This is a genomic window from Enterovirga sp. CN4-39, from assembly GCF_049446235.1.
In the GTDB taxonomy this organism is placed as follows: Bacteria; Pseudomonadota; Alphaproteobacteria; order Rhizobiales; family Beijerinckiaceae; genus Enterovirga.
Window position 1 is genome coordinate 108963 of sequence record NZ_JBMSEF010000008.1, and the last position, 57260, is coordinate 166222.

Below are 57260 nucleotides of genomic sequence, written 5' to 3' on the forward strand. Positions count from 1 at the left end.
GGGCCTCCGCCTGGGCGCCGTCCAGGCCGCTGCCGTTGCCGAAGAACCCGAGGTGGATGCAGGCGGTCGGCAGGCCCTCGTCGCAGAACATGCAGGTCCCGTCGGAGGACGCAAACGGCATGACGACCACCTGCCCACGCCTGATGCGCTCGACGTCGCTGCCGACGTCCTCGACGATCCCGATCGCCTCGTGGCCCATGCGCTGGTCGGTCTGGTTGGGGCCGCCCTTGTAGGGCCAGAGGTCGCTGCCGCAGATGCAGGCGCGGGTGACGCGGATCACCGCGTCCGTGGGCGCCATGATGGCGGGATCCGGAACGTCCTCGATCCGAACGTCGCCGGCCTGGTGCATGATCGTCGCGCGCATGGATCCGCCTCCGGTATCGTTGCCGCCCCGCCGGGGAGGAAAGCCGTCGGGGTGGACGCGTTCCCGCCCTCCCACCCGCGCGGCCTCTGCGTCCGGCAGCATACGCGGCCTGACAGCTCGGGCCGCCGCATTCTCGAGCCGAACCCCGAGCGGAACGGCCGCCTAGCTGAGAAGCTCGCAATACGTTCGGCTCATTATAAGCCGATGACCTATCAGACAATCAGTACTCCTGATGCGGAACTCAGATTACGGCTTTCTTTCCAGAGCTGAATTACAGAGCTCAATCCATTAAAAGTCGGTAATGCGACAAGCTCTACCATTGTCATCGTGAGTTACGTCATTGATATAGCCTGTCGCGGCAGGGAGAAACCGGCATCCTAGCCCCCGAGGAGGCGGGCGATGCTCGACCGGCCGCCGGGCGAGGAGCCCGCGATGGAGCGACGAGTTCACGGGGCGAAGGTGATGCGGTCTGGGCTGAGTTTTTCGGCGCGGTCTGATGCGCGCGATCGATCCTTCCTGGCTTATCCGCGCTTTCGCCAAGGGAAGGAGTGTCCAGCGGGGTGGCAGGCTGTTGCCAGGGGCGGGGCCGTCGATGCCGTGATCCTGACACGGCACGCGACGGACCAGGCGCTCAGCTTCCTCCTGAACAACCTCGAGGACCCGCTGGTCCCGGTCGTCAGCATCGTTTCGCAGTCTCACCGCCTGATCGATGCCGCTCCGGCCGGAGAGGACGGCGCCTGGGCACGTGCGGAGCAGATTTCCAAGCGGCTGAACCAGCTCACCGACGCGGTTCTCTACTCTTCCCGGCCGGAGGACATCCTCCTGGCGCGCATGTACAGCCGCGAGCTGGCGCTCGCCCCTGTCTACGACCGCACGTCGCGAGAGCTCGTGAGCTATCCGCTCGCGGGCCGCATGGAGAACGTCTCCGAGACCGCCAATCGCCTGTGCGAGGACGGCCTGCTCGCGCGGAGCTTCTTCGACAAGTTCCAGTGCTGCCCGGATTGCCGCTCGTCGGTGCTCAACGTGCGAGAGGAGTGCAACAAGTGCCGCTCCTCCAACATCGAGGAGCAGACGATCGTCCATCACTTCCGCTGCGGCCACATGGCGCCGGAAAGCACGTTCCGGAATGGCGTCCGCTTCGAATGCCCGAAATGCGGCGATGCGCTGCGGCACATCGGCCTGGACTACGACAAGCCGGGCTCCGTCGTGATCTGCGCGGATTGCGGGGACATCAACGATCTTCCCGCGATCGGCTTCAAGTGCATCGATTGCGGCTCGCACCATGACAGCGAGCAGGTGCCGGTGGTCACGCGCTACAGCTACACGCTGACCGGCGCAGCCATCGCGTACCTGACACAGGGCGTGCCCGCGATGACGGAGCGGTTCGGGCTGCGGCACGAACGTTTCGACATGCTGTTGGAACAGGTCCAGCGCGAGCAGCGGGAGTTCAAGACGCCTTTCCAGGTCATGAGGATGCGGTTCCTCAATGCAGGCGCCATCAGAAACAAGAGCGTGCGCCTGTGGGAGGAAACCCGCAAGCTCGTGGACGACGCGCTGCATAGTTCGCTGCGGGAGGTGGATGCCGTCCGGGACGAGGGCGACAGCATGCTCATCCTCATGCCGCGCGCCGACCGGCGCGAAGCAGAGGCGATGCAGGGCGCCATCCGGCGCCGCCTTGGCGACATCCTGAAGGAAGACCTCCAGGTCGGGTTCGAAGTCCTGCCCGAGCCCAGGCTTTGGAACCGGGCGTCATAGGCCAGATCCGTCCGCCTTCACGCCGCAACCAGCATCGTCAAGATGATCGACCTTGCAGCACCCTTTGTCATGCTCGGGAACTTCGAGTGGCTCGCGTTGCTCTCGATGTTCTGGTTCATGATCGTCCTCGAACTGCCGCGGTACACGCTCGCGTTCGGGGCGGTCTTGGCGCGCGCGCTGTTTGTCCGGGAGCGGAAACTCACGGCAGCGGAGCGGGCCTATCTGGACAGCCTGAAGCTCTCCGTCGTGATCGCCGGGCACAACGAGGCGCATGCGATCGGCAAGTGCCTGCGCTCGCTCGGAGAGCAGACCCGGCGCATCGACGAGATCATTGTCGTCGATGACGGCTCGACCGACGACATGCGGGACGTCATCAACGAGCTGCGCCGCCAGGGGCTGATCACCACGGCGATCAGCAACCAGGTCCGTTGCGGAAAGCCTGCATCCACCAATCTGGGCATCGGCGCATCAACGGGCGACATCGTCATCAACCTGGATGCCGACTGCTCGCTCGACCGGGATGCGATCGAGAAGCTCATCGAGCCCTTCGTCGAGGGCCATGTAGGCGCGACCTGCAGTCCGATCGCGGTCCGCAATCACGACAGCTCGGCCGTCACGCGCTGGCAGGCCATCGAGTATCTCCAGTCGATCTGCCTCGGGAAGCGCGCGCTCGACATGCTGGGCCTCGTCGTCTGCGCGTCGGGTGCGTTCAGCGCGTTCCGCCGCGAAGCCCTCGATCAGGTCGGTATGCTGAGCGCCGGATCGGGCGAGGATTTCGAGCTGACGATGAGGCTGCGCCGCGCCGGCTGGCGGATCGCGTTCGCCGACCAGTCCTGGTGCTTCACCGACGTGCCGGAAACCGTTGCGGCCCTCACGCGCCAGCGTCGCCGCTGGGACCGCGACACGATCCGCATCCGCTTCAGGCTGTTTCGGAGCGTGTTCAACCCGTTCGCGCGATCCTTCTCCCCGATCGAGACGGGCGAGCAGATCGAATGGTGCGTGCTGAACCTGCTCACGACGGCAGCATTCCCGATCTATCTGGTCTGGCTGTTCTACATCTACGCAGGAGCAGCCCTGCCGATACTTCTCTCGGTCGCCCTGGTCTATCTTGTCTTGGACACGATCGGCTTTGGGATCGCGCTGTTCGTAACCCGGCGCTTCTGCGCGGCTACGATCTGGAGCCTCGTTCCGTACCTGCTGACATTCGGCCTGATCTACGCGGTCCTGATGCGATGCGTGCGCCTCTACGCCTATCTCGAGGAATGGGTGTGGTTCGCCTCCAGAAACGATCCGTACTCGCCGCGCCGGGTGGCTGCGCAGGCGCAATTCAGTTGAAAGGAGTGGGATAGATGATCCGGGCTCTGCGCGAGCGAAACGTTGCCGATAGGTTCCTGAACGACGTTCGGGCCGACCGGAAGCGGCAGCAACGGCTTGGGCGCTACGTTTACCTGGTGCTCCTGGCGCTTCTGTTCGGGTACCTCGTCCAGCTGTTCGCCGGGCCTTATCTCTGGCTACAGGCCGAAGGGTTGGTGCTTTCGGACCAGATCACGATTGCGTCGCCTCACGGCGTCCAGGTCGTCGAAATGATGGTCTCGCCCGGACAGCGGGTGCGAAAGGGCGACAGCCTCGTCAAAGTCCAGGCCCCGCAGGTGATCGACTCGATGGCCGAGCTGACCAGCCGTCTTGCCGAGTCCGCAGCGAGGCAGAGCGACGCCGCCGTGAAGGTGGAGGTCGCCCGCGCGCTGCTGAAATCCGCCACCGAGCGCTTCGAGGAGAACGACAGGCTCTGGAAGGAAGTTCTCGCGAAGAACAAGGAAACGGGGTTCATCTCGGAAGCGTTCATCTCGAACGCGCAGAACAACCGGTACGCGGCCCTCTCCGAGAAAGCCACGCGAGAGGCTGAGCTGCGCGCCGGGCTCGAGCAACTGGACGTGCTCAGCCGCGCGCACAAGGCGGCGGAGAACGCGCTCGACGAACTGCGGAGGACCTACAACGACGGGGTGATCGTTGCGCCGCAGGACGGTCTCGTCGGCGCGAAGGTCGCGGCGCCCGGCGATGTCTCGAAGGCGGGCGAGCCCCTTCTGCAACTGCATGTCGGCAAGCCCTACGCGCTCGTCTACCTGCCGACCGGCGCGCTCTTCGAGGTCGACATCGGCGAGAAGGTCAAGGTCGCCGACAACTTCAAGGAAGGGAAAGGACATGTTTCGGCGATCCTGCCGGTGACCGATCGCCTGCCCGCGGAGTTCCAGAAGACGTACCATCCGCCGACCCGTGCGCAGGTCGCCAGGATCGATCTCGACGATCCGAGCATCTTCCCGATGTCGACGACCGTCCGCGTGACGGGGGGCGCCTTCCTGAACGGCAACAAGACGGTGCAGGCCGCCAAGGACGCGGTCGGAAAGTACCTGAACCAAGACGCGATCACGCGCGCCGCGTCGGAGGGCTGGACCAAGATCGCCGGCCTGCTCCCCCTGGGAGTCGCCGATGCCCAGGCTCATCAGTAGGCGGGCGCTCTTGGCAGGGATCCTCGCGCTGGCGTGCACCCGCGCCGGCGCGGCACCCGGGGACAGAATGGCGGCGGCTCACAGGTCCATCTGGGTCTGGAACACCGCCGCCCTCCTCTCCCCTGCCGCAACCGCCCGGTTCGTCGCCGACGCGAAGGCTCTCGGACTGACCGACGCGTACCTGTTCCTGCGCGCGGCCGACTACACCAAGGAGGAAGGCAGGATCGCAGCGCTCCTCGAGGCGCTGTCGGCAGCGGGGATCCGCGCCTGGGGCATGGAAGGCTGGCGCGGCTACTTCTCCGATGTGGAAGGCCCGGCGGGCCTCTATGCGGCCGTGGACGCGATGATCGCGTTCAACGGCCGGCATCGCGTGAAATTCGCCGGCTTCATGTCCGACCTGGAGCCCCAGGATGGGCAGGGCGAGGGACAGGACCTGTTCGTCAACGACGTCCCGCAGAGCAGGCTCACGCCGGAGCAGCTCGCCAGGCGCGACCGCATCCTCGCCGAATGGCTGGGCATCCACGAGACGATCCTCGGCAAGATGCAGGCCGCGGGGCTCCAGTACGGCGCGGCCGTCCCGAGCTGGGTCGACGACTATTTCGGCGAGCCGGTCGAGGCCGTGTTCAAGGGCGTCCGCAAGCCCCTCATCGAGCATCTGATGCCGCTCGTGCCGCTCTACGTGATCATGAGCTATACCACCGACCCCGCGCGGGTGCTGAACCGGATCGAGGGCGAGATGGCCTACGCGGCGGAACGGTTGCCGGACGGCCCGCGCGTCCTGTTCGGCCTCGAGACGCATGCGGGACCGGGCGCAGGGGTCTCGTATGCGGACACCCCGCCCAAGAACAGGCGCTCGGCCGTGCGCTCCGACCTCGCCACCATCGACATGGAGCTCGGCGCCCGCTGGCCCCGATCCCATCTGGGTTGGTCGCTGCACGATTACGAAGGCTGGGCAGCGCTGCCTGCCTGAGGATGTGATGACGGCCGCACGGTGCCCTGCTAGAGGGAATTCCGGCGCATGGCCCCGTAGCTCAGCTGGATAGAGCAGCCGCCTTCTAAGCGGCAGGTCGTAGGTTCGAGCCCTACCGGGGTCGCCATGCGCTGCGGCCGCCTTGTTTGGGCGACGCGTTCTCGGATCACACTCGGACAGACATCGTGAGCACCAGACCCGTCGCGATCGGCATCATCGGGGCCGGCATCATGGGCGAGCGCATGCTCGGCGCCATCCTGGACCAGCCGCAGGGCGCGGTTTCCGTCGCCGGGATCTGGGACCCATCCGCCGCCGCCCTCGACCGGATCGCGGCGCGGTTTCCATCAGTCAAGCGACACACGGATTCCGACGCCGTCATCGCGGCGAGCGACTGCGTGTACGTGGCCTCCCCGCCCGCCTCGCATCTGGGCTACGGGCGCGCCACCCTGCAGGCGGGCAAGACCTTCTTCGGCGAGAAGCCGCTCGCCGTGGATGTCGCCGATGCCCGCGCCTTCGTGCGCGAGGCTGGCGGCCGCGGGGCAGTGAACTTCCCCTTCGCGTCCTCGCTCGGCGTCGCCGCCCTCGCCGGGTGGATCGACGAGGGCGTGGTCGGCGCTCCCACCCGCATCGCCATAGAGGTCGCCTTCGCGACCTGGCCGCGCTCGTGGCAGGCGGATGCCGCGTCCTGGCTGGATCGCCGAGAGGAAGGCGGCTTCACGCGCGAGGTCGTGTCGCATTTCCTGTTCCTGTCGCGCCGCCTGGGCGGACCGATCGCGGGGCTCACGGCGAAGGCCGAGTTCCCGGAACCGGGCCGCTCCGAGCGCCGCATCGAGGCGACGTTCACGGCGGGCGGCATTCCCGTGACGCTGACCGGCAGCGTCGGGCAGACCGACAAGGACGACCACAACACCTGGACCATCGAGGGCGAGGGCGGCGCGGTGCGGCTGCGCGACTGGTCGGTGGCCGAGCGGCGCGGTCCCGACGGGACGTTCGAGGCGGCCCCGGACGCGCTGCCGAACGAGAAGGCCCGCCCGATCGCGCTCCGGCGGCAGCTCGACGGCGTCGTCCGCCTCGCCCGCGGCGAGCCGCATCACCTGGCGACCCTGCAGGAGGCCCTCGACGTGCAGGAGGTCGTCGAGGCGATCCTCGCGAGCTGAGGCCGTCTCCGCGCCCTGGGGGTAGATCCCGGCTTTTGCCGGGATGAGCGGAGAGGGGCGCGCGCGCCTACCGGGAACCGAGCCGGGGGAGGCGCGTGGCCGCGTCGGCGTTCACGGCACCGGCCGGAACGCGCCCGGCCAGCAGCGCCTCGACCTGCGCGACGGTCTCCAGGGACTGATGCTCGATCGCCTGCGGGGTCAGGCCGCCGATATGCGGCGTCGCGATCACGTCCGGACGGCTCGCCAGCTCGGGTGACGGCTTCTGGTCGGGCGCGCGGCCGACATCCATGGCGGCTCCGGCGAGGCGGCCGGAATCGAGAGCGGCCGCGAGCGCCGCCTCGTCCACGAGGTTGCCGCGGGACAGGTTCACGAAGAAGGCGCCCGGCTTCATCCGGCCGAAGGCGTCCGCGTCCATCAGGTTTTCGGTCTCGTCGTTCGCGACGGCGAGGCACACGACGAAATCCGATTGGGCCAGCAGGTCCGGCAGGCCCACCTGGCGCAGACCCTGCGCGTCGACCTGCTTGTAGGGATCGGAGACCAGCACGCTCATGCCGAGCGCGACGGCCATGGGCGCGAGTTCCTGCGAGATCGCCCCGAAGCCGATGAGCCCGAGTGTCGAGCCACGGAGCTGCCGCCCCATGCGGGCTTCCGGCTCCTGCCCGGAGCGGTACTCGCCGGCGGAGCGCGAGATCCCGCGGGCAAGGTCGATCATGAAGCCGATCGCCATCTCGGCGACCGCGGCCGTGAAGCCGGGCGTCGCGCGGGTCACGAGGACCCCGTGACGGCCCGCGGCCTCGACATCGATGTTCCGGATGTCGACCGCGCAGCGGAGGAGCGCCACCAGGTCCGGAGCCGTCGCGAAGAACTCGGCCGGAGCGGCGGTCTGCCGGTCCGAGACGATGATCGGGCAGCCGCGGGCATGAAGGGCAAGGCCGGCCGCGTCGAGCACCCCGCCGGTCGGGTTGAGCCTCACCTCGCCGAGGCGGCGCAACGCCGCCAAAGCACGCTCGCCGTAGTACTTCTCCAGCATGTCCGGCGCGTGGCTCAGAAAGATGGGCCCCATGGCATGAATTCCCCCAGCCTGCGCCGATCGTAAGACAGCGCCGGCTCGCGCATGCAAGCCGAAGCCTGCCGCGGCGGCGGGCGCCGCCCGCAACCTCCCGAACGGAAGACCTCGGCAAGTCGCTCGGCGGGGAGCCGGCGCTCGGCCGAAGGAAGCCCAGAGACGTCGCGGCACTTCGCGCGCGGCGTTTCCAGACTGATGCACTCCGATCACTCGCAATTAACGTTAGGTCGAATTGCCGGCCCACGATTCAGCTTTGGACAAGTTAGAGCCTGCATGGTCCGGGATGGATCGAGGCGGAGAGCCAGATGGCCGAGGCGCGGGACAAGGCGCTCAAGAAGGGAGAGCTCTACGAGCTCGCCTGCATGCTCGCGATCGCATCCTGCCTGTGGCTGATCGGCGATACCCTGGGCATCTTCGCCGCCATGGAAAGGGCGGTCGTCGGCTATGGCCTGTGGGGGGTCATCTTCCTCGGCTTCCTGATGAGCTTCGCCCTCGGGATCGCGTCCGTCATGAAGTCCGTCCGGCTTCGGCGGGAGATGCGGGCCCGCGAGGCGGCGGAGCAGAACGCCCTCTCGATCGCGCGCCGCGACGCTCTGACCGCCCTGCCCAACAGGCGCATGCTGATCGAGACGGTCGAGGCCGCGACCGCCGCGAACCCGCTGCGCACGCCCTCGTCCGCCATCCTGATCGACCTCGACCGGTTCAAGCCGGTGAACGACGTCTATGGCCACGCTGTCGGAGACGCCGTCCTGTGCGAGGTGGCGGAGCGGCTGACGGCGCTGCTGCCCAAGGGAGCCATCGCGGCCCGGCTCGGCGGCGACGAGTTCTCCATCTTTCTTCCCGAGGAGGCACGCAGCGGCGAGCTGATCCGGTTCGCGCAGCAGACGATCACGCGGCTGTCGGACCCGATCTACTGGGAAGGCGCCAGGATCGACGTCGGGGCGACGATCGGCATCGCGCTCTTCCCGGGCGATGGCGAGGACGCCGAGGCGCTGCTACGGGCAGCCGATATCGCCATGTACCGCGCCAAGCGGGAAGGCCGCGGGACCTTCCGGTTCTACGAACAGCGGATGGACGAGGAGCTGAAGGAGCGGGTGACGCTCGAGATCGCGCTCCGCTCGGCGATCCAGGCCGGGCAGATCCGGCCCCATTACCAGCCGCTGGTGGACCTCGCGACCCATAGGCTCCTCGGCTTCGAGGTCCTCGCGCGCTGGTATCACCCGCAGCGGGGCATCATTCCTCCGGACGTCTTCATCCCGCTCGCCGAAGATACCGGCGTGATCACGGAGCTCTGCTACAGCCTGCTTCGCCAGGCCTGCCTCGACGCGCGGTCCTGGCCCGCGCGGCTCGGGCTTTCGGTGAACATCTCACCCTGCCAGTTCAAGGACCGGCTGCTGGCCGCCCGCCTTCTCTCCACTTTGCGCGAGACCGGGTTCGACCCGCGCCGGCTCGAGATCGAGATCACGGAATCGGCGCTGACCAACGACCTGGACGTGACGCGCGCCACGCTCGGCGTGCTGCAGAGCGCGGGCGTGTCGATCGCCCTGGACGATTTCGGCACCGGCTATTCGAGCCTCTACCACCTGCGCGAGCTGAAGTTCGACAAGATCAAGATCGACCGCTCCTTCGTGCAGTCGCTCGAGAACGAGGAGAGCGCGAAGATCATCAGCGCCATCATCGGCCTCGGCAACAGCCTCGGCATCCTGACGACGGCCGAGGGGATCGAGAACAGGCGGAATTCGGAATGGCTGGCCGACCGCGGCTGCACCTACGGGCAGGGCTACCTGTTCGGCGCCCCGGTGCCCGCCACGGACGCGGCCCGGCTGATCGAGGCGACGACGCCCCCTTCCGATCGGGACCGCCTCGCCGCAGCCTGACCGCCGGTCAGGCGAAACCCGAAGTCGGATCGGGCAGCGGCTTCGACCCGCCCTCGAGCGCCTTCACGCGGGCCTCGAGCGCCTCGTTCTCGGCCCGGAGGGTCGCGACCATGTCGCGCAGCACGTCGACCTCCTCCCGCGTCGCCACATCCATGTCGCGCAGGATGCGCTCGACCTGGGCCTTCACGGCCGTCTCCACCTCGCGCCGGACGCCCTGAGCCGCCCCCGCCGCGTCGGTCATCAGGCGAGCCAAATCGTCCATCAGGCGGCTCGTTCCGGCCATTGCGCTTTCCCTCGTGCAGTTCGCCGGCGAGCCGGCCTCGGCCCTAGATGAGGCGCGGCACGCCGTCCCGCAACAGCTTCCGTGCGCCCCGCGGGGTTGACGGTCCCGGCCAGCGCGGGAGACATCCCGTCGGCGGGCGACTCGCACCGGACCAGACATGCCGCTTCTTGCGATCCCCTTTCCTCATATCGACCCCGTAGCCATCGCCGTGGGGCCCTTCGCCATCCGCTGGTACGCGCTCTCCTACGTGGCGGGCATCGTGCTCGGCTGGTGGTACTCGCGCCGGCTCGCCGCGAACGCTGCCCTCTGGGGCGACACGCGCCGGCCGACGCAGACTGACATGGACGACCAGATCGTCTGGATCGCGCTCGGGATCGTGCTCGGGGGCCGCCTCGGCTACGTCCTGTTCTACAATCTGGGGAGCTATCTCGAGCACCCGGCCGAGATCCTCACCGTATGGCGCGGCGGGATGTCGTTCCACGGCGGCCTGATCGGGACGATCCTGGCCATCGTGCTGTTCGCCCGCGCCCGCAAGCTGAACGCGCTCGCGATGCTGGACGTCGCGGCAACGGTCGCGCCGATCGGGCTGTTCACGGGACGGGTGGCGAATTTCGTCAATGGCGAGCTCTGGGGCCGGCCGGCGCCAGATCTGCCCTGGGGTGTCGTGTTCCCGCTCGGGGGCGACGTACCGCGCCATCCCAGCCAGCTCTACGAGGCCTTCTCCGAAGGGCTGCTGCTGCTCGTCGTCATGGCGATCGCCGTCCGGATGTTCGGGTTCCGCCGGCCCGGGCTCGTGGGCGGAATCTTCGTGGTCGGCTACGCGCTCGCCCGGATCGTCTGCGAGTTCTTCCGCGAGCCCGACCCGCAGCTCGGCTTCCTGTTCGGCGGCACCACCATGGGGCAGCTGCTGTCCATCCCGATGGCGGCGGCCGGCGTGGTGATCATCGTGATCGCGGCGCGGGGCTGGACCCGGCCCCGGCCGTCCCGCCTCGAGGCGCCGGCGTGACGCCGCTCGAGCGCGAGATCCGGAGCATCATCGCGGCCGAAGGGCCGATCACGGTCGAGCGCTTCATGGCGCTCGCGCTCGGGCATCCCCGCTTCGGCTACTACCCGACCCGCGATCCGCTCGGGGCCGCAGGCGATTTCACGACCTCGCCCGAGATCAGCCAGATGTTCGGCGAGCTGCTCGGGCTCTGGGCGGCGGAGACCTGGTCCCTGATGGGCCGGCCGCCGCGCGTCGCCCTGGTGGAGCTCGGGCCTGGGCGCGGCACCCTGATGGCGGACGCCCTCCGCGCCGCGCGGGCGATGCCGGGATTTCCGGACGCGCTGGCCATCCACCTCGTCGAGACGAGCCCGGCCCTGCGCAGCGCGCAGGAACGGACGCTGGCCCGGTCCGGACACCCCGTCGCGTGGCACGATCGCTTCGAAACGGTGCCGGAGGGGCCGGCCATCATCCTTGCCAACGAATTCTTCGACGCCCTGCCGGTCCGGCAATTCGTCCGGGCGGAGCGGGGCTGGCACGAGCGCCTCGTCGGCCTGGCTCAGGACGATGCGCTGGCCTTCGGGCTCGCGCCCGATCCCGATGCGCGGATCCGTATTCCCGGAAATGCAGGCGAGGTGATCGAGATCAACGAACCGGCCCTCGCCATCGTCGGGCAGCTCGCCGGGCGGCTGTCGCGCGATGGCGGGGCCGCGCTGGTGATCGATTACGGCCATCTCCGCACCGCGCCGGGCGATACGCTGCAGGCCGTCCGCTCCCATCAATTCGCCGATCCGCTCGCCGATCCTGGCGAAGCCGACCTGACGGCGCATGTCGATTTCGAGGCCTTGGCGCGGATCTGCACCCAGGCCGGCACGCGCCTGCACGGACCGACGACCCAGGGCGAGTTCCTGCGCACGCTCGGCATCGAGGCGCGGGCGAACCAGCTGAAGCGCCGCGCCTCGCCGGGCCAGGCTGCCGCGATCGATGCGGCTTCAAGGCGCCTGACCGACCCGACCCAGATGGGAACCCTCTTCAAGGTCATGGCCTTCTCGCATCCGGGCCTTCCGTCCGTGCCGGGGCTCATACCAGTACCCGCGAAGGCGCAATCAGGATCCGAGCTGGAGACGACATGCTGATCCAGGCACCCGAACTCGCGGGGCTTCGCCGCGTCCGGCATGCCTTCTTCACGCGGCAGGACGGCGCGTCGGGCGGCATCTATGCCTCGCTCAACGGCGGCGTCGGCTCCGCGGACGATCCGAAGGCCGTCGCGGAGAACCGGGCCCGCATGGCCGGAGCGGTAGGCGTCGAGCCCGATCGGCTCCTCAGCCTCTACCAGATCCACTCTCCAGACGTGATCGTGGTGGACAGGCCCTGGCGGCCGGACGAGCGCCCGAAGGCGGACGCGATGGTGACGCGCAAACCCGGCCTCGCGGTCGCGGTCGCGAGCGCCGATTGCGGGCCGGTGCTCTTCGCCGATGCGAAGGCGGGCGTCATCGGCGCGGCCCATGCCGGGTGGAAGGGCGCCTTCACGGGTGTGCTGGAGGCGACGATCGCCCGGATGGAGGAGCTCGGCGCCGCGCGCGGCGACATCGTCGCGGTGCTCGGGCCGACGATCGGCCCGAACGCCTACGAAGTCGGGCCGGAATTCGTCGCCCGTTTCCACGAAGCGGACGAGGGATATGCGGCCTTCTTCCGGCCAAGCGAGCGGGACGGCCACGCCTATTTCGACTTGCCGGCTTTCATCATGCACCGTCTCGAAAACTGCCGGATCGGACGAGCTACCTCGCTTGGGCTCTGCACCTATTCCGATGAATTACGATTTTACAGTTATCGGCGCGCAACCCACCGCGGAGAGCCGGATTATGGCCGGTTGATCTCGGCAATAAGCCTCGAAACGGAAGACTAGGCGGCACCTGCCAGCAATCCCAGCGCGGTACAATGAAACCCGAAGCGTGGCTGTGGCGTTATGAAGCCATAACGACGACCTGCTGGGTCGCTCCACCACTCGGGAATACTTCGTCATGCGTCATGCGCTTCTCGCGATGGCCGGCATCGCCCTCGGCGTGGCCGCCGCTTCCCAACCCGCTTCCGCCCAGTCGAACTGGTGGTCGGACCCGTTGAACAGCCGCGAGATCCAGTATCTCGACGATTATCGTCCGCAGGCATCCCCGATCCCGCGTCAGCGGGTGGAGATCTCAGAGCAATTCGGGCCGGGCACGATCGTGATCTCCACGAGCGCCCGCCGCCTCTACTACGTGACCCGCCCCGGCGAGGCGATCGAGTATGGCATCGGGGTCGGCCGGCCGGGCTTCGAGTGGACCGGCACGAAACGCGTCACCGCCAAGCGCGAATGGCCGAGCTGGACGCCGCCGGCCGAGATGCTGCGCCGCCGGCCCGACCTGCCGCGCTACATGTCGGGCGGTCCCGACAATCCGCTCGGCGCCCGCGCCCTCTATCTCGGGTCCTCGCTTTACCGCATCCACGGCTCGAACGAGCCGGAGACCATCGGCCAGGCCGTCTCCTCCGGCTGCATCCGGATGACCAATGCGGACGTGATCGACCTGTACAGCCGCGTGAAGGTCGGTGCGAAGGTCGTCGTCCTCAACTGATCTTTGCTTTGGCCGGACGGGCAGTCCGCGAGCGGGGGACGACCTCGCTCGCGGATCTCCGGCTTGCGATCACGATCGTGCCGCGATTCTATTCGAGGCTCCTCGAGCGACCTCAGGACGGATCGGCTTCGCCATGGCGCTCTCCGTGCTCAACCTCGATGCCATCCGGACCGCCAGCAGGTCGACGGAGCCGTACGACTTCCTGCTCGGGGACAGCTTCCTGCGGAACGAGGCGATCGAGGGCATCAAGCGCGATTTTCCGCCGATCGAGAAACCCGGCTACCTGACGGTCGACAACGTACAGCTCCGAGGCAGCTTCGCGACCCTCATCGAGGAGTTGGAAGGGCCCGAGCTGACGGAGGAACTGTCCACGCAATTCGGGCGGGACCTGCACGGCTTTCCGCGGCTCACCACCATCATGAAGCGCAGTCAGCCGAAATACGGCGCCATCCACACGGACGGCCCGTCCAAGGTGATGACGATGCTCGTCTACATGAACGAGGCGTGGGAGGACGATGCCGGCGGGCGGCTGCGCGTCCTCTACGACGGGCAGAATTTCGAGCCCTATGCGGCCGAGGTGCCGCCCACCATGGGAACCGTCTTCGCCTTCCTGCGGAGCGACAAGTCTTGGCACGGGCACCGCCCCTTCGCCGGCGAGCGGAGGGTGGTTCAGGTCGCCTGGATCGCCGATGCCGCGGAACTGGAACGCAAGAAGAAGCGTAACCGGGTGTCTCAGTTCCTGAAGGGCATCTTCGGGCGCTGAGCGGCGGCCGTGCCGCGGGAGTTCCCGCGGCCGCCGGAAAGCACTACTGGCAGATGCGAAACGGCCGCGCTCCCCGTTGAGGGGCTGCGGCCTTTGGGGGAACGTGCCGAATGGCCCTGAAACAGAATGTCGAACTCGCACTCGAGGCGCAGATTGGCGTGGGCGGCCTTCCGCGCACTGCCTTCGAGGCCGGCCTTGCCGGCGTGACGGGCGCGCTCGGCCGCCTGCGCGAGGACTTCGATACCGGCAGGCTCGCGCTGCTGCAGCTCCCCGGCGAGCAATCGGATCTCGCCGCGATCGAGGACGCGGCCCGCACCGTGAAGGACGGCGCGACCGACGTCGTGCTGCTCGGGACGGGCGGTTCCAGCCTCGGCGGCCAGACGCTCGCGCAGATCGCCGATTGGGGGGTGCCGGGAATCGGCCGCTTCACCGAGGGCCCGCGGCTCCACTTCATGGACAATCTCGACCCGATCACCTTCGGGCGGCTGCTGGAGCGGCTCCCGCTCGAGACGAGCCGCTTCGTCGCCATCTCGAAATCGGGCGGCACGGGCGAGACGCTGATGCAGACCATGGCCGTGCTGTCGGCCCTGGACCGCGCCGGGTTGCGCGGCCGCGCGGGCGAGCTTCTCCTCGGCCTCTCCGAGCCGCGGAAGCCCAACGGCAAGAACGCGCTGCGGGACCTGCTCGAGCCGGAGGGCGTGCGCTTCCTGGACCATCACACCGGGGTCGGCGGGCGCTACTCGGTCCTGACCAATGTCGGGCTGCTGCCCGCCGCCATCCTGGGGCTCGACATCCGGGAGATCCGGGCGGGCGCCGCGGCGGCGCTGGCTCCCGTGCGGGAGGGGGCTGCCGTGGGCGAGACCCCGGCCGGAGAGGGCGCCGCCCTCGCGATCGCGGCGGCGCTGGAGCAGCGCGGCATCCACGTGATGATGGCCTATGCAGACAGGCTCGAGCGGCTGACGAAATGGTGGGTCCAGCTCTGGGCGGAGAGCCTGGGCAAGGAAGGCCGCGGCTCGCAGCCGGTGGCCGCTATCGGGCCGGTCGACCAGCACAGCCAGCTCCAGCTCTATCTCGCGGGCCCGAACGACAAGGTGTTCACGGTCATCACGACCGCCGTGGCGGGCGAGGGCCCCGTCATGGATCCGGCTCTGGCGGAGCGGGCGGGCGAACCGGGCTTCGCCGGCCGGGCGATCGGCGACCTCGTGGCCGCCCAGGGCCGGGCCACCGCGGACACGCTCGCGCGCAACCGCCGCCCGGTCCGCCGCATCGAGATCGACACGCTCGATGCGCGGGCCATGGGCGAGCTGACCATGCATTTCATGCTGGAGACGATCCTCACCGGCTACGCGCTCGGGATCGACCCGTTCGATCAGCCGGCCGTCGAGGAAGGAAAGATCCTGGCAAAGAAGTATCTTGCCGAGAGCCAGGCCTGATATCAGGCGGAGATGAGTGCTGTCCGCCGCCTGGATCCCGTCCTGGTCGACCGCATCGCGGCCGGCGAGGTCGTCGAGCGGCCGGCGGCGGTCGTAAAAGAGCTCGTCGAGAACGCCATCGATGCCGGCGCGCGCACGATCGAGGTCACGGTCGAGGCGGGCGGGCGCCGCCTCGTCCGCGTCGTCGACGACGGGCGCGGCATGAGCCCGGAGGATCTCGACCTCGCCGTCGAGCGCCACGCGACCTCGAAGCTCCCGGACGGCGATCTCGCGACCATCCGCACGCTCGGCTTCCGCGGCGAGGCGCTGCCCTCGATCGGCGCTGTCGCGCATCTCACCATCCTCACCCGGCAGGCGGACGATCCCACCGGCGCCGCCATCACGGTCGATGCGGGCCGCAAGGGTGCCGTGCGGCCGGCTTCCGCTGCGCACGGCACCCGCATCGAGGTGAAGGACCTTTTCGCCGCCACACCGGCCCGTCTCAAGTTCCTGAAATCCGACCGGGCCGAGGCACTGGCCGCGGCCGAGATCGTGCGGCGGCTCGCGATAGCGCATCCCACGCTGCGCCTGTCGCTCTCCGGCGACCATCTCTCGTTCCTCTCCCTCCCGCCGGAGGCAGCGACGCCGGAGGGCTTTCTCCGCCGCGCCGCGCGCGTGCTCGGCTCCGACTTCACGGCGAATGCCGTCGAACTCCGGGCCGAGCGGGAGAACCTCATGCTCTCCGGCCATGTCGGGCTGCCGACCTTTCACCGCGGGGCCGGGACCCACATCCATTTCGTCGTGAACGGCCGGCCGGTGCGCGACAAGCTCCTCCTGTCCGCCGTGCGCGGCGCCTATGCCGACACGATGGCGGGCGACCGCCACCCCGTCCTGGCGCTCGCGCTCGATTGCGATCCGCAGCTCGTCGACGTGAACGTGCATCCGGCCAAGACCGAGGTCCGTTTCCGCGATCCGGGCCTCGTCCGCTCCCTCGTGGTCTCGGCGATCCGGGACGCCCTCACCCGGGCGGGCCATCGTGCGGCGAGCACCGGGGGGCTGCGTACCCTGGACCGGCTGCGGCCCAATGGCGGCACGGGCTGGTCCGCGCCGCCGCGGCCGGCGGCGGGGTTCGGCGGAGAAAGCTGGCAGGCGCCCCTCCCGCCTTCGAACGGCTTTGGCGAGGCCGCGCAGGCGAGCTTCGCGGCCTTCGAGCCGAGCGCCGACATCCGCACCGCTCCGGCCTTGCCGGAGGACGCGGACGAGGCCCCGCTTGGCGCCGCGCGCGCGCAACTGCACGAGACCTACATCGTCGCCCAGACTGGCGACGGCATCGTCATCGTCGACCAGCACGCCGCGCACGAGCGCCTCGTCTACGAGCGGCTGAAGGCGGAGCGCGCCGGCAGCGGCATCGCGCGCCAGCCGTTGCTCATCCCCGAGGTGGTCGAGCTCGACCCCGTGGATGCGGGCCGGATCCTCGGCGAAGCGGAGCAACTGCTCGGCCTCGGCCTCGCCGTCGAGCCCTTCGGGCCCGGGGCGCTTCTCGTTCGCGAGGTGCCGGCCGCGCTCGCCGGTGGGTCGGCTGCTGCCCTGCTGCGCGACGTCGCGGACGCCATGGCCGAGGGCGGACCGGGCGGGGCGCCGATCGCGGAGCGGCTCGACGCCATCCTGTCACGGATGTCGTGCCATGGCTCGATCCGGGCGGGCCGGCGGCTCAGCCCGCCGGAGATGAACGCTCTGCTGCGCCAGATGGAGGCGACGCCGCTCTCCGGGCAGTGCAACCACGGCCGCCCGACCTATGTCGAGCTGAAGCTCTCCGACATCGAGCGGCTGTTCGGCCGCCGCTGACGCGACGTCGCCGGGAGCGAGCCGCCGGAACAGCCGGCGGCCCGCCAGGATCGCGAGGAGCCTAGTTCCGGGCGCGCGCCCGGATCATGAAGGTATCGAAGGAGTACTCGGCCAGCTGCCACCAGAGATATTCCTCGTTCCGGAATGCCCGCTGGTGCTCGTAGATCTTCTTGAAGTCCGGGTTCTTGGCCGAGAGCTCGTCATAGATCTCGTTGGACGCCTTGAACCCGGCCTCCATGATCTCCTGGCTGAAGGGCCTGAGCTGGGCGCCCTGCGCCACCAGGCGCCGGAGCGCCGCCGGGTTGCGGGCGTCGTACTTGGCCGTCATCTCCATGCCGGCCTGGATGGCGGCCGTGTACATGATCTGCTTGTAGAGCTTCGGCAGCTCGTCCCATTTCGGCTTGTTGATCCAGAAATGGGTGGTCGGCGCGCCCTCCCAGAACCCGGGATAGTAGTAGTAGGGCGCGACCTTGGCGAAGCCGAGCTTCTCGTCGTCATAGGGGCCGACCCATTCGGCGGCGTCGATCGTGCCCCGCTCCAGGGCCGGATAGATGTCGCCCCCCGGGATCTGCTGCGGGACGACCCCGAGCTTGGCCATGACCTGGCCAGCGAGGCCCGCGATGCGGAACTTCAGCCCCTGCAGATCGGCGACGGTCTTCACCTCCTTGCGGAACCAGCCGCCCATCTGGGTGCCCGTGTTGCCACCCTGCAGCGTATGGACATTGTACTTGGTGAGGTACTCGTTCACGAGTTCCTGGCCGCCGCCCGCGTGAAGCCAGGCATTGCGCTGCCGGACGTTCATGATGAAGGGCGTGTCGGCGATCAGGGCGAGGGCCGGGTCCTTCCCGACATAGTAGTAGCCCGGACCGTGGATCATCTCGACGGTGGCGTTCGAGACCGCATCGAGCGCCTGCGGCATGCCGACGATCTCGCCTGCCGCGAAAGGCTGGATCTGGAACTTGCCGTCGGTCAGCTCGCTGACGAGCTTCGAGAAGGTCTCCGACGCGCCGTAGAGCGTATCGAGGGATTTCGGGAAGGTGGAGGAGAGCCGCCAGCGGATCTCCGGATTGGACTGCGCGATCGCGGGCGCGGCAACGCTAGCGGCCGCCAGGCCGACGGAGCCGGCCTGGAGGAACTGACGACGTTTCATTGCGGACGTTTCCCTGAATTCTTGGGACACCGGACCGGTGTCACAGGGAACTTTGCGGGAGCGTCCGGCTTTGTCGACCCCTACCTTGGAAAGTGCCCTCTATTTGGGCGCGGCGGGCGTCGCTGGGGCCGGGGTCGCCGGAGCGGCCGCCGGCTGATCGAGCCGCTCGACCTTGCCGTTCTTCCGCAGAGCCAGGACGACGTCCTGCTGCGCCTTGCGGGTGAGATACTGGTCGATCTGGTCCTTCAGCTCCTCGAAGGTCGGCTGCGGCTTGGCGCGCCGCTCCTCGACCTGGATGACGTGCCAGCCGAACTGGCTCTTCACCGGGTCGGAAATCTCCTTCGGCTTCATCTTGAAGGCAGCCTCGGCAAAAGGCTCGACCATCCGGTCCTTGGTGAAGAAGCCCAGCTCGCCGCCTTCGGCCTTGGAGCCCGGGTCCTTCGACACCTCGGCCGCGACCTTAGCGAAGTCCTCGCCGCCCTTCACGCGCGCCGCGACCTTCTTCGCCTCGTCTTCGTCCTCGACGAGGATGTGGCGGGCCCGCACCTCCTCCTCGGGCTTCATCTCCTTGACGGTATCGTCGTAGAGCTTGCGCGCCGCCGCCGGATTGACGGCCTTCTTGCTCTCCTGCTCGAGATATTCGTCCACCAGGAGCTTGTCCCGCATGTAGGCGAGGCGGCGCTTGAAGTCGGGCGAATCGGCCAGCTTCGCGGCCTCGGCCGCCTGCGCACCGAGCTTCAGATCGATCACATAGCCGACCAGGATGTCGCGCTTCTGCTTCTCGTCCGTGCCCGGAAGCTGCAGGGCCGGATCCTCCGCCGCGATGGCGAGGTCGCCTTCCGTGATCGTCTGGCCGCCCACCTTCGCGATCACCTTGCTGGGATCGGCGGGCTGGGCAGCGGCAGGTGCCGGCGGGGTCGCCGGAGCCGGGGCGGGCTGCGCAAGCGCGGCCAGCGGGAGGGCGAAGCCCGCCGCAAGCGCGGTCGTGCGCAGAAGCGTGGTGAGACGTGACGGCATGACGTGTTCCTGCTGGCCTGCGCCGGGTCGGGGAGAGGTGGATTAGTTCCAGGAAGATGGCAAGACTGGGCCCTCAGGCGGCAGGGTCGCACGAGCGCTCCGGGAATCAGAACACCCGGACGGCTTCTCGCTCTGCGGCCCCCCGTACGTAGACGGAGAGCCCGTTGCGCGTGCTGTAGCCAATCGGCGTCTCGGGGAACGCTTCCTCGATGAGGGCAAACGGACCCATGAAGTTGTCGAACCGGAGAAAATCCTTGTCCGCCGGCTCGACGAAGACATCGAGGTCGGACCGTCCATGGGCCTCGTTTCGGGCAACCGAGCCGAAGAGATAGAGGTGCTCGACGCCGAAGGCGCGAAGCTCCGGCTCGATGCTCCTCAAGCGTGCGACGGCTTCATCGCGTGTCATGGCCTCAGCTTAGCACAACTCGGCCAGGATGGACGGGACCTCGTCCGGGATCTCGCGCGCGAGATAGCCGAGGAGCCCGCGGGAACTCGCCAGCCTGTTGCCCGCCTCGCCATGGAGGTAGACGCCCCAGACGACCGCGCGGACCGGATCCGCACCGCGGCCGAGAAGCCCGGCGATGAGGCCCGCCAGCGTGTCCCCCGAGCCGGAAGTTCCCAGGCCGACATTGCCGTGCGCGCAGGACCACGCCTCGCCCGCCGGCCCCGCGATGTAGGAGCAGGCGCCCTTCAGGGCGACCACCACGCCGAGGTCGGCGGCGACCTCGCGGGCGACCGCCTCCGGGTCCGCTTCGATCTCCTCCTTGTCGCGCCCAAGCATGCCGGCCATCTCGCCCGCATGCGGCGTGATCACGACGCGGCCCGCATGCCGGTCCAGCAAGTCCCGGTGGCGCCTCAGGCCCATCATGGCGGCCGCATCGAGGACGATGGGCACATCCGCGATCCGGGACAGCAACTCGGCCACGAGATCGCCCGTCGCCTCCTCGTCGAGGAGGCCCGGCCCGATCAGGACGGCACTGCACTTCCCGGCGTTCCGGGCGATCGTCTCGGCGGCCTCGATCGTGATCGCGCCGGACGGCGTCTCCGGCAAGCCGACCGCCCGCGCCTCGGGCATGGCCGTCCCGAGGTGGAAGGCGATCGACGCCGGGCAGTTGTACTGGAGCTTCCCGGCCCCGACGCGCAGGACCGAAGTCCCGGCCAGGATGGCCGCGCCGATCAACTCCCGGCTGCCCGCGACGACGAGGACACGGCCTCGCTCCTCCTTGCCGCCCTCCCCGCTCGGCTGCGGGATGGGCATGCGGGCGAGCGCTCCGCGCGTGACGGTCTCGCCCATCAGGCCGCCGCCACCTTGGCATCCGGCTCCGTCGTCACCGGGGTGCCCTCCTCCTCGAGCGGGACGGTGAAGTTGTACCGGGACAACCGCAGGCCCCCGTCCTTTCCGAGTTCGGGATCGAAGCGGTACTCGGTGAGGCCGCAATTCGCGACGTCGCCCTCCCGGTCGATCGCCAGGATCTGCTCCTCCGTCATATTCTCGACGAGGTAGCGCATGCACAGGACGATGACCTGGTGGCTGACCACGAGCACCCGCCGCCCCGAGTGCCGGATGCCGATCGTGTCGAGCGCGCTCCTCAGCCGGAGGATCGCGTCGCACCAGCTCTCGCCGCCGGGTGGCCGGTGGTAGAACTTGCCGAGGATCCGGCGGAACTCGGCCTGGTCGGGGTGGCGCTCGCGGATCCCGACCGTGGTGAGCCGGTCGAGGATGCCGAACTCCTTCTCGCGCAGCCGCTCGTCGATCAGGAGCTCGTGGTCGGGGTGATAGCCGCCGACCTGCCGGACGATCTCGGCCGTGCGCCGCGCCCGGCGATAGGGCGACGTCACGACGACCTCCGGCCTGTCGTCGGGCGGCAAATCCGCGAACCAGCGGCCGAGCGAGCGCGACTGCCGCTCTCCCAGCGCGGAGAGATCAACGTCCACGTCGCGCTCGGCGATGTCGATCCAGGCGAGCCCGGCCGCCGTCGCGGCGGCCCGGGCCACGTTGCCGGCGCTCTCGCCATGCCGGACGATCCAGAGGCGCTCAGGCCAGCCGTGGTGCATGAGGTCTTCCCGATGAACGGGGCCGAAACCGATGACCGCCCGCGCGTGTTCCGTAGCCATGCCTCGCAGCCGTTCGGCCGAAAGCCTTTCGGATGCGCGACGCGCTTCTTATGTCTATAAGGCCGGCCAAAGCGGGCAGCGCTGCCCGGCTCCCAAGACACCCTCGGTTACAGGTCAGCGATGCTCGGTGCTCTCGCCAAGAAGATTTTTGGCTCCGCCAATGACCGGCGGCTGAAGACCTATGCGCCGAAAGTCGCGGCCATCAACGCGCTGGAGCCTCAACTGGCCGCGCTCTCCGATGAGCAGCTTCGCGCCCGCACGGACGAGCTGAGGGCCGAGCTCACGGCCGGCAAGACACTGGACGATATCCTGGTCCCGGCTTTCGCGACCGTCCGGGAAGCCGCCAAGCGCACGCTCGGCCAGCGCCATTTCGACGTGCAGCTCATCGGCGGCATGGTGCTGCACGAGGGCGGCATCTCGGAGATGAAGACCGGCGAAGGCAAGACGCTGGTCGCCACGCTGCCGGTGTACCTGAACGCGCTCTCGGGCAAGGGCGTCCACGTCGTCACCGTGAACGACTACCTGGCCACCCGCGACGCGGAGTGGATGGGCCAGGTCTACCGCTTCCTGGGCCTGACCGTCGGCACGATCGTGCACGGGCTCGACGATGCCCAGCGGGCCGAATCCTACGCCTGCGACATCACCTACGGGACCAACAACGAATACGGGTTCGACTACCTGCGCGACAACATGAAGTACGACTTCGCGCAGATGGTCCAGCGCGGGCACAACTTCGCGATCGTCGACGAGGTGGACTCGATCCTCATCGACGAGGCGCGGACGCCGCTCATCATCTCCGGCCCGATCGACGACCGCTCCGAGCTCTATCTGGCGATCGACGAGATCGTCCCGCGCCTCGGACGCGAGGATTACGACCTCGACGAGAAGCAGCGGGCGGTCTCGCTGAACGAGAGCGGGAACGAGAAGATCGAGGAGTGGCTGCGCGAGGCGGGCCTCCTCAAGGAGGGCGACCTCTACGACGCGACCAACATCACGCTCGTGCACCACGTGAACCAGGCGCTCCGGGCCCACAAGCTGTTCCAGCGCGACAAGGATTACATCGTCCGCAACGGCGAGGTCGTCATCATCGACGAGTTCACCGGCCGCATGATGCCGGGCCGCCGCTATTCCGAAGGGCAGCACCAGGCCCTGGAGGCGAAGGAACGCGTCCAGGTCCAGCCCGAGAACCAGACGCTCGCCTCCATCACGTTCCAGAACTACTTCCGCCTCTACGCCAAGCTCGCGGGCATGACGGGCACGGCCTCGACCGAGGCGGACGAGTTCCAGGAGATCTACAATCTCGAGGTCGTCGAGATCCCGACGAACCGGCCGGTGCAGCGCCTGGACGAGGACGACGAGGTCTACCGGACGGCGAACGAGAAGTACAAAGCCATCATCCGGGAGATCACGGAGGCCGCAAAGCGCGGCCAGCCGACGCTCGTCGGCACCACCTCCATCGAGAAGTCCGAATACCTGGCCGAGCTCCTGAAGGAGGACGGCTTCGCGCAGATGGACTTCGCCGACCCGAACGCGCTCGCTCCGCTCTACGATGCGGCCCGGAAAGGCGAGCACCGCAGGATCTTCGCCGTGCTGAACGCCCGCTTCCACGAGCAGGAGGCGCATATCGTGGCCCAGGCCGGCGTTCCCGGCATGATCACCATCGCCACCAACATGGCCGGCCGCGGCACGGACATCCAGCTCGGCGGCAACGCCAAGATGCGGGTCGAGCACGAACTCGGGCTCGCGGGCGAGATGCCGGAGGAGGAACGCACCCGGCGGCGGGCCGAGATCGAGGCCGAGGTCGCCTTGTTCAAGGAGCGGGTGCTGGCCGCGGGCGGTCTCTACATCCTCGGAACGGAGCGGCACGAGAGCCGGCGCATCGACAACCAGCTGCGCGGCCGCGCCGGCCGGCAGGGCGATCCGGGCCGCTCGAAGTTCTACCTGTCGCTGCAGGACGACCTGATGCGGATCTTCGGATCCGAGCGCATGGACGGCATGCTGACCAAGCTGGGCCTCAAGGAGGACGAGGCGATCGTCCATCCCTGGATCAACCGTGCGGTCGAGAAGGCACAGCAGAAGGTCGAGGCCCGCAACTTCGACATCCGCAAGAACATCCTCAAGTACGACAACGTCATGAACGACCAGCGCAAGGTCGTGTTCGAGCAGCGCCGCGAGTTCATGAGCGAGGAGAGCGTGCGCGAGACGATCGACGACATGCGCCACGGCATGGTCGACGATCTCGTCGCCCGCCACATCCCGGCGGGCGCCTATCCGGAGCAATGGGATACGGCCGGCCTGAAGGAGGCGGTCGGCCAGGTGCTGAACCTCGATGCGCCGGTCGAGGACTGGGCCAAGGAAGAGGGCATCGCGGAGGACGAGATCCGCGAGCGGCTCCGGAAGATGTCGGACGACGCCTACTCGGAGCGCGTCGAGCGGAACACGCCGGACGTGATGAACTATGTCGAGAAGCAGGTGCTCCTGCAGTCGCTCGACCACCTGTGGCGCGAGCACCTCGTGACGCTGGATCACCTGCGGCAGGTGATCGGCTGGCGCGGCTACGCCCAGCGCGATCCGCTGAACGAGTACAAGAGCGAGGCCTTCGATCTCTTCAACCAGATGATCGGGCATCTGCGCGAGCAGGTGACCGGCCAGCTGATGCGGGTCGAGATCGTGTTCCAGGAGCCGGAGCCGGAAGGCCTGCCCCCGATGTTCGCCGAACATCTCGATCCTGCGACCGGCGAGAACGAGTTCGCCTCCGGCCACGCGACCGGCTCCTTCGGCGGCGCGGGCCCCGCGCTCGGCTTCGCGGCCACCGAGATGAGCGCCGACACGGCCGTGCTGGAGCGCGATCCGGAGGATCCGAATACCTGGGGCCGAGTCGGCCGGAACGAACCCTGCCCCTGCGGTTCGGGCAAGAAGTACAAGCACTGCCACGGCCGGTTCACGGTCTGAGCTTCATGGCCGGCCGCGAGCTGGCCCGGGGCGGCACCGGCCCGGGGCCGGGTCGCTCTCGGCCGGCACCCTCCTGCCCGGCTTCTCAAGCTCCCAGCACGTGACCTCTCTCTGGCTCGCGCTCGCCGCCAAGATGGCGTCGAGCGCCGCCGTGGTCGTGGCGGCATCCCTGATCGTCGAGCGCTCCGGGCCGGTGATGGGAGCGCTGGTCGCGACCCTGCCGATCTCCGCCGGGCCGGCCTATGTCTTTCTGGCGCTGGACCACACGCCCGAATTCCTGGCGAAATCGGCGCTCGCGAGCCTCGCCGTCAATGTCGGCACCGCGCCCTTCATCCTCACCTACGCGATCCTGGCCCAGCGATCCGGGCTGCTGCTGAGCCTCGGTTGCGCCTTCGCGGTCTGGCTCTCCCTCGCCACGCTCCTGACGTCCCTCGAGCTCGGCTTCGGCACGGTCGCCGCCCTGACGGTGCTGTCCTACGGGGGAGCGTACCTGCTCACGCGCCGCTATCGGAAGGCGCTGCCGCGCGCCCGGGCGCGCGGCCGCTGGTGGGACCTACCCGCCCGCGCCGCGACCGTGATGTGCGTGGTGGCCGCCGTGGTGCTGGCCGGACGCTGGCTCGGGCCACGCGCGGCCGGCATCGCAGCGCTCACGCCCGTCGTCCTGACGAGCCTCACGCTCGTCCTGCACCCGCGGGCGGGCGGACCGGCGACGGCCGCGATCCTGGCGAACAGCATCCCGGGAATGCTCGGCTTCACGGTGGGGCTCGCGACGTTCTACCAGACGGTGGTCGCGCTCGGATCGGCGACAGCCCTCGCGCTTGCGCTCGGGATTTCCGTCGCCTGGAACGCGGCGCTGCTCGCCCTCAATCTCCGGACCGCACCGAAAAAGCTGCCCTAGAACGCAGAAAGGGCGAGGTTTCCCTCGCCCCGCTTCCTCTCGGAATGTGCGGTTCTCAGACGGCGATCCGCTCCTCGACCTCGTTCGGCTCACGGAGGACGTAGCCGCGGCCCCAGACCGTCTCGATGTAGTTCTTGCCCTGGGAGGCGTTCGCGAGCTTCTTGCGCAGCTTGCAGATGAAGACGTCGATGATCTTCAGTTCGGGCTCGTCCATCCCGCCGTAGAGGTGGTTGAGGAACATCTCCTTCGTCAGGGTCGTGCCCTTCCGGAGCGAAAGGAGTTCCAGCATCTGGTACTCCTTGCCGGTCAGATGGACCCGCGAGCCTGTGACCTCGACCGTCTTGGTGTCGAGATTCACGATCAGGTCGCCCGTCGTGATGACGGACTGCGCGTGGCCTTTCGACCGGCGGACGATGGCATGGATGCGCGCGACGAGCTCGTCCTTGTGGAACGGCTTCGTCAGGTAATCGTCGGCCCCGAAGCCGAGACCCTTCACCTTGTCCTCGATGCCGGCCATGCCGGAGAGGATCAGGATCGGCGTCTTGACCTTGGCGACACGGAGCGTCCGCAGCACCTCATAACCCGACATGTCGGGAAGGTTCAGGTCGAGAAGGATGATGTCGTAATCATAGAGCTTGCCGAGATCGATGCCCTCCTCGCCGAGATCAGTCGTATAGACGTTGAAGTTCTCGGACTTGAGCATCAACTCGATGCTGCGCGCCGTTGCGCTGTCGTCTTCGACGAGGAGTACGCGCATAGAAATCCCCAGCCTAGCCGCAAGGCAATCGGGCTTGTGACACCGGTCCGTCGCCGTCGCCCAAACGACGAACGCACCGCTCGAATTCGACTCACGACGCTAGGCTTTCTTGGTTAACAAAGCCTGATTCAGTCGCGCAAGACCGGTCAGGCGTGTTTACGACCAATTGGCCCATCGCTCCGGAGTCAGACCGTCAACCGCCCAGGGGCGGCTCGGATCCGGCCCCGCGCCAGTTCCCCGGCGCGAGAACCCCAGTGTTAACAGAGCAGGTAAACAGGAGGTTTAAGCGGAGGTGACAAAGTCCCGGATCCGCAAGGCATTTTCGGCCATCGAGGCCGTGGAGCCCTTTCAGGTTTACGGACGCGTGGCCGCCGTGCGCGGGCTCCTCGTCGAGGTAGCCGGCCCGATCGCGGCCATGCAGGTCGGGGGCAGACTCGACGTGCAGGTGGATGGCGGGGCCGAGATCGCCTGTGAGGTGATCGGCTTCTCGGGCGACCGCGCGCTCGCGATGCCCTTCGGGTCGCTGCAGGGCGTACGCCGGGGTTGCGAGGCGCGGGTGAGCGCTGCCGCCCCGGGCGTCAGACCGACCTCGGCCTGGCTCGGGCGGGTTGTCGATGCGCTCGGCCGGCCGGTCGACGGCAAGGGGCCGCTCGAGCGCGGCACCACCCTGTATCCGTTCCGGGCCGATCCTCCGCCGGCCCATGCCCGGCGCCGTGTCGGCGAGCCGCTGGATCTCGGGGTCCGGGCGATCAATACCTTCATCACGGCCGCGCGCGGCCAGCGCATGGGCATCTTCGCCGGGTCCGGCGTCGGAAAATCCGTGCTGCTCTCGATGATGGCCCGCGCGACCGAAGCGGATGTGGCGGTCATCGGCCTCGTGGGCGAGCGCGGCCGCGAGGTGCAGGAATTCCTCCAGGACGACCTCGGTGAGGAAGGCCTCGCCCGCTCGGTCGTCGTTGTCGCCACGTCGGACGAGCCCGCGCTCATGCGCCGGAACGCCGCCTATCTCACGCTGTGCCTGGCCGAATATTTCCGGGACCAGGGCCGCTCCGTCCTCTGCATGATGGATTCCGTCACGCGCTTCGCGATGGCGCAGCGCGATATCGGCCTCGCCGCCGGGGAACCGCCGACCGCGAAGGGATATACGCCGACCGTGTTCGGGGAATTGCCCCGCCTGCTCGAGCGCGCCGGCCCGGGCACCGGCGACGGCACCATCACGGCCCTCTTCACGGTCCTGGTCGAGGGCGACGACCACAACGAGCCGGTCGCCGACGCCGTCCGGGGCATCCTGGACGGGCACATCGTGATGGAGCGCACGATCGCCGAACGAGGGCGTTATCCGGCCATCAACGTGCTCCGCTCGGTGTCGCGGACGATGCCCCGGTCCTGCGATCCGGAATTCTGGCCCGTCGTGCAGCAGGCCAAGCGCATCCTCGCCACCTATTCGGACATGGAGGAATTGATCCGCCTCGGCGCCTACAAGAGCGGATCCTCGGCCGAAGTGGACGAGGCCGTCGCCCTGATGCCACAGCTGGAGGCCTTCCTCGGCCAGCGTAAGGAAGAGTCAACCTCCATGCGGGATGGTTACCGCCGCCTAGCCGAGATCCTGAGCGTTTCGTGAAAGCGCTCTGCGGCGAGGCGCGTGCGGAGTACATTGATCCATGAAGTCGCGGGAGACGCTCATCCGCCTCAAACGCTTCCAGCTCGACGAGAAGCGCCGGCGGGTTGCGCAGATCGAGGGAATGATCGCCGAGTTCGACCGGATGGCGGCCGATCTCGAGCGCGAGGTGGCGGCCGAGGAACAGCGCTCGGGAATCACCGATATCGGCCACTTCGCCTATTCGACCTATGCCAAGGCCGCCAGAACGCGGCGTGACAACCTGAAGCGTTCCGCAGACGAGCTGAAAACGCAGCTCGAGGACGCCCAGGCGGAGCTAGGCGAAGCCTTCGAGGCGCTGAAAAAAGTCGAGATCCTGGAGAGCCGCGAGCGCTCCGCGGAAAGAGCCGCCGACAGTGCTCGCGACCAGGCCGCCATGAACCAGCTGGGACTTGCCCGCGCGATGCGGGCCTGAGTCCCGGGTAGAGGGCCGGTTCAGACGATCGGGACATCCGGTGCCGCGTCGCGCGGCAGCCGGCCCGTGAGCCGTGGGTCCTCCGCGACCTCGAGCGCCCGACGGTAAGGCGTGAACCCGACCGAACGATAGAACCTGACGGCCGCCGGGTGATCCAGCGTGCAGGTGTGGAGCCACAGGCGCGAGATCGGCCGCCGGAAGGCCCGGCGGATTCCCTCCGCAGCGAGTTCTAGGCCGAGGCCGCGCCCGATCAGCCCCGGCACGAGCCCGAGAAAGGCGAGCTCGCACTCCGATCCCTTGCGGAAATCGAGTTCCAGGAGGCCTACGTCGCGCCCGTCCTTGACGAGGGCGAGGGCTTCCACGAGCGGATCGTCGATGATGGAGGCGAGTTGCGCATCGGACAGCAATGCGCGGCTGAACCAGAGCCAGGGCTCACCAACCTCGGCGAAGAGGCGCCGATAGCGCTCGACGTCGCCCGCCAGCGGCACGAATTCCCCCGTGGGCGAAGACGCAGAGGCGGCCGGCGAGGGTTGCCGCATCTCCAGATAGGTCGCGACGGCGGCGATCTTGCCCGGAGGAAGTTCCACGAACCCCGGCACCTCTTGCTCGCTTCCGGGATGTCGACGTGGCGCCACTCGGGTCTTCCTTTCTAGGCTGAGCCTGAAACTACCTCCCTTGTGCGGCATTGGCCACGATCGGGCCATGAGCGAGGTCTGCGGCTCGGAAGCGAGGACGTTTTGGCGTTGCGACCCATCCACCGGCGCGAAGACGGCACGATCCCGGGCGTCCGGGCGGACGTCGTGCGATCAGCCGACCAGCCAGCGCTCGAACGGCTCGTGGCAGGCCCGGAAAGCGGCGGCGAGGGCGCTCCGCTGCTCTTCGTTCACGGAGCCTTTGCCGGGGCTTGGTGCTGGGCGGAGACCTTTCTGCCCTTCTTCGGCCGGCGCGGGCGGCAGGCGGTGGCCGTGAGCCTTCGCGGGCACGGTGCGAGCGAGGGAGGGGAGGAACTCCGCGGCGCCGGGCTCGACGACCTCGCCTCCGACCTCGGCCGCGCCATCGGAAGCTTCGCCGAGCCGCCCGTCGTGGTGGCGCATTCGCTGGGCGGCTATCTGGCGCAGCTCCTGATCGGCCGCGCGAGGATGCGTGGGCTCGTGCTCATGGGCTCGCTGCCGCCCGACGGGATGGCGCTGGTCGGGCCGCGGCTTGCGATGACCGAGCCGAAGATCTGGTCGCAGGCCGCCGCCGCGACCGTGACGAACTCACGCGCGACGATCGATCTCGCCGGGCTTCAGCTCCTGTTCGGAGAAGGCGTTCCGCGCGAGAAGGCGCTCCGCTACGGCGCCCGATTGATCCCGGAATCGCCCCGCGCCCTCGCGGAGGCGCATCTGCCGCGCCCGGTCGTGTCCGCCCTCCTGGCCGGCCTGCCCACCCTCGTGCTCAACGGGGTGGTGGACCGCCTCGTCTGGCCTTCTACCGCGTTGCGCAGCGCGGCCTATCACGCCGCCGGCCACCGCTTCTTCGCCGAGGGCGGGCACTTCCTGATGCTCGATCCTCTCGCCGAGGACGTCGCCCGCGAGATCCTCGACTGGCTCGCGGTGCGGCGATTGTGAGGAACTTGGCCTTTCGTCACATCCTTGCCGCGCTTGCGAGCTTGCGTCCGGTCGGGCACAGAACGGTGCTTCGCGCCGGCCAAAGAGCCCGGCCGGCCCGGACGAGTGAATGAAGAACGTCAAAGAGTTCATCTGGCCGATCATCGGCCTGGCAGCGGTCGTCGTCTCCGGCTGGCTGCTCTACCAAGAGCTGCGGGGCATATCCCTGGCGGATGTCTGGACGAGCCTCGTCAACATCCCGGCTCACGGCTACGCGCTCGCCTTCGGGTCGACCCTCGTCGCCTATGCGGCGCTCGCCTGGTACGATCGCATCGCCCTGCTCCATCTCGGCGTGAGGCACGTCTCCTGGCTGTTCGTGTCGGTGACGTCCTTCACGACATACGCGCTGTCGCACAACATCGGCGCCTCCGTCTTTTCCGGCGCGCTCGTTCGCTACCGGGCCTATACGTCGAAGGGCCTTTCCGCCCCGCAGGTCGCGGTGCTGGTGGCGCTCTGCTCGTTCACCTTCGGGCTCGGCACGATCCTCCTCAGCGGCGCCGTGCTGGTGATCGAGCCGGATCTCCTCACCCGGGTGGCCGACCGCGTCCCCGCCGCTCTCGCCAACCCGACCACTGCCCGCATCATCGGCTTCGCCTTCCTGGGCTTCGTGGCGCTCTATGTCTTCGGCTCGCTCCTCCATCTGCGGCCGATCACGATCCGCAACTTCACGCTGGCCTATCCCCGCCCGGACATCATGTGGCGGCAGGTCATCGCAGCGCCGCTGGAGCTGATCGGCGCGGCGGGCATCATCTATTTCGCGCTGCCGGAGGCCGTGAACCCGGGCTTCCTGATCGTGCTCGGGGCATTCCTGGCCGCCTTCTCGGCGGCACTCGTCAGCCACGCGCCGGGCGGGCTCGGCGTCCTGGAACTCATCTTCGTGGCCATGATGCCCGACGTCCCGCAGGCGGACGTGCTGGCCGCCCTGCTGGTGTTCCGGCTGTTCTACCTCATCCTTCCCTTCGCGGCCGCGTTGGTGGTCGTGCTCCTGTTCGAGCGGGCGCGTCTCGCCAAGGCATGGCGCGATCGCATGCCGGCCACGATCCCTCCGGTTCCCCCGCCGGCCCCGTGAGATCCCGGCCTGGCCGCGCCGGGCTGCGGGAGGAGCTTCGCCGCGCGGCCTTCGGCCTGTCGACCCTGCTCGGGAGGCCCCGGGGCTTCTTCATCCCCTATCGCTACGCGGCGACGGTCGCCGCGACGGATTATCCCGCCCTCGAGCCGCGCTTCCGTGCGGCCGAGCCCGGGTTTCGCGGCCTCGTGGCGGTGGCCGAATCCTACCGGACCGACATCCTGCGGCTCCTCGGCGGCCAGGGTCCCGCCCGCTTCGACCAGGACTGGTTTCCCCGCCTCGACGCCCTGATGGCCTATGTGCTCGTCCGTCAGGAAAAGCCGCGCCACATCGTCGAGATCGGGTCAGGACACTCCACGCGCTTCATGGCCCGGGCGGTCCAGGATGGCGGTATCCCGACGCAGATAGTCGCGATAGACCCCTCGCCCCGCGCCTCCCTGGCGGGCCTTCGGGTCCGGCATGAGCGCGCGCTCCTCGGGGATGCCGATCCCGCCCTGTTCGCGGCGCTCGGGCCCGGCGACCTGCTCTTCGTCGATTCGAGCCACGTGGCGATGCCGGGCACCGATGTGGACCGGCTCGTGGGCGACATCCTCCCGCGGCTTTCGGCCGGGGTCCTGGTCCACATCCACGACATCCTGCTGCCCGATGCCTATCCGCCGGAATGGGACTGGCGCGCCTACAACGAGGCGACCGTGGTCGCCGCCCTGATCGGATCGGGCGGCTACGATCTCGTGTTCTCGAGCCACTGGGTGGCGTCCCGCCATCCGGGCTGGCTCGCATCCGGGATCGCCGGCCAGCTTCCCCTTCTGCCGGGCGCCCGCGAGACGAGCCTTTGGCTCAGGAAGCGCTAACCTTCTCGGGTCTCACGACGAGCGCGGTCGCGCCGAGCATGATGGCCATGCCGACCCCTTCCCAGACACCGAAGCTTTCGCCGACCCAGATCACCCCGACGGCGACTGCGATGATCGGGCTGACGAAGGCATAGAGGCCGGCCCGGAAGGCGCCCCATTCCCGCAACAGCCAGAGATAGACCGAGAAGCCGACGAGCGACCCGCCGAGCACCAGGAAGGCCAGCCCTGCGAGGGCGCGGCCCGAGAACATGCCCGCGAAAGCCGCGAGGTCGACCGGCTCGATCATGATGGCGATTCCCACGAGCGAGGCTCCGCCGATCAGGGTCTGCCAAAAGGCCACCGCCACCGGCGGCATCTCGCGGACGAGTGGCTTCGAGACGATGGCGCCCCAGGCATAGGACAGCGTGGCGACCACGACCGCCGCGAGACCCAGCCCGACCTGCGCGCCTTCCCGCGACGCCGTCCCGTCCCGGGACGAAAACAGCAGCGCGAGGCCGGCCGCCCCGAGCGCGACGGCCGCGAGCCTGCGGACGGAAATCGTCTCCTCGCCGTAGAGCGCCCCGATCAGCATCGAGAAGACCGGGATGAGTGACAGGTTGACGATGGCGGCGAGGCCCGTCGGTGCGTGTGTCACGCCCCAGAACAGGAAGCTGTAGCAGCCGGTATTCACCAGGAGCGACGCGGCGAGGAGCCGGCCGACCTTCGCTGTCCGAATCCGGACGCGGGCGAGCCCGCACCAGCCCGCGAAGAAGAGCGACGCGAAGAGCAGGCGCACGCCCGCCACCAGAACCGGAGGCGAGGCCTCCGTGGCCCATTTCGCCGCGATCCAGGTGAGGCCCCAGACGAACGCCATGGCCAGAAAGGCCAGGAAGCGGAGCACTTGCCCGCTTCCGGGCCGCCCTTCGCGGGGATTCATCATGCGCGGAGGCGGAGAGGCCGGGACAGACTTGGGCGATTGCTGCTCAAGTGAATGATCAGTTAAAGTCATGGGCGGCGCGGTTTGGGGGAGATCGCGGAGGCGGCAAAAGACTCGAAGGATTTTGAGATCGCATGGCGGATGTCGCAGCTCTAGCCGGGCCGAACGCCCTTACACGACGTCAGGCCCGAGCGGCGGCACGATATGCTGCCGATCTCAAGCGGGGCTACTCGATTTCCTACAAGCGGCTCGCGCTCGCCTTTCTGGCGGAAGGCGTCATCGTGGCGACCTCGCTTGCCGGAGCTTGGCTCTTCGCTTCCATCTACGGCGGCAACGATCCCCTCGCCTTCTGGATGATGATGCTGGCGCCGGCCGCCTATGCGGTCATCGAGTTCAGCCGCGTGCCGCTCGCCGTGTCGATCAGGACGCAGAAGTCGATCGCGCTACGGATCGTGGCGGCCGTGGGCGTGATCGGCGCCGGCGTCGTCACCGTGAAATCGATCTCCCAGCTCGGGGAGATCATGTTCCGCCCGCGCCTCCAGGAAGCCGTGCAGGCGCAGGAGCGCCTGGCCGACGCCAGGAACGCCCGCGCGACGCTCGACCGGCAGATCAAGGATGCGGACGAGGTCGTGACGCAGCGGGCCGCCCAGCTCGAGGATGCCGAGCAGCGCCTGAAATCCGCCAATACGGAACTGGGCGCCCTGCCGCCGCAGCGCTGCTGGCGCGTCACCAACACCACGGCCGATGGCCGCCGCGTGACCGGGACCCGCTGTTCGACGGACCCCCGGACGGAGGCGATGAAGACGAGCCTCGGGACCGCGCAGAAGGACCGTCAGGAGGCCTCTTCCCGCCTTGACGAGGCCCGCGCCGAGCGCGCGAAACTGGACCGCACGGCGATCGACCGTGCGCAGAGCGAGGCCGAGGTCGCCTTCCGGGACGCGATCATGCGGTCCCAGCTCCATTCCTTCACGGCCATGGTCTTCCTCAAGGACCCGGCCCAGGTGACGGATGCCGAGATCCACTCCTTCCTGTTCTTCTTCGTGTTCATCCCGGCGCTCGGGGCTTCCGTCGCCTCGACACTGCTCGCGCTCACCTCGATCGAGAAGCTGCGCGACGAGGACGACATCGTGCTCGATCCGCAGGCCGGCACCTTCATCCTCGAGCCCTTCGCGGAGGAGATCATCCGGCAGGCGCGCGAGGAGGCGGAGCGCAGCGCAACGGCGGCGCTCGACCGGGCGCGGCCTCCCTCGCCCGCCGTTCCAGCCGAGGCTCCTCCCGCCGTCGCACCGGCAGCCGCGACGGCGGCTTCGCCCGCGCCTGCCCAACCCCCGGCCGCGGCGGCCGTTGCCGGCCCGCCGGCGCCGGGCCACGCCTCCCTCCGCGTGGTCGAATCCGGGCGCTGAGCCATGGAACTTCGCAACACGACCGAGAACCGCGTCCTCGCCTCTGCGGTGAACGCGCGCATCAAGTCCGATGCGCGGCTGCTGAACGCGCGGGCCGCGCTCTATCGGCTCGCCGGCATCGGGATCGTCTGCGCACTCGCCGGGGTCGGCGTGGGCGCCGCGTTCTACGGCTATTCCTACACGAGCGACCCGACCTTCCCGACCGCAAAGGTCGCCAACACGGTCGCCGAGGCCCTGTCCAAGGTCACGCTGAAGACCGAAGGCACGGTGAAGCTCGACCCCGAATCCACGCTCGCCGTCGGGGGCCGGTCCGAGATCCCGACGCCGACTCCCGCCCAGCTCGGAGCCGGCGCGACCCCGGATTCGAAGGCCGCCGTGATCACGAATTTCACCGTGTTCAAGAACGTGCCCTTCGGGTCCGGCCAGGTCGTCACGGGCTGGAACTTCTCCTCCTCCGAGCAGAGGAGCCCGAACCACCAGTACTGCTACTACTCGGAGCAGATCGACGGGACCTCGAAGGTCACGATCGACCTCGGCGAGAACGGGCGGGCGCTTCCCCAGGCCAAGGCGCGCACCAATGTCGACCCGGGGATCGCCTATACGAACTGCGTCTGGTTCAAGGCCGGCGCGATCTGAACGGGTCTTCGCCGGCCCGACCATGACACGGTCGCTCGCCTCTGCTAGCGAGCCGGCACGATGACCGAACGCCTTGCCGCCCGTTTTGCCCGCTGCCGTGAGGAAGGCCGCGCCGCGCTCGTGACCTATGTCATGGCCGGCGATCCCGACCCCGAAACCTCGCTCGCCATTCTGTCTGCCCTGCCGAAGGCCGGCGCCGACATCGTCGAGTTCGGCCTGCCCTTCACCGACCCCATGGCGGACGGTCCGGCCATCCAGGCGGCAGGGCTCCGGGCGCTGAAGGTCGGGCAGACCACGGTCAAGACGCTCGATCTCGTCCGCCGCTTCCGGGCGGGCGACCCGGACACGCCCGTGATCCTGATGGGGTATTTCAACCCGATCTACATCTACGGCGTCGAGCGCTTCCTGGCGGACGCGAAGGCCGCCGGCGCGGACGGGTTCATCGTCGTCGACCTGCCGCCCGAGATGGACGAGGAATTCTGCCTGCCGGCCCTCCAGGCGGGCTTTGCCTTCATCCGCCTCGCCACCCCGACCACGGATGACGAGCGGCTTCCCACGGTTCTCCAGAATACGGCGGGCTTCGTCTATTACGTCTCGATCACGGGCGTGACCGGAATGGCCACGCCCGATTTCGGGCGCGTGGCTGCGGCGGTCTCGCGCATCAAGCGCCATACCGAGCTTCCGGTCGTCGTCGGGTTCGGGGTGAAGTCCGGCGCACACGCGGCCGAGGTCGCGAAGGGGGCTGACGGCGTGGTGGTCGGGTCCGCGATCGTGGACGCGGTGGCCCGCTCGCTCGACCCGGAAGGCCGGGCGAGCGCCACGACGGTTCCGGCCGTGACGGAACTCGTCGGCGAACTCGCGGCCGGTATACGCTCGGTCGCGAAGTCGCGCGCCGCCTGACGCTCTGGAACTCGGACGAGCGGAGGCGTATCTACCGCCCATGAACTGGGTCACCGAAGTCGTCCGCCCGCGGATCAAGACGCTCTTCAAGCGCGAGAGTCCGGAAAATCTCTGGATCAAATGTCCCGAGACCGGGCAGATGGTGTTCCAGAAGGACGTCGAGGCCAATTGCTGGGTCATCCCCGGCTCGGAGCATCACCTCCGGGTGACGGCGACGCAGCGCCTCAAGATGATGTTCGACCAGGGCACCTGGCTCGACGTTCCGGTCCCTGACGTCGCGACCGACCCGCTCAAGTTTCGCGACGAGAAGCGCTACGCCGACCGCCTGAAGGACGCCCGCGCCAAGACCGGCCAGAAGGACGCCTTCAAGGTCGGCTACGGCCGGGTCGGCGAGCTGCCGATGACGATCGCCGTGCAGGACTTCGCCTTCATGGGCGGCTCGCTCGGCATGGCGGCCGGCGAGGCCTTCATCAAAGGGGCGGAGACGGCGCTCGACAAGAAGACGCCCTTCATCCTCTTCGCCGGCTCCGGCGGCGCCCGCATGCAGGAGGGCATCTTCTCCCTCATGCAGATGCCGCGCACCACGGTCGCCATCCGCCGCCTCAACGAGGCCCGGCTGCCCTACATCGTCGTGCTGACCAACCCGACCACGGGCGGCGTCACGGCTTCATACGCGATGCTCGGCGACATCCACCTGGCGGAGCCCGGCGCGCTGATCGGCTTTGCGGGGCCGCGCGTGATCGAGCAGACCATCCGCGAGAAGCTGCCGCCCGGCTTCCAGCGCTCCGAGTACCTGCGCGACCACGGCATGGTCGACCGCGTGGTCCATCGGCGCGACATGAAGGACGAGGTGGCCCGCCTGTCGCGGCTGCTGATGCGTGCCCCCGCCGCGGGGGCCGCCGTCGAGACGCCCGCAGCCGAGCCGGCCCCGCTCGCGCCCGCCGCGTGAGCGGGCGATGGAATCCTCCGACGCGATCATCGCGCGCTGTCTCGCGCTCCACCCGAAGCTGATCGACCTCTCGCTGGATCGCATCCGGACCCTGCTCGCCCGGATGCACCATCCGGAGCGCCGGCTGCCGCCCGTGATCCATGTCGCGGGGACCAACGGCAAGGGCTCCACGATCGCCTTCATGCGGTCGATCCTGGAGAGCGCAGGTCTCAGGGTTCACGTCTATACCTCGCCCCATCTCGTCCGCTTCCACGAGCGCATCCGGCTCGGCGGCATGCGGGGCGGCCGATTCGTGGCGGAGGAACGGCTCGCGGAGGCGCTGCTGCGCGCCGAGGCGCTGAACGCGGGCGACCCGATCACGATGTTCGAGATCACGACGGCGGCCGCCTTCGACATCTTCGCCGACACGCCCGCGGACGTGCTGCTGCTGGAGGTCGGGCTCGGGGGCCGGGCAGACGCCACGAACGTGATCGACCAGCCGGCCTGCGCCGTGATCACGCCGATCGGGCATGACCACGCCGAGCATCTCGGCACCACGCTCGCCGGCATCGCCCGGGAGAAGGCCGGCATCATCAAGCGCGGCTCGCCCGTGGTGATCGCCCCGCAGGACCATGTCGAGGCCGACGAGGCGCTCCGCGAAGCGGCGGAGAAGGCCGGGGCGCGGCCGATCCTCGTCGGCGCGCAGGATTTTTCCGTCCACGCGGAGGGAGGCCGGCTCGTCTACCAGGACGAGACCGGTCTCATGGACCTTCCCGCCCCCCGGCTTTCCGGCCGGCACCAGTTCGTGAATGCCGGCACGGCGATCGCGGCCGTCAAGGCGGCGGGCTTCGGCGATCTCGAGCCGAAGGTCTTCGAGCAAGGCATCGCGATCGCCGAATGGCCGGGCCGCCTCCAGCTCCTGTCGCGCGGGCGACTGACGCAGCTCCTGCCCGAAGGGGCGGAGCTCTGGCTCGATGGCGGGCATAATCGCGACGGCGGGCGGGCGGTCGCGGCCGCGATGGCGGATCTCGAGGAGCGCAGCCCCGCCCCGCTCGTCCTCGTCTCGGCCATGCTGGCCACGAAGGACGCGCTTGCCTATCTCGGCGAGTTCAAGGGCCTCGCGCGCGAGCTGATCGCCGTGCCGATGTCGTCCCAGATGGCGGCGCACCCAGCGCAGGAACTGGCCTCGATCGCGGGCCGGGCGGGGCTGAGGAGTTCCGTGGCGGCCGGCGTGGAGGCCGCGCTCGACGAGATCTCGGATACGATCTTCGAACGCCCGCCCCGGGTTCTGATCTGCGGCTCGCTGTATCTCGCGGGCGAGGTCCTGGCCCTCAACGGCACGCCCCCGACATGAAAAAGGCCCGCTTTCGCGGGCCTTTTCGTTTCACGTAGCGTTGCGCTTACGCGGTCTGCTGGATCCAGCGGGAGAGGTCGCCCTTGGGGGCTGCGCCGACCTTCTGCCCGGCGAGCTTACCGTCCTTGAAGATCATCAGCGTCGGGATCGACCGAATGCCGAGCTGCGATGCGATGGCCGGGTTCTCGTCGATATTGACCTTGGCGATCTTCACCTTGCCCTGCATCTCGGACGCGATCTCCTCGAGGGCCGGGCCGATCATGCGGCAAGGGCCGCACCACTCCGCCCAGAAATCGACGACCACCGGCTCCGCCGACTTGATCACGTCGGCATCGAAGCTCTGATCGGTCACCTTAACGGTCGCCATGGGATTGTCCTTGCTGCGGCGGCCGAGCCGCCATGTGTTGCAATCTAGGTATGGTCGCGAACCTTGGTGTCAAGCAGAGCCGGCAAGCGCCGCCTGCAGGGCAGCATCGAGCGCGGCGGGGGTCGGCTCGACCACCTCCGGGCCGTCCGTCCAGACCAGGATCGGCCGCACGGCCCGGCCCGGATAGGCCAGCGCCAGCACCGCCCGGTACAAGGCGAGCTGGGCGAGATGGCTTTCGGGCAGGTCCTCGCCCGCCTGGGCGCCCGTCTTGAAGTCGGCGACGATCACCTCGTCCGGCGTCACCACCATCCGGTCGACCTGGCCGACGACCACCTGGCTGCCTCCGTCCGGCGCGGCGACCTGGCCGGCGATCGCTGCTTCGCCCTTCGCGTCCGGCCCGAAGAGGGGTGCGAGCGCGGGATGCGCGATGACCGCCAGGGCATCCGTCACGATCCGGCGGCGCAGGCTGGGCGGGAGCCCCCCTGCCCGCGCCTCCACGAAGGCGGCAGCCGCGGGGTCCCGACGCTCGGCTGGAAGCCCGGCGAGGTGATCGATCAGCGCATGGACCAGGGTGCCACGCCGCCGCGCCTCCGCCCGCGAAAGCCCGTCGGGCGCCGGGCGGTGGTGCTCGGTGCCCCCGGCGAGCGCCGCTGAGGGACGCACGCGCCGAGCTGGCGCCTCGTCCGGCTCCGCCGGGTTCAGGAGCCAGTCCGGCAGCGCGATCGGCCCACCGGAGGGCGCTCCGTGGCGCGCCGGCTCCGCCGCATGGACGCCATGCGCCCAGAGGTCGACCTCGCCATAGGGCGTTTCCGTCCGCACCAGGGCATGCGTCGCTTCCGCGAAGCCCCGCCGGATCATGGCGCACCAGGCCTCCTCCGGCTCGCCGCCCTTTGCCGCGAAGGGGGCGACGACGAGCCGGTCCTTGGCGCGCGTCATGGCGACGTAGAGGAGCCGGTTGTGCTCCTCGAGCCGAAGGTGCTTGGCACGGTCGCGCGCCTCGGCCACGGGCCGGCAATCCAGGTCCTTCTTCGGGGACCAGACCGGAAGCGGGTCGCCGTTCCCGGCCGTGAACGGCACCAGCGCCGGCTCCCGCCCGAACACCTCGCAATTGTCGATGACCACGACGAGCGGCGCCTCGAGACCCTTCGCGCCATGGACGGTCATCACCCGCACCTCGTCGCCGGTCGCGTCGAGGTCGCGCTTGATCGTGTGCTCCGCAGATTCAAAGCGGGCCAGGAAGGTGGAAAGCGAGGGCGTGTCCGCCCCGATCTCCGCCGTCTGGGCGTAGATCAGGAAGGCGTCGATGGCATCCGCCGCCTCGCCGCCGAGCCGCTCGATGAGGCGTCGGCGGCCACCCTCCGGGCCGAGCAGTGCGGCGTAGAACCCGAACGGCCCGTGCTCCCGGGCGAGTTCGCGCCAGCGCGCCAGAGCCCTGCAGCCCGCTTCGGCCCGGACGTCACCCTCGGCTGCCGCACGCTGCAGGGCATCGGCCAGCGGCTCGGCCTCGCCGCGGTCGGCCGCGATGCGGATCAGGTCGTCGTCGTCGAACCCGACGAGCGGGGATTTCAGCGCCGCCGCGAGCACCAGGTCGTTGCGCGGCAGCAGCGCCGCCTGTCCGGCCGCCACGAGGTCGTTCACGGCGATGTGCTCGCCGATGTCGAAGCGGTCCGCGCCCGCGACCGGCACCCCGGCCGCCTTGAGGGCCCGGATCACGGCGAAGAAGGCCGGGCCGCGGCTGCGCACCAGGATGAGGATCTCGCCCGGTCGCCAGATCCGGCCGACGCCATCGCCCTTCGACGTCCAGCATTGCACGGCCTGCGCGATCCGGCTGGCGACCACGACGGCGGGCGCGGTGCGCTCGGGCTCGTCGACCGGCAGTTCCCAGGCGTCGGGGTCGTCGCCGCCCTCCCGCTTCACCTCCGTCGGCCAGATCTCGACATGGCCGGGCGCCTTCGGCCGGGCGCTTTCGTGCGTGGTCCCGACGGCGAGATCGTCGAACGACAGGCCGCGGAAGTGGGACTTCACGCGAAACGTGTGGTCGACGGCCTTGAGAATTGCGGGCGCCGACCGGAAGGACAGGTCGAGGCGCACGTCCTCGAACCGCAACTCGGCCGCGCCCGTCCGGGCGAGCCAGTGCCGGCGGCCCTCCTCGAACCAGCGCGGATCAGCGCCCTGGAAGGAGTAGATCGACTGCTTCGGGTCGCCGACCGCGAAGACCGTACGGGGCTTCTTGGAGGGCCGGCCTGCTCCGGCCGTGAACTCCTCCGTCAGGCGGCGGAGGATGCGCCACTGGTCGGGGTTCGTGTCCTGCGCCTCGTCGACGAGGACGTGGTCGATGCCGCGGTCGAGCTTGTAGAGCACCCAGCCGGCAGAGCCGCGGTCGAGGAGTTCGAGCGTCTTGCGGATGAGGTCCGCGAAATCGAGCGCGCCGAGCCGGCGCTTGGCAGCCTCGGCCTCGGCCCTCACGGCGCCGGCGAGCATGTAGAGGGCGTCCGTCCGCTCCACGGTGCCGACCGCTTTCAGGGCCTCGTCGAGCTCGATCAGCCGATCCTGCTCGCGCGCGAGTGCCTCGCAGATCCCGGGCTCCACATTCTTCGTGGCCAGCGACTTCTTGGGCGTGCCGTCCCCGCCGGCGGTGAAGAAGACCGACCGGTAGGCGGCGAGCCGCTGCCCGAGCGTCGCGGCGGAGGCCGCGGCCTCCAGCGAGGCGGCCTGGGCGGTGTCGGTCCTGCTGCCCGTGCGCCGGAGCTCGGCCGCGAAGGCGGGCAGTTCGGAGGCCGGGATGCCGTCCTCCAGCATCGCGCGCTGGACGTCCGCCGAACCGAGATCGGCCGGCAGGCCCAGGGCTTTGCGGAGCGCCGAGATCGCCATGCCCCGTTCGTCCGGGTCGCTCGGGATGCGCTCGTCGAGGACCGCGCTGTCGAGCAGCCCCGTCAGCGCCTCGCCCTGGCAATGCAGGCTGACCACCTCCAGGGCCCGGGCTAGGTCGGCCGAGCGGGGACCGCCGATGACCGCCTCGGTCAGGATGCGGCCGCGCGCCTCCGCCAGGAGCTCCGCGGTCTGCGATTCGTCGAGCACCGCGAACCGCGCCGGCACGTTCGCCTCGAAGGGGACGAGATGCAGAATGCGCTCGCAGAAGGCGTGGATGGTCTCGATCTTCAGGCCGCCCGGCGTCTCCACGGCCTTGGCGAAGAGCCGGCGCGCCCGCGCCACGGTCGCCCGGTCCGGCCGCTCCCCCGTCATGTCCTCGAGCGCGCGGCGAAGGGCCGGCTCGTCGAGCGTCACCCAGCCCCCGAGCCGCTCGAAGACGCGGATCGTCATCTCGGCCGCGGCCGCCTTGGTGAAGGTGAGGCACAGGATGCGGGAGGGCTCCGCCCCGTCGAGCAGCAGCCGGATCACCCGGTCCGTCAGGACGCGCGTCTTGCCCGCTCCGGCATTGGCCGAGACCCAGGCCGAGGCGCGGGGATCGGCGGCGCGGCGCTGCCGATGGATCGTGTCCGGCGGGATGACGAAATCGGCGCTCACGCCTCCCCTCCCCCGTCGGTCGCGCCTGCCGTCGCCGACCATTCCTTCACGCGCGCCAGGTGATCGTAGGGCGCGTAGGTGCGGGCATATTGGGCGTAGGGCCGCGAGAGATAGCCGGCGCCCTCGACGGCGTAGCGGTGAACGAGCTTCTTCAATCCGCTGAAATGCTCCTCCACGATGGCCGCCATGCTGCGCTCGTCCTTCGGCGGGGGCTTCAGCTCACGCGGGTCGAGCAGCTCGCGCCCGCCGATCTTCACATATTCGAGCGCGGGCAGCCCTTCCGAGACGGGCACGTGCTCGAACCCGCCCTGCATCAGCATCGCCGCCTCCAGCGTGAGCTGTGGCGAGAATCCGACCGCGACCTCCTTTACGCTGGGCACCCGTCCGCTCTTGAAGTCGATGATCACGGCCTCGCCGCCGGGGCCGTACTCGATGCGGTCGGCCCGGCCCCGGAGCGTGAAGACGTCGTCCGGCCCGATCGGGATCGCGATGGAGCCCGAGCGCTCGACATGGATGGCGGAGAGGTGCGCCCTTCGCTCACGCTCCCATTCGAGATAGCGCGGCGCGAAGCGCTGGAAGGCCGGCCACCAGAGCGCATGGAGCTCCGGGTAGGCTTCCTCGATCTCCCGAAACAGATCCGCGCCGCGCTGAAGCAGCCGGTCGAGGGCGTCGTGCGGGAGCTCCTTCGGATATGCCTGCACGAAGCTGCCGATGATGTCGTGCAGGATGTTGCCGCGATCGGCGGCAGAGGGCTGAACCGCGATGGCATCGACCGGCTCGAGCCGCAGCACGTGCCGGGCGAAGATCGAATAGGGATCGCGGACGAGCGTCTCGACCTCGGTGACGCTGAGCCGGCGGGGGAAGCGCTCGGGTCCCGGCTGCGGCGCAGGCCGGCGCAGCGGCTCCACAGGCCGAGGCGTGTCGAGCGCGGCGGCGAGGCGACGGTAGCGGTCGCCTCGCGCGACCATCTCCCTCCAGAGCCCCTCGCCCGCGAAGGCCCGCATGCGCTCCAGGAAGCGCGACGGCACGGTGGGCTTGCCCTGGCGCTTCCGCGCCCGCGTGATGATGGCATCGCGGACCCCGAGCGCCTGGACGAAGTCGTGGGCCGTCTGTCCGATCCGGCGCTCCGGAGGCGTGAGGCCGAGCTTCAGCCGCATGGGCCGGTTCAGGAAGGCGTCCGTCTCGGCCACGGGCGGCCAGATCGTTTCGTCCAGGCCGCCCAGCACGACACGGTCGACATCGAGGAGCCGCGCCTCGAGCAGGCCCAGAATGCGGATGCGGCGATGGGTGCCGCGCATCTCGGGCGCGAGCGACCGGTCGCGCGCGAGCGTGGCGAAGAAGGCCGGATAATCGGAGAAGCGGCCGAGGATCGAACGGCCGGCGCCATCCTCGACCCGCATGGAGGCGAGCTCGTCGAAGAGGCCATCGAGGGCTTCGCGCGCGGGATCCGGCCCGGCCCCATCCGGGTCCTGCCCCGCCGTCAGGGCCGCGACCGCGTCGGCATGCAGGCCGGCGAGCCGGACGAGGTCGGCGAGGCCGCCGGCCGCGCCATCCTGGCGGAAGGGCCCGAAGGCGAGGTCGAGCCGCCGGACGATCTCGCCCGCGAGGTCCCAATCCGCATCCGAGAGCATCCGGACGGGGATCGGCTCCCTGCGGCGGCTTCGGGCCTCGCGCCGGTGCCGGAGCGCGGCCGCGATGCCGTCGAGCCCCGGCCGGGGCGCCGGACCGCGGAGCGCGCCGAGCTCCAGCGCCGCGGCGCCCTGCTCGACCTCGGCCCGCGTCAGGCCGAGCGTCACATGCGGGTGCGCCAGGAGGGCGAGCACCTGGACCGGGTGGAAATCGAGCGCGGCAGCCTCGGCGGCGAGCGTCGCCAGCCGGCCGGACGCCGTATCGACAAGCGGGATGCCGGCCGAATCCTCGATGACGATTCCCCAGCGGCCGAGCTCGGCCGCGACACGCCGGGCGAGGTTGCGGTCGGGCGTCACGAAGGCCGCGCGGCGTCCGGGGCTCGCGAGCGTCTCGCGCAAAGCGACCGCGATGGCGAGCGCCTCCTCGCGCTCGTCCGCCGCCTCGATCAGGGTGAGATCGTCCGTGCCCTCCCGGGCCGTGATCTCGCGCAGGACGGGCGGCAGCTCGGCCCAGAGATCCGTCGTCTCGGCCGGCCGCATGATCTCGGAGACGAGCCGGCGGCGGGGCTCGAGGGCGGGATCGCGGGTGCCGAGCGGCCGGACGGCCGAGCGGGGTATTCCGACATGCTCCTCGACGAGGCGTCGGAGGATGAATTGCGGATGGCCGTTGATCCCGCCGCTCTGCCCGTCGCCCGCGATCGCGGCCCAGCCCTTCTCGTCGAGGTCGAGATCGAGGCCAGGCAGGACAACCGCCCCGCGCGGCAGGCGCGAGATCGTCGCGAGGAGGCGGGCGGTGGCCGGAATCGAGCCCGTGGAGCCGGCCGCGATGATCGGCCCGGTCGGCCGCTCCCGCTCGAGCCGCTGCCTCTCGCCTTCGAGGACGGCATTGCGGCGGACCGCCGGGTCCATGGCGCCGCGCTCGGCCAGGATGCCGGGCCACAGCTCATGCGCGATGCGCACAAAGTCGAGCGTCAGCCGGAAATAGTGGGAGTAGTCGATGTCGACGACCTCCTCGAGCGCCGCCCAGTCGACGCTCTCGGTCGCGAGCGCGTCCATGAGGGCCTCGAGGTCGCCCGCGAGAGAGACCGCGTCAGCGGGCGAGCCCGGCACCATGAAGGGGGTGTCGCTGCTCAGCCGCAGCTCGCGCCGATCGACCTGGGCCGCCCAGGCCTGGACGAGGCGCGTCAGGATCAGCCGGCGCTCGAGGGGCGGGATCGCAGGTGCGAGTTCCGCGGAAGCCGAGCCCCCGCCGGAGCCGCTCTCCTCGTCCGCATCCCCGAGCGGCACGATCCGCGGCAGCACGAGGCCGCGGCCGCGGGAGCGCTGGGCCAGGAACTCGGCCAGTCCCCGCCCGGCGCGGCGCGTCGGCAGGTAGATCGTCGCCGAGGCGAGCTCGTCCGGCCCGAGGGTCCCGACGAGCTCGCCTGCGAGCAGCGCATCGACGAGCGTCGGGAGGAAAGGCGTCCCGGGCGGAATCGTGAAGACGTGCGCGTCGCTCAAGCCGAATACCCGTAGAAGAGAAGAGACATCGCCGGGCATGCGTGCCGTTGCAATTGGCGCTCCAGCGCCACCTCCTCAACCCGTGGTCTTATCCACGTAATCCCGCAGGACCTCGTTCACGCGCGACTGCCAGCCAGGCCCGCTGGCTCGAAGCTTCCGGACGACATCGATGTCCAGTCGGAGCGAGACCGCTTCCTTGGTCCGAACCGGCCCGCGCTTGCGCATCGTCGCCGCCGCCTCCGGCAACGCCTCCGCGAACGGCCTGGCTAGCGCGAGCTCGGCATCGGTCAGGTCCGGGCTGTCCACGGCCTTCCAATCGCCTTCGGTGTAGCCTCTTCCGGGCTGGAACTTCTTCATGGAAGGAACCTCCGTTCCTTTGCCGATGCCGGGCGCATGCTGACGACGGAAATGGCTTCGGTGCCGCGCATGGCGAAGATGACGGTGAGCGCGCGGTCGCCCGACCATCCGATCGCGGCGAGACGTCCATCTTTCGCCGGGACGACGAGCGAGGCCTCAAAGAACGCGATGTCGAGATCGCCGAAATCCAGCTCGTGCTTGTCGAGATTCGCGAGCCGTTTTGGTTCGTCCCAGACGATCCTCACGGGCGGAATCTATGGACGCGGTCCGACCCCGTCAATCCTGTATATGCGAGTTTGAACTCGTCCGATGAGGGCCGCCTATTCTAGGCCCCACTCTGGGCGAGCCGCGCCTCCGCCTGGCCGATGGCTTCCGGCGTGCCGACGTGGAGCCACTCCCCGTCCAAGGCCACGCCGAACAGGCGCCCGGCCTCGATCGCGCGATCGAAGAGGAGGTTGAGCGAGAAGGCGCCCTCCGGCGTGTTGTCGAACAGCTCCGCCTTCATGATCGCGGCGCCGGCATAGACGTGGGGCGCCAGCGCCCCGAAGACGCGGCGCGTGAGGCGCCCGTTCGCATCCATGTTGAAGTCGCCGAGCCCGTCGTAGCCGAGGCTCTTCCGCGGCGCGAGAAGCAGCAGGATGTCCATCTCCTCCGGCCGCCAGGTCTCGAGGAGGCGGGACAGGTTCTTGGTCTCGCGCTCCGTCCAGAGCGAATCCGAGTTGAGGACCAGGAATTCGGGGCCGAGGAGCGGCAGCGCGCGCTTGACCCCGCCCCCCGTCTCCAGGAGCGCGTCGCGTTCGTCGGAGATCGTGATGGAGAGGTCGGCCAGGCTCGCGACGTGATCCTCGATCATATCGGGCAGGTAGTGGACGTTGACCACGACCTTGCTCAGCCCGGCCTCGAGCAGGCGCCCGAGCGCGTGGTCGATCAGGGGACGTCCCGCGACTTCGACGAGCGGCTTCGGCCGCGTATCGGTGATGGGCCGCATGCGCTTGCCGAGGCCAGCCGCGAGGACCATGGCGACCATCCGGGGCTCCGGCTCCGCCGCCGGCTTTCCCGCTCCGGCCCCGCCCCCGGCGACCGGCTCGGTCGAGACGTTGGTCGCGGCGCCGGCCTCCGCGGCGTCGCTGAGGAGGCGGTCCGCGACCGTGTCCGTCTCGATGCCTGCCGGAGCGCTCTCCGGCGCCGCCTCCTCGTCAGCGGGCTCCTCCTTCGGGAAGACGTCGCCGCCGTGGTACTCGAACCAGCCCTGCAGGCGCGCCAGCGCGGGATGGGCGAGATTGCGGGCGAGATAGGCCCGGATGCGCGGCAGATGAGCGAGGTATTGCGGCTTGCCGTCCCGCCGGTCGAGCCGCGCGAAGATGCCGAGGATCTTGGTCGCCCGCTGCGCTCCCATGATCGAGTACGCGGTGGCGAACTCGGCCATGTCGAAGCTGGCATCCGCGGCTTTACGCTCGCGGCCGTAGAGGGCCAGGAGCTTCAGCTCGAGGTCGGGCGGCACCGTCACCCGTGCATCCTGCAGGAGTGAGGCGACGTCGTAGGCGGGCGGGCCCAGGACCGCGTCCTGGAAGTCCAGGAGCCCGACGCGCCGGATCCCCTCCCGCTCGGGGAGCCAGATCAGGTTGGGGGAGTGGAAGTCCCGCAGCGTCCAGGTCTGCCGGCCGGCAAGCAGCCCGGCCAGGGCATCGCGCCAGATATGCCCGAACTCCGCCCGGACCGAGCCCGACGGCTTCGTTCCGACGATATGGGGCAGGTACCAGTCGAGCAGCAGCTCGGCCTCGATCATGAAGGCGTCGAGGTCGTAGGGCGGGAGCTGATGCGTGCCCTCCTCGCCGTAGGGAAGCGCGGTCGGAAGCGATCGCGCGTGCAGGCGGGCGAGGAGGCGGGTCGCCTCCGCGTACCGGTCCGGGATCGGGCCATTCTGGTCGACCACCGGCTCGCTGCCGAAATCCTCGAGGACCAGCAGACCGACATCCAGATCCTCGGCGTAGATGCTCGGGGCGCTGAGGCCCTGGTCGATCAGCCCGCGGTCCATCGCCGAGAACGCGTGGACGCTCTCCGCGAGGCGGGCGATCGCGCTGTAGGGCTTGCCGCGCCGCACCGGGGGGCCGTCCGGACGGGGCGGGGAGATCATCAGGATGGCGGTCTCGCCCGAAGGCTTCATCAGGCGCTCATAGGCCCGGGTCGAGGCGTCGCCCTGCATGAGCACGCGTTCGGCGTCGCCCCAGCCCGAGCCATCGAGCAGTTCGGCGATCGTGTAGGCGCGCAGCACCCGCTCGGCGAGAGGCCCTGCACCGGAGATCAGGGCCCGGCGGGTGCCGCTCTCGGCATCGAGCTCGAGAAGGATATCGAGCCGCTCGGCCGGCAGATGTCCGACCGCCCGTTCCGGCCATTCGACGAGCACGATCGAGCTCGCCTGCATCTCATCGAAACCGAGCTCGTAGAGCTCGCCGCCTCCGCCGATCCGGTACAGGTCCGCATGGACCAGGGGTACGTCCCCGGACTCGTAAGTCTGGAGCAGCGTGAAGGTGGGGCTCGGCGCTTCGAGTTCCGGATCGCCGAGCCGGGCGCGCAGGATGGCGCGGGCAAGGGTCGTCTTGCCGGCCCCGATCTCGCCGGAGAGAGCGACGAGGTCGCCGGCCTGCAGCTCGGCGGCCAGCGCGCGGCCGAGCTCCTCGGTGGCGGCCTCGTCGGGCAGGGCCACGGTGATCGGCATCCGGCTGCGGATGATCTCGGCCGCGCTCGGGGCGGCCTTCTGGGTCAGGGGCATGGCGGCGTCTTGCAGGCCCGGGCCGATCTGCGCAACCCCGGGTTCCGGGCTCGACATGGGCGAGGTCTCGACGGTGCCCATGCCGCGTACAAACCCTATGCGGCGATCTGCTGCGCGGGGCCGCCGTCCCCGGGGAAGTAGCAGGTGACGGTCGTTCCCGCGCCGGGCTCGGAAGCGAGTTCGACCCTGCCGCCATGGAGCTCGACGAAGGAGCGCACGATGGAGAGGCCGAGCCCGACGCCGCGGTGCCCCGTCCCCTTCGTATGGCTCTCGAACCGATCGAACACGCGGGCGCGCACCTCGTCCGGGATGCCGCGGCCCTGGTCGGCGACGGAGAGCATGATCTCGCGTCCGACCCGCCGCGCCGCGACCGTGATGGTCTGGCCGGGCGAGGAGAAGCCGGCAGCATTGGAGAGCAGGTTGAACAGGATCTGGCGCACCCGCTTCGCATCGCCCGTGAAGGACCCGATATCGGCCGGCACGTCGATGGCGAGGCTCAGCCGATCCTCCACCAGCCGGTCGTTGATCCCCTTGGCGGCGGCCTCGATCGTGGCGCGGACGTCGATGCGCTCACGTGCCAGCTCGATCGTGTCGGCATCGATCGAGGCGAGGTCGAGGATGTCGTTGATGATCGCGAGCAGGGCCGCGGAGGATTGCATGATGTGCCCCGCGTATTCGCGCTGGCGCTCGTTCAGCTCGCCGATGGTCTCCGCCCCGAGCAGCTCCGTGAAGCCGATGATGTTGGTGAGCGGGGAGCGCAGCTCGTAGGAGACGTGGTGCACGAATTCGTTGCGGAGGCGCGAGGCGAGTTCGAGCGCATCGTTCCGCTCCGTCAGGGCACGCTCAACATTCACGCTCGCGGTCACGTCCACGAAGGTCAGGAGGGTGCCGCCGTCCGGCAACGGCTCGGCCGCGCATTCGAGCACGGACCCGTCCGGCCGCTCCATGCGGGTCTCCACCCTGAGGCGCGTGTCGGAGAAGCCGGAGACCGCCGCCGTGAGGTCGGGCCAGGAGCCATCGGTGGGCGACAGCGGCTGGCAGAGCTCGACCACCTTCGACACGTGCGGCTCGCCCGCGAGGACGGGATCATCGAGACGCCACTGGTTCGCGAAGGCGCGGTTGAAGAGCCGCAGGCGGCCGTCCGCGCCGAACAGCGCGACCCCTTCGGAAAGGGTGTTCAGGGTCTCGCTCTGCACCTTGATCAGCGAGTTGTAGCGCGATTCCAGGTGCATCCGGTCCGACACGTCGTCGAACAGGTAGGTGAGCCCGCCCTGCGGGTTCGGGTTAGCGACCACCCGCAGCGTGCGGCGATCCGGCAGGTACCACCAGGTCTCGCGCGGCTCGAGCGACCGGTAGGCGTCGAGCACGCCGGCCTTCCAGGCCCGGTAATCGGCCTGTTCGGGGAGGAGCCGCGCCGTCCGAAGGCGATCAAGGATCTCGCCGTCGCTCGGGCGGCTGGCCAGGAAGGAATCGTCGAGGTTCCAGAGCTGGCGGTAGGCCGCATTGTGGAAGACGAGCCGCTGCGCGGAATCGAACATCGCGACGGCCGTCGGGAACTGGTCGAGCGTGCGGGTATGCGCCTTCATGAGGCGCTGCATGTCCGCCCGGATCGCCTCGAGCTCGGAGACGTCCTGCGCGATGCCGCCGGCACCCGCCGGCAGCGGCGCTTCCGTGATGTCGAGGACGTGGCGCGACCCGGCCACGATCGCGGCGACGCGCGCACGGAAGATCTCGCCGTCGGCGCGGCGCCGGGCGGCTTCGGCGCGGTCGCTGCGCTCCATCAGCTCGAGCGAGCGCTGGCACGCATCCTCGGTGCCTCCCGCCTCGACGGCCCGGCAATAGGCCCGGTTGGCATAGGCCAGATGGCCGTCCTGCCCGCGCAGCCAGACCGGCTGATCGATCGCGTCGAGGAGCGCCCGCAACGTCTCGAGCCGCTGCCCCGTATCGGCCTGCTCGGCCTCCGTGCGCAGGAGATCCGCGCGATAGCCCGTGACCTCGCGCAGGCGGAGCAGTGCCCGCCCCCGCACGGCACGGCCCTCCGCGTCGATGTAACGGCCCTCGATCGTGCGTGCGACGAGGCGGAAGCCCTCGCCGCGATTGCGCAGCCGCTCGATCGCGCCTTCCAGCTGCCCGGCATCGGGCGGCAGCAGCCAGGATCCGAAGGCCAGCAGCCGCCCCGAGCTCCCGGCCGGCAGCAGGCCCGCCGGATCGCCCGCCACGCTCGTCTCGCCGTCGCGGCCGGTCCAGAGCACGAGGACCTGGCGCTCGGATCCGACGAGAAGCTCCGCGCGCTCCTCCGCCCCCCGCAGGGCTTCCAGCTCGGTGACGAGTTCGCGCTCCCGGTCCGTCCAGGTCCGGCGCTCCCGGATGTGGAGGATGGCGAGGGTCGTCGAGAAGATGACGAGCCCGGTGAGGATCGCGAACCCGAAGGCGGATCGCGGATCGAACCACTGCAGCGACGGGAGGTAGCCGGAGTTGAGGAGGTCGAGGATGCCCGCCGAGCTCGGCGTCGCGCCGATCAGGACCGCCCCGGCGCCGAGACCGGCCGCCGAGAGGCGTCGAATGAGAGGGCGGCGCCGCCGCGGACGCGAGGGGCAGATGTTCACGACAGGCCGGGCCGGAAGCCGTTCGCGGACGACGTCGGTCGGCCGCGCATGTCGGTCATTGTGAACATCGATCTCGTTGGGCGGCTCATGGCAGCAGGCCTGAATCGCGGAGGCGGGGTCGCCCTCACGAATCAGCGCAGTCTAGTTTGCCGTAGAGTCTGCCCGGAAGCCGTTATCTCCGGCTTCGATGCCCGGGCCGCCACGGGCCCGGGAAGCGTGACTCGTCCGCAACACGCGGACGAGTCGAGGATTGATCAGTAGCGATAGTGATCAGGCTTGAACGGGCCCGATTCGGACACGCCGATATAGCTCGCCTGATCCGGCCGGAGCTTCGACAGCTTCGCACCGATCTTTTCGAGGTGGAGCATCGCGACCTTCTCGTCGAGATGCTTGGGCAGCGTGTAGACCTTCTTCTCGTATTTGCCCGGGTTCGTGAAGAGTTCCACCTGCGCCAAGGTCTGGTTGGTGAAGGAGGCAGACATCACGAAGGACGGATGACCCATCGCATTGCCGAGATTCACCAGCCGGCCTTCCGAGAGCAGGATGATGCGATGGCCGTCCGGGAACTCGATCTCGTCGACCTGCGGCTTGATGTTGTCCCACTTCATGTTCTTCAGGCCGGCGACCTGAATCTCGTTGTCGAAGTGGCCGATGTTGCAGACGATGGCGCGGTCCTTCATGGCGCGCATGTGGTCGACCGTGATCACGTCCTTGTTGCCCGTGGCGGTCACGAAGATGTCGGCGCGCGGCGCCGCGTCCTCCATGGTGACCACCTCGTAGCCTTCCATGGCGGCCTGGAGCGCGCAGATCGGATCGATCTCGGACACGAGCACCCGGCAGCCTGCATTGCGCAGCGAGGCGGCCGAACCCTTGCCGACATCGCCGAAGCCCGCGACCATGGCGACCTTGCCGGCCATCATCACGTCCGTGCCGCGGCGAATGCCGTCCACCAGCGACTCGCGGCAGCCATAGAGGTTGTCGAACTTGGACTTGGTGACGGCGTCGTTGACGTTGATCGCCGGGAAGAGGAGCCGGCCCTCCTTCTCCATGATATAGAGGCGGTGAACGCCCGTCGTGGTCTCCTCCGAGACGCCCTTGATGCTCTTGGCGAGCTCGCCGAACCAGCCCTTCGGCTTCTCGGCAAGGGTCTTCTTGAGGAGCGCGAAGAGGATCTCCTCCTCCTCCGATTCAGCCTTGTCGAGGAACGCCGTGTCGCCGCCCTCGGCCCGGACGCCGAGATGCACGAAGAGCGTGGCATCGCCGCCGTCGTCGAGGATCATGTTGGGCATCCCGCCATCGCCCCACTCGAAGAGCTTGCGGGTATAATCCCAGTAGTCGACGAGCGACTCGCCCTTACGGGCGAAGACCGGAATGCCGGCGGCAGCAATCGCAGCTGCGGCATGATCCTGGGTGGAGTAGATATTGCAGGAGACCCAGCGGATATCGGCACCGAGCGCCGCGAGAGTCTCGATGAGGACGCCGGTCTGGATGGTCATGTGCAGCGAGCCGGCGATGCGGGCGCCCTTCAGGGGCTGCGACGGGCCGTACTCGGCCCGCACGGCCATGAGGCCCGGCATTTCCGTTTCGGCGATGTTGAGCTCCTTCCGCCCCCAATCGGCCAGGACGATATCGGCGACGATGTAATCCCCGGTGGACTCGACCTTCCTCAACGGCTGCGACATGAGCGGCACACTTTCTCGACGGTTCGTGATGCTGCGCCCTATAGCAGCGCCTCGCGCCTGTGGCAATCAACATATAAAGATGTCTTTATATCCCTGCGCCGGTGACCGAGGCATGCGGACTTGAGCGACGGAGAACCGCGAACGGGCCGCGAAGGCTTCGTCATCACGCGCGACCGGCTGCGCGACGGCAGCCATCTCGCCGCAATCCGGGCCCGGGCGACACCGGATTTCCACGTCCGCTCCGACGAGGACATCGAGCGATCGCTCGAGGAGACGCTGGCCCGCCACCGGGCTACCGAAGACGTCTGGGTCTTCGGATACGGTTCCCTGATGTGGAACCCGGCCTTCCATTTCGAGGAGCGGCGGCTCGGGATCGTGCGTGGCTGGCACCGGCGCTTCTGCCTGTGGCTCTCGCGCGGGCGCGGCAGCCCGGATTGCCCCGGCCTCATGCTGGCGCTCGATCGAGGCGGCGTCTGCCGGGGCGTGGCGTTCCGGGTACCGGCCGCGCAGGCGCGCGATGAGCTCCTGCTGGTGTGGCGGCGAGAGATGCTGTCGGGGGCCTACCTCGCCCGCTGGGTGACGGTGGCAACCGACGAGGGTGCCGTCCCGGCCGTCACCTTCGTGGTGAACCAGGCGCACCAGCGATATTCCGGGAAGCTCGGGGAGGCCGAGACGGCCGACAGGATCCTCACGGCCTCCGGCGAACTCGGCTCCTGCCTGGACTATTTCGAACGAACGGTCCGGATCCTGCGCACGCTCAAGGTCAGGGATGCCGCGCTGGAGCGGATCGAGGCGGAGATCGCGCGGCGGAACGGCGGGCCCGGCTGAGGCCGGCTACTCGTCCTCGCCGAAACGGCCTTCCACGAGTTGCGTGATCGCGGCCAGGCTTTCGGCCGCGTCCTCGCCCTGTGCCGTCACGGTGATCGTGGTTCCTTTCGCGGCCCCGAGGGTCAGGAGGCCCATGATGGAACGCCCGCCAACCGTTTCGCCGCACCGCGTAACGGTCACGGCCGCATCGAAGCGCTCGACGGTCTGCACGAATTTCGCCGAAGCGCGGGCATGCAGGCCCTTCTTGTTGACGATGAGGAGTTCCTTGAAGAGGGCACCGTCCGGAATGTCGACAGGCGGGCAGTCCTCGGTGTCGATCTCCATCGCGACGGCTACTTTCCGGCCAGCACGCGAGAGGCGACGTTGATGTATTTTCGGCCGGCTTCCTGAGCGTGGAGCACGGCGTCCTTCAAAACTTCCTCGTCCCGTACGGAGGCGAGCTTGATCAGCATGGGCAGGTTGATGCCGGCCACGACTTCGACCGAGCCCCCGTTCATACATGAGAGGGCGAGGTTGGAAGGCGTGCCCCCGAACATGTCGGTGAGCACCACGACGCCCGATCCGGAGTTCACCCGGCAGACGGCCGCCATGATGTCCTGACGGCGCGAATCCATGTCGTCCTCGGGACCGATCGTGATCGTCTCAAGCTGGTCCTGAGGGCCAACGACATGTTCCAGCGCGGCGCGGAACTCTGTCGCAAGCTGCCCGTGTGTCACGAGCACCATACCAATCATGCGCAAACGTGGTCCTCACCCGTACGGGCGGAAGAGAACATTTTTGTGCAGTGCACCGATATAAGCAAGGGTCTTGCGACCTTTTGCTCACGGAACAGTCACGAATTGGTCATCCAGCAGACCCAGACGCCAAAGCACCACGCCTGACGCCAAGGGGCCGTTAACTAAAATCCGAGGTAACTTCACGCCCTGGATCGTCGTGAGCAACGCTGCCTGTTCAGGCATCCTCGTCGGGTTCTCGACGAGGTCCACCACGAGGCGCAGCACCGCACTCTCGCAAAACGGCACCCGGGCGATACCGGTTCCCCGTATCTCGATCAGGCCGGCAATCGCCGGCACGGCCTCCGCGACGATCCGTCCGTGGACCGCCCGCAGCGAGACCCGGTCGTCGCAGACGAGCGCGGCGTGGCGGCCGGCCAGGGTGGCGGATGCGATGAGCTCGCGCGCGAGAGTGGATTTGCCCGCGCCCGGAGGGCCCCGCAGGAGGATGCCGTCTTCGCCGATGACGAACGCGGTCGCATGGAGCGTGCTGCCGGCATCGCGCCCCACGAGGTTCAGGCCGCCTTCAGGGCCGGCAGGCGGACGATGAAGCGGGCGCCCCGGGCCGGCTGGCCTTTCGGGCCCGGCGGACGTTTCGCGGCCCGGATCGTCCCCCGATGCGCTTCGACGATCTGGCGCGAGATGGAGAGGCCAAGCCCGGAATTCTGGCCGAAGCCGTGATCGGGCCGGTCCGTGTAGAACCGCTCGAAGATCCGCTCGATCGCGTGTGGCGGGATACCTGGGCCCTCGTCGTCGACGGTGATCTCGACCTCGCGGTCCCGCCTGGCGACCGTGACCTGCACGACGCTCTCCGGCGGCGAGAACGACCGGGCGTTGTCGAAGAGGTTGTTGAACACCTGAGCGAGCCGCGAATCGTGCCCCGCGATGGTGAAGGCCTCCGCCGGACCGCGCTCGACCGTGACCTTGATCTCCGGCTCGTGTGGACGACGCCGCTCGTTGGCGAGCGAGACCACGGTCTCCACGAGCCGCCGCATGTCGATCGGCTCCGCCTCCTCCCGGGCGAGTTCCGCGTCGAGCCTGGACGCGTCGGAGATGTCGCTGATGAGCCGGTCGAGGCGTCGCACGTCGTGCTGGATGATCGACATCAGCCGCTCGCGCGTCGAGTCCGTCTTGGCGACGGGCAGCGTCTCGACCGCGCTCCGCAGGGAGGTCAGCGGGTTCTTGAGCTCATGCGCCACGTCCGCCGCGAAGGACTGGATGGCGTCGATGCGGTTGTAGAGCGCGTGCGTCATGTCGCGAAGCGCGCCCGAAAGGTGCCCGATCTCGTCCGATCGGCGGGTGAAGTCGGGGATCTCGTGGCGCGCCTTGGTGCCGCGCCGCACGCGTTCGGCGGCCTCCGCGAGGCGCCGCACCGGCCCCGCGATCGCGCCCGCCAGCAGCACCGACAGAACCACCATCACCAGCGCGGCGACCAGGAACACCTGGAGCAGTTGGAAGCGCTCGGACGCGATCGTCGCATCGATGTCGCCGCCCTGCGTCGAGAGGAGCAAGGCGCCGCGGACCGCCCCCTGGCGCTGAATGGGTACCGCCACGGAGACGATCGTCTCCCCCCTCTGGTTAGCCCGGACGGAGGAGGCCGTCTGCCCGCCGAGGGCGCGCTGCACTTCCGGAAGCGTCCGGGCATCCGCCGGGCCGACATCGTCGATCTGCGGCCGCTCCCGCTGGAAGAGCCGGTTCAGGGCGTTCCAACCGCGTTCCATCAGGCTGGGTTTCGGGGGCTTCGAGATCGGCGCCGGCTCCTGGCGCAGGTCGCCGCGCGAATAGAGCGTGCGGGAATCCAGCGTGAGCGTCCCGTCGCGGTCGTAGATACGTGCGCGGGTGCCGGTCGGGGTGACGAGACGGCGCAGAAGCGGCGCGACCCGCTCCGGGTTGACCGAGAACTGGAGCGGCGAGAACGGCTCCTCGGCCTGGCCGGGCTGCTCGCCGGCCTGGAGCTCCAGCAGGCGGTCCGGATCCATCGTGATCTGGCCGGTCTCCACCGTCGCGGACGCGGCAACCGCCCCGGCGATGATCTCGCCCTGGATGAGCAGGCTGTTTACCCGCGCCTCGATCAGGCCCTGCCGGAACTGATTCAGCGTCAGGAACCCGATCAGGAGGGCGATCAGGCCCGCGAGATTGAGAAGGATGATCCGCCGCGTCAGGCTCGAGGAGGCGCGGCTGAAGAGCCCGCGCCCGAGCTTCGGCATCCGCAGCGGGCGCCGCCGCGAACTGTTCGATGACGCGGCCCCCGCTGGCATGTCGGGGGCAGCCTTGACCTCGTCGGCCTCGTCGTCGGCCGAGAGATAGGCAGGCTCGTCAGGCCTCCTTGAAGCGATAGCCGACACCGTACAACGTCTCGATCATGTCGAAGGCTTGGTCGACGGCCTTGAACTTCTTGCGCAGGCGCTTGATGTGGCTGTCGATCGTACGGTCATCGACATAGACTTGGTCGTCGTAGGCCGCATCCATGAGGGCGTTGCGGCTCTTCACCACGCCCGGGCGCGTCGCCAGCGCCTGCAGGATCAGGAATTCGGTGACCGTGAGGGTCACGGGCTCGCCCTTCCAGGTGCAGGAATGCCGCTCGGGATCCATCACGAGCTGGCCCCGCTCCAGGGCCTTCGCGGTGTCGTTCTCGCGCGGCTGAGTTGCATCCTTCGGCGCGCCGCGGCGAAGCACCGCTTTCACGCGCTCGACGAGGAGGCGTTGCGAGAAGGGCTTCCGGATGAAGTCGTCAGCCCCCATCTTCAGTCCGAACAGCTCGTCGATCTCCTCGTCCTTCGAGGTGAGGAAGATCACGGGAATGTCCGATTTCTGACGCAGGCGGCGGAGCAGCTCCATGCCGTCCATGCGGGGCATCTTGATGTCGAGGATGGCGAGATCGGCAGGGGATTGCCGGAGGCCGTCGAAAGCGGAGGCGCCGTCGGTATAGGTCTGGATCCTGTAGCCCTCGGCTTCCAGGGCGATCGATACTGA

Annotated in this window: 50 protein-coding genes and 1 tRNA gene (2 of these 51 cut by a window edge); 27 read left to right on the top strand and 24 right to left on the bottom strand. The window is 69.0% G+C overall.

The features are described 5' to 3' along the window. Window positions 1-364 carry the beginning of a zinc-dependent alcohol dehydrogenase family protein gene (locus ACO2SS_RS14810; protein WP_423278445.1) on the bottom strand. The gene continues 671 nt to the left of window position 1, outside the view, so 364 of the gene's 1035 nt are visible here — the first part of the coding sequence; it begins with the start codon at window positions 362-364; the stop codon falls past the left edge of the window. Between the two features lie 399 nt (window positions 365-763). On the opposite strand from ACO2SS_RS14810, the gene ACO2SS_RS14815 reads away from it, so the two are divergent. From ACO2SS_RS14815 to ACO2SS_RS14840, 6 genes are all read left to right on the top strand, one after another. After that, window positions 764-2119, top strand: coding sequence for a hypothetical protein (locus tag ACO2SS_RS14815; protein ID WP_423278446.1), 1356 nt, complete (start codon window positions 764-766; stop codon window positions 2117-2119). 42 nt (window positions 2120-2161) lie between these two features. After that, window positions 2162-3454, top strand: coding sequence for a glycosyltransferase (locus tag ACO2SS_RS14820; protein WP_423278447.1), 1293 nt, complete (start codon window positions 2162-2164; stop codon window positions 3452-3454). Between the two features lie 14 nt (window positions 3455-3468). Then, on the top strand, window positions 3469-4623 hold the full coding sequence (locus tag ACO2SS_RS14825; protein WP_423278448.1) for an HlyD family secretion protein: 1155 nt from the start codon (window positions 3469-3471) through the stop codon (window positions 4621-4623). Then, a complete protein-coding gene (locus ACO2SS_RS14830) occupies window positions 4604-5593 on the top strand; it encodes a hypothetical protein (protein WP_423278449.1) in 990 nt (329 codons plus the stop codon). The genes ACO2SS_RS14825 and ACO2SS_RS14830 overlap by 20 nt, the downstream gene beginning before the upstream one ends. A gap of 50 nt (window positions 5594-5643) precedes the next feature. After that, window positions 5644-5720, top strand: a tRNA-Arg gene (locus ACO2SS_RS14835). Window positions 5721-5778: 58 nt separating this feature from the next. Then, a complete protein-coding gene (locus tag ACO2SS_RS14840; RefSeq protein WP_423278450.1) occupies window positions 5779-6750 on the top strand; it encodes a Gfo/Idh/MocA family protein in 972 nt (323 codons plus the stop codon). A gap of 67 nt (window positions 6751-6817) precedes the next feature. Here ACO2SS_RS14840 and ACO2SS_RS14845 read toward each other — a convergent pair whose 3' ends face one another. Then, window positions 6818-7813: an NAD(P)-dependent oxidoreductase gene (locus tag ACO2SS_RS14845; RefSeq protein WP_423278451.1), complete on the bottom strand. Its 996-nt coding sequence runs from the start codon at window positions 7811-7813 to the stop codon at window positions 6818-6820. Between the two features lie 308 nt (window positions 7814-8121). On the opposite strand from ACO2SS_RS14845, the gene ACO2SS_RS14850 reads away from it, so the two are divergent. Continuing rightward, window positions 8122-9693 carry a putative bifunctional diguanylate cyclase/phosphodiesterase gene (locus ACO2SS_RS14850; protein WP_423278452.1) on the top strand — a complete coding sequence of 524 codons (1572 nt, stop codon included), beginning with the start codon at window positions 8122-8124 and terminating at the stop codon, window positions 9691-9693. Between the two features lie 7 nt (window positions 9694-9700). On the opposite strand, the gene ACO2SS_RS14855 is transcribed toward ACO2SS_RS14850, so the two are convergent. Then, window positions 9701-9976, bottom strand: a complete 276-nt coding sequence (locus ACO2SS_RS14855) for an accessory factor UbiK family protein (protein ID WP_423278453.1) — start codon at window positions 9974-9976, stop codon at window positions 9701-9703. Window positions 9977-10133: 157 nt separating this feature from the next. On the opposite strand from ACO2SS_RS14855, the gene lgt reads away from it, so the two are divergent. From lgt to mutL, 7 genes are all read left to right on the top strand, one after another. Then, window positions 10134-10982 (top strand): prolipoprotein diacylglyceryl transferase, encoded by an 849-nt coding sequence (gene lgt, locus ACO2SS_RS14860; RefSeq protein ID WP_423278454.1) that lies wholly within the window; start codon window positions 10134-10136, stop codon window positions 10980-10982. Next, window positions 10979-12094 carry a class I SAM-dependent methyltransferase gene (locus ACO2SS_RS14865; protein ID WP_423278455.1) on the top strand — a complete coding sequence of 372 codons (1116 nt, stop codon included), beginning with the start codon at window positions 10979-10981 and terminating at the stop codon, window positions 12092-12094. The genes lgt and ACO2SS_RS14865 overlap by 4 nt, the downstream gene beginning before the upstream one ends. Next, the gene (pgeF, locus tag ACO2SS_RS14870) at window positions 12088-12864 is read left to right on the top strand and encodes a peptidoglycan editing factor PgeF (protein ID WP_423278456.1); all 777 of its coding nucleotides are present in this window, start codon (window positions 12088-12090) and stop codon (window positions 12862-12864) included. The genes ACO2SS_RS14865 and pgeF overlap by 7 nt, the downstream gene beginning before the upstream one ends. Window positions 12865-12979: 115 nt before the next feature. Next, window positions 12980-13567, top strand: a complete 588-nt coding sequence (locus tag ACO2SS_RS14875; protein ID WP_423278457.1) for a L,D-transpeptidase — start codon at window positions 12980-12982, stop codon at window positions 13565-13567. A 133-nt stretch (window positions 13568-13700) separates the two neighbouring features. Continuing rightward, on the top strand, window positions 13701-14330 hold the full coding sequence (locus ACO2SS_RS14880; RefSeq protein WP_423278458.1) for a 2OG-Fe(II) oxygenase: 630 nt from the start codon (window positions 13701-13703) through the stop codon (window positions 14328-14330). 110 nt (window positions 14331-14440) lie between these two features. Continuing rightward, window positions 14441-15763, top strand: a complete 1323-nt coding sequence (locus ACO2SS_RS14885; protein ID WP_423278459.1) for a glucose-6-phosphate isomerase — start codon at window positions 14441-14443, stop codon at window positions 15761-15763. 12 nt (window positions 15764-15775) lie between these two features. Then, complete coding sequence (mutL, locus tag ACO2SS_RS14890) at window positions 15776-17587, top strand: DNA mismatch repair endonuclease MutL (RefSeq protein ID WP_423278460.1); 1812 nt, start codon at window positions 15776-15778, stop codon at window positions 17585-17587. A gap of 61 nt (window positions 17588-17648) precedes the next feature. Here the strand turns inward: mutL and ACO2SS_RS14895 are convergent, their stop codons facing one another. From ACO2SS_RS14895 to ACO2SS_RS14915, 5 genes are all read right to left on the bottom strand, one after another. Next, a complete protein-coding gene (locus tag ACO2SS_RS14895) occupies window positions 17649-18737 on the bottom strand; it encodes a TRAP transporter substrate-binding protein (protein ID WP_423278461.1) in 1089 nt (362 codons plus the stop codon). A gap of 99 nt (window positions 18738-18836) precedes the next feature. Beyond that, on the bottom strand, window positions 18837-19754 hold the full coding sequence (locus ACO2SS_RS14900; RefSeq protein ID WP_423278462.1) for a peptidylprolyl isomerase: 918 nt from the start codon (window positions 19752-19754) through the stop codon (window positions 18837-18839). Between the two features lie 106 nt (window positions 19755-19860). Beyond that, window positions 19861-20160 carry a nucleotidyltransferase family protein gene (locus tag ACO2SS_RS14905; protein WP_423278463.1) on the bottom strand — a complete coding sequence of 100 codons (300 nt, stop codon included), beginning with the start codon at window positions 20158-20160 and terminating at the stop codon, window positions 19861-19863. A gap of 9 nt (window positions 20161-20169) precedes the next feature. Further along, window positions 20170-21048 carry an NAD(P)H-hydrate dehydratase gene (locus tag ACO2SS_RS14910; RefSeq protein WP_423278464.1) on the bottom strand — a complete coding sequence of 293 codons (879 nt, stop codon included), beginning with the start codon at window positions 21046-21048 and terminating at the stop codon, window positions 20170-20172. Continuing rightward, a complete protein-coding gene (locus ACO2SS_RS14915) occupies window positions 21048-21869 on the bottom strand; it encodes a histidine phosphatase family protein (protein WP_423278465.1) in 822 nt (273 codons plus the stop codon). The genes ACO2SS_RS14910 and ACO2SS_RS14915 overlap by 1 nt, the downstream gene beginning before the upstream one ends. Window positions 21870-21989: 120 nt before the next feature. Between ACO2SS_RS14915 and secA the strand changes: the two genes are divergently transcribed. Next, complete coding sequence (gene secA, locus ACO2SS_RS14920) at window positions 21990-24821, top strand: preprotein translocase subunit SecA (protein WP_423278466.1); 2832 nt, start codon at window positions 21990-21992, stop codon at window positions 24819-24821. Between the two features lie 100 nt (window positions 24822-24921). Continuing rightward, on the top strand, window positions 24922-25719 hold the full coding sequence (locus ACO2SS_RS14925) for a hypothetical protein (RefSeq protein WP_423278467.1): 798 nt from the start codon (window positions 24922-24924) through the stop codon (window positions 25717-25719). Between the two features lie 55 nt (window positions 25720-25774). Here ACO2SS_RS14925 and ctrA read toward each other — a convergent pair whose 3' ends face one another. Next, on the bottom strand, window positions 25775-26476 hold the full coding sequence (gene ctrA, locus ACO2SS_RS14930) for a response regulator transcription factor CtrA (protein ID WP_423278468.1): 702 nt from the start codon (window positions 26474-26476) through the stop codon (window positions 25775-25777). Window positions 26477-26783: 307 nt separating this feature from the next. Between ctrA and fliI the strand changes: the two genes are divergently transcribed. Both fliI and fliJ read left to right on the top strand, forming a co-directional pair. Then, on the top strand, window positions 26784-28097 hold the full coding sequence (gene fliI, locus ACO2SS_RS14935) for a flagellar protein export ATPase FliI (protein ID WP_423278578.1): 1314 nt from the start codon (window positions 26784-26786) through the stop codon (window positions 28095-28097). Window positions 28098-28137: 40 nt separating this feature from the next. Then, on the top strand, window positions 28138-28548 hold the full coding sequence (gene fliJ / locus ACO2SS_RS14940; RefSeq protein ID WP_423278469.1) for a flagellar export protein FliJ: 411 nt from the start codon (window positions 28138-28140) through the stop codon (window positions 28546-28548). A 20-nt stretch (window positions 28549-28568) separates the two neighbouring features. Here fliJ and ACO2SS_RS14945 read toward each other — a convergent pair whose 3' ends face one another. Then, a complete protein-coding gene (locus ACO2SS_RS14945; RefSeq protein WP_423278470.1) occupies window positions 28569-29135 on the bottom strand; it encodes a GNAT family N-acetyltransferase in 567 nt (188 codons plus the stop codon). Between the two features lie 156 nt (window positions 29136-29291). Between ACO2SS_RS14945 and ACO2SS_RS14950 the strand changes: the two genes are divergently transcribed. The 3 genes from ACO2SS_RS14950 to ACO2SS_RS14960 all read left to right on the top strand — a co-directional run bounded on the left by ACO2SS_RS14950 (window position 29292) and on the right by ACO2SS_RS14960 (window position 32114). Next, window positions 29292-30158, top strand: a complete 867-nt coding sequence (locus ACO2SS_RS14950; RefSeq protein WP_423278471.1) for an alpha/beta fold hydrolase — start codon at window positions 29292-29294, stop codon at window positions 30156-30158. 109 nt (window positions 30159-30267) lie between these two features. Beyond that, on the top strand, window positions 30268-31266 hold the full coding sequence (locus ACO2SS_RS14955; protein ID WP_423278472.1) for a UPF0104 family protein: 999 nt from the start codon (window positions 30268-30270) through the stop codon (window positions 31264-31266). After that, complete coding sequence (locus ACO2SS_RS14960) at window positions 31263-32114, top strand: class I SAM-dependent methyltransferase (protein WP_423278473.1); 852 nt, start codon at window positions 31263-31265, stop codon at window positions 32112-32114. The genes ACO2SS_RS14955 and ACO2SS_RS14960 overlap by 4 nt, the downstream gene beginning before the upstream one ends. On the opposite strand, the gene ACO2SS_RS14965 is transcribed toward ACO2SS_RS14960, so the two are convergent. Further along, window positions 32101-32994, bottom strand: a complete 894-nt coding sequence (locus ACO2SS_RS14965; protein WP_423278474.1) for a DMT family transporter — start codon at window positions 32992-32994, stop codon at window positions 32101-32103. The two genes, ACO2SS_RS14960 and ACO2SS_RS14965, sit on opposite strands and share 14 nt — an antisense overlap. 170 nt (window positions 32995-33164) lie before the next feature. Between ACO2SS_RS14965 and ACO2SS_RS14970 the strand changes: the two genes are divergently transcribed. The 5 genes from ACO2SS_RS14970 to ACO2SS_RS14990 are packed head-to-tail and all read left to right on the top strand — an operon-like array spanning window position 33165 to window position 38251. Beyond that, complete coding sequence (locus ACO2SS_RS14970) at window positions 33165-34433, top strand: ATPase (protein ID WP_423278475.1); 1269 nt, start codon at window positions 33165-33167, stop codon at window positions 34431-34433. 3 nt (window positions 34434-34436) lie between these two features. Then, a complete protein-coding gene (locus ACO2SS_RS14975) occupies window positions 34437-35069 on the top strand; it encodes a hypothetical protein (RefSeq protein ID WP_423278476.1) in 633 nt (210 codons plus the stop codon). A gap of 60 nt (window positions 35070-35129) precedes the next feature. Next, window positions 35130-35969: a tryptophan synthase subunit alpha gene (trpA, locus tag ACO2SS_RS14980; RefSeq protein WP_423278477.1), complete on the top strand. Its 840-nt coding sequence runs from the start codon at window positions 35130-35132 to the stop codon at window positions 35967-35969. A gap of 40 nt (window positions 35970-36009) precedes the next feature. Next, entirely contained in the window at window positions 36010-36918 is a 909-nt protein-coding gene (accD, locus tag ACO2SS_RS14985) for an acetyl-CoA carboxylase, carboxyltransferase subunit beta (RefSeq protein ID WP_423278478.1), read from the top strand. A gap of 7 nt (window positions 36919-36925) precedes the next feature. Then, the gene (locus ACO2SS_RS14990) at window positions 36926-38251 is read left to right on the top strand and encodes a bifunctional folylpolyglutamate synthase/dihydrofolate synthase (RefSeq protein WP_423278479.1); all 1326 of its coding nucleotides are present in this window, start codon (window positions 36926-36928) and stop codon (window positions 38249-38251) included. A gap of 46 nt (window positions 38252-38297) precedes the next feature. Here ACO2SS_RS14990 and trxA read toward each other — a convergent pair whose 3' ends face one another. The 8 genes from trxA to ahcY all read right to left on the bottom strand — a co-directional run bounded on the left by trxA (window position 38298) and on the right by ahcY (window position 52686). Then, window positions 38298-38618 carry a thioredoxin gene (trxA, locus tag ACO2SS_RS14995; protein ID WP_423278480.1) on the bottom strand — a complete coding sequence of 107 codons (321 nt, stop codon included), beginning with the start codon at window positions 38616-38618 and terminating at the stop codon, window positions 38298-38300. 69 nt (window positions 38619-38687) lie between these two features. Then, a complete protein-coding gene (addA, locus tag ACO2SS_RS15000) occupies window positions 38688-42143 on the bottom strand; it encodes a double-strand break repair helicase AddA (protein ID WP_423278481.1) in 3456 nt (1151 codons plus the stop codon). Further along, on the bottom strand, window positions 42140-45310 hold the full coding sequence (gene addB / locus ACO2SS_RS15005) for a double-strand break repair protein AddB (protein WP_423278482.1): 3171 nt from the start codon (window positions 45308-45310) through the stop codon (window positions 42140-42142). Before addB ends, addA begins: the two co-directional genes overlap by 4 nt. Before the next feature lie 36 nt (window positions 45311-45346). After that, window positions 45347-45628: a BrnA antitoxin family protein gene (locus tag ACO2SS_RS15010; RefSeq protein WP_423278483.1), complete on the bottom strand. Its 282-nt coding sequence runs from the start codon at window positions 45626-45628 to the stop codon at window positions 45347-45349. Beyond that, window positions 45625-45873: a BrnT family toxin gene (locus ACO2SS_RS15015; protein WP_423278484.1), complete on the bottom strand. Its 249-nt coding sequence runs from the start codon at window positions 45871-45873 to the stop codon at window positions 45625-45627. The genes ACO2SS_RS15010 and ACO2SS_RS15015 overlap by 4 nt, the downstream gene beginning before the upstream one ends. Before the next feature lie 80 nt (window positions 45874-45953). Then, window positions 45954-48455: a tRNA (adenosine(37)-N6)-threonylcarbamoyltransferase complex ATPase subunit type 1 TsaE gene (tsaE, locus tag ACO2SS_RS15020; RefSeq protein WP_423278485.1), complete on the bottom strand. Its 2502-nt coding sequence runs from the start codon at window positions 48453-48455 to the stop codon at window positions 45954-45956. Window positions 48456-48493: 38 nt separating this feature from the next. Next, window positions 48494-51004: a PAS-domain containing protein gene (locus ACO2SS_RS15025; RefSeq protein ID WP_423278486.1), complete on the bottom strand. Its 2511-nt coding sequence runs from the start codon at window positions 51002-51004 to the stop codon at window positions 48494-48496. A 254-nt stretch (window positions 51005-51258) separates the two neighbouring features. Next, entirely contained in the window at window positions 51259-52686 is a 1428-nt protein-coding gene (ahcY, locus tag ACO2SS_RS15030; protein WP_423278487.1) for an adenosylhomocysteinase, read from the bottom strand. Window positions 52687-52806: 120 nt separating this feature from the next. Between ahcY and ACO2SS_RS15035 the strand changes: the two genes are divergently transcribed. Continuing rightward, window positions 52807-53514 carry a gamma-glutamylcyclotransferase gene (locus tag ACO2SS_RS15035; protein ID WP_423278488.1) on the top strand — a complete coding sequence of 236 codons (708 nt, stop codon included), beginning with the start codon at window positions 52807-52809 and terminating at the stop codon, window positions 53512-53514. 6 nt (window positions 53515-53520) lie between these two features. On the opposite strand, the gene ACO2SS_RS15040 is transcribed toward ACO2SS_RS15035, so the two are convergent. From ACO2SS_RS15040 to ACO2SS_RS15060, 5 genes are all read right to left on the bottom strand, one after another. Then, on the bottom strand, window positions 53521-53838 hold the full coding sequence (locus ACO2SS_RS15040; protein WP_423278489.1) for an HPr family phosphocarrier protein: 318 nt from the start codon (window positions 53836-53838) through the stop codon (window positions 53521-53523). A gap of 8 nt (window positions 53839-53846) precedes the next feature. Then, on the bottom strand, window positions 53847-54248 hold the full coding sequence (locus tag ACO2SS_RS15045) for a PTS sugar transporter subunit IIA (protein WP_423278490.1): 402 nt from the start codon (window positions 54246-54248) through the stop codon (window positions 53847-53849). A gap of 87 nt (window positions 54249-54335) precedes the next feature. Beyond that, entirely contained in the window at window positions 54336-54797 is a 462-nt protein-coding gene (locus tag ACO2SS_RS15050; RefSeq protein WP_423278491.1) for an HPr kinase/phosphorylase, read from the bottom strand. Window positions 54798-54802: 5 nt separating this feature from the next. Beyond that, entirely contained in the window at window positions 54803-56545 is a 1743-nt protein-coding gene (locus ACO2SS_RS15055) for a stimulus-sensing domain-containing protein (protein WP_423278579.1), read from the bottom strand. A gap of 58 nt (window positions 56546-56603) precedes the next feature. Next, window positions 56604-57260, bottom strand: partial view of a response regulator transcription factor gene (locus tag ACO2SS_RS15060; RefSeq protein WP_423278492.1) — the 3' portion only. The gene runs 45 nt beyond the window's last position; 657 of the gene's 702 nt are visible here — the last part of the coding sequence; its start codon lies beyond the right edge, outside the window; the stop codon is at window positions 56604-56606.

Excerpts from the sequence above, each read along its gene's own strand:
- ACO2SS_RS14815 (WP_423278446.1), top strand. The coding sequence starts at position 764 with ATGCTCGACCGGCCGCCGGGCGAGGAGCCCGCGATGGAGCGACGAGTT.
- ACO2SS_RS14820 (WP_423278447.1), top strand. The coding sequence starts at position 2,162 with ATGATCGACCTTGCAGCACCCTTTGTCATGCTCGGGAACTTCGAGTGG.
- ACO2SS_RS14825 (WP_423278448.1), top strand. The coding sequence starts at position 3,469 with ATGATCCGGGCTCTGCGCGAGCGAAACGTTGCCGATAGGTTCCTGAAC.
- ACO2SS_RS14830 (WP_423278449.1), top strand. The coding sequence starts at position 4,604 with ATGCCCAGGCTCATCAGTAGGCGGGCGCTCTTGGCAGGGATCCTCGCG.
- ACO2SS_RS14845 (WP_423278451.1), bottom strand. The coding sequence starts at position 7,813 with ATGGGGCCCATCTTTCTGAGCCACGCGCCGGACATGCTGGAGAAGTAC.
- ACO2SS_RS14850 (WP_423278452.1), top strand. The coding sequence starts at position 8,122 with ATGGCCGAGGCGCGGGACAAGGCGCTCAAGAAGGGAGAGCTCTACGAG.
- ACO2SS_RS14855 (WP_423278453.1), bottom strand. The coding sequence starts at position 9,976 with ATGGCCGGAACGAGCCGCCTGATGGACGATTTGGCTCGCCTGATGACC.
- lgt (WP_423278454.1), top strand. The coding sequence starts at position 10,134 with ATGCCGCTTCTTGCGATCCCCTTTCCTCATATCGACCCCGTAGCCATC.
- pgeF (WP_423278456.1), top strand. The coding sequence starts at position 12,088 with ATGCTGATCCAGGCACCCGAACTCGCGGGGCTTCGCCGCGTCCGGCAT.
- ACO2SS_RS14875 (WP_423278457.1), top strand. The coding sequence starts at position 12,980 with ATGCGTCATGCGCTTCTCGCGATGGCCGGCATCGCCCTCGGCGTGGCC.
- ACO2SS_RS14880 (WP_423278458.1), top strand. The coding sequence starts at position 13,701 with ATGGCGCTCTCCGTGCTCAACCTCGATGCCATCCGGACCGCCAGCAGG.
- ACO2SS_RS14885 (WP_423278459.1), top strand. The coding sequence starts at position 14,441 with ATGGCCCTGAAACAGAATGTCGAACTCGCACTCGAGGCGCAGATTGGC.
- mutL (WP_423278460.1), top strand. The coding sequence starts at position 15,776 with ATGAGTGCTGTCCGCCGCCTGGATCCCGTCCTGGTCGACCGCATCGCG.
- ACO2SS_RS14895 (WP_423278461.1), bottom strand. The coding sequence starts at position 18,737 with ATGAAACGTCGTCAGTTCCTCCAGGCCGGCTCCGTCGGCCTGGCGGCC.
- ACO2SS_RS14900 (WP_423278462.1), bottom strand. The coding sequence starts at position 19,754 with ATGCCGTCACGTCTCACCACGCTTCTGCGCACGACCGCGCTTGCGGCG.
- ACO2SS_RS14905 (WP_423278463.1), bottom strand. The coding sequence starts at position 20,160 with ATGACACGCGATGAAGCCGTCGCACGCTTGAGGAGCATCGAGCCGGAG.
- ACO2SS_RS14910 (WP_423278464.1), bottom strand. The coding sequence starts at position 21,048 with ATGGGCGAGACCGTCACGCGCGGAGCGCTCGCCCGCATGCCCATCCCG.
- ACO2SS_RS14915 (WP_423278465.1), bottom strand. The coding sequence starts at position 21,869 with ATGGCTACGGAACACGCGCGGGCGGTCATCGGTTTCGGCCCCGTTCAT.
- secA (WP_423278466.1), top strand. The coding sequence starts at position 21,990 with ATGCTCGGTGCTCTCGCCAAGAAGATTTTTGGCTCCGCCAATGACCGG.
- ctrA (WP_423278468.1), bottom strand. The coding sequence starts at position 26,476 with ATGCGCGTACTCCTCGTCGAAGACGACAGCGCAACGGCGCGCAGCATC.
- fliJ (WP_423278469.1), top strand. The coding sequence starts at position 28,138 with ATGAAGTCGCGGGAGACGCTCATCCGCCTCAAACGCTTCCAGCTCGAC.
- ACO2SS_RS14955 (WP_423278472.1), top strand. The coding sequence starts at position 30,268 with ATGAAGAACGTCAAAGAGTTCATCTGGCCGATCATCGGCCTGGCAGCG.
- ACO2SS_RS14970 (WP_423278475.1), top strand. The coding sequence starts at position 33,165 with ATGGCGGATGTCGCAGCTCTAGCCGGGCCGAACGCCCTTACACGACGT.
- ACO2SS_RS14975 (WP_423278476.1), top strand. The coding sequence starts at position 34,437 with ATGGAACTTCGCAACACGACCGAGAACCGCGTCCTCGCCTCTGCGGTG.
- trpA (WP_423278477.1), top strand. The coding sequence starts at position 35,130 with ATGACCGAACGCCTTGCCGCCCGTTTTGCCCGCTGCCGTGAGGAAGGC.
- accD (WP_423278478.1), top strand. The coding sequence starts at position 36,010 with ATGAACTGGGTCACCGAAGTCGTCCGCCCGCGGATCAAGACGCTCTTC.
- ACO2SS_RS14990 (WP_423278479.1), top strand. The coding sequence starts at position 36,926 with ATGGAATCCTCCGACGCGATCATCGCGCGCTGTCTCGCGCTCCACCCG.
- trxA (WP_423278480.1), bottom strand. The coding sequence starts at position 38,618 with ATGGCGACCGTTAAGGTGACCGATCAGAGCTTCGATGCCGACGTGATC.
- addB (WP_423278482.1), bottom strand. The coding sequence starts at position 45,310 with ATGCCCGGCGATGTCTCTTCTCTTCTACGGGTATTCGGCTTGAGCGAC.
- ACO2SS_RS15010 (WP_423278483.1), bottom strand. The coding sequence starts at position 45,628 with ATGAAGAAGTTCCAGCCCGGAAGAGGCTACACCGAAGGCGATTGGAAG.
- tsaE (WP_423278485.1), bottom strand. The coding sequence starts at position 48,455 with ATGTCGAGCCCGGAACCCGGGGTTGCGCAGATCGGCCCGGGCCTGCAA.
- ahcY (WP_423278487.1), bottom strand. The coding sequence starts at position 52,686 with ATGTCGCAGCCGTTGAGGAAGGTCGAGTCCACCGGGGATTACATCGTC.
- ACO2SS_RS15040 (WP_423278489.1), bottom strand. The coding sequence starts at position 53,838 with ATGGAGATCGACACCGAGGACTGCCCGCCTGTCGACATTCCGGACGGT.
- ACO2SS_RS15045 (WP_423278490.1), bottom strand. The coding sequence starts at position 54,248 with ATGATTGGTATGGTGCTCGTGACACACGGGCAGCTTGCGACAGAGTTC.
- ACO2SS_RS15055 (WP_423278579.1), bottom strand. The coding sequence starts at position 56,545 with ATGCCAGCGGGGGCCGCGTCATCGAACAGTTCGCGGCGGCGCCCGCTG.